This window comes from Xanthomonas maliensis (assembly GCF_009192945.1).
Taxonomy (GTDB): domain Bacteria; phylum Pseudomonadota; class Gammaproteobacteria; order Xanthomonadales; family Xanthomonadaceae; genus Xanthomonas; species Xanthomonas maliensis.
This window is the reverse complement of the sequence record NZ_NSET01000066.1, coordinates 1-57,375: the sequence shown is the minus strand read 5'-3', so window position 1 is coordinate 57,375 and position 57,375 is coordinate 1. Positions and strand designations below refer to the sequence as shown.

The following is a 57,375-nucleotide window of genomic DNA, read 5'->3' as shown; positions in this document are numbered from 1 at the left end:
CGCTGCCGGGCAGCGCGCCAGGAGAGAAGTGGCGCGAGGCCGGGCGGATCTTTGCACTGAGCGAGGCGATCCAGGCGCAGCACTGAGCCTGGCCGGCCCTCATCCGCCCTGCGGGCACCTTCTCCCGCTCGCGGGAGAAGGTGCCCGAAGGGCGGATGAGGGCCGGTAGACTCAGGCCTTTGCGCTGGCAGCCAGATCGTCGACCCAGAAGCGCCCGTCGGGATAGCGGAATTCGGCGATCGAGGCGGCATGCATCTCGGCCGAAAAACCACGCGTTTCCGGCGCGAGATAGCGGCCGTGGCGGATGCGCACCGGGTCGAGGAAGTGCTGGTGCAGATGGTCGACGAACTCGATCGCGCGATCTTCCATCTTGCCGGTGATGGCGACGAAGTCGGCCATCGCCAGATGCTGCACCAGCTCGCACAGACCCACGCCGCCAGCGTGCGGGAACACGCGCACGCCGAACTTGGCCGCCAGCAACAGAATGGCCAGGTTCTCGTTGACCCCGCCCACGCGTGCGGCATCGATCTGGATCAGGTCCACCGCACCGGCCTGCAGCAGCTGCTTGAACACCACCCGGTTCTGGGTGTGCTCGCCGGTGGAGACGGGCACCGGTGCGATGCCCTGGCGGATGGCCGCATGGCCGAGCACATCGTCCGGACTGGTCGGTTCCTCGATCCAGGCGATATCGAATTCGGCCAGCTGGCGCATCCAATCGATCGCCGGGCCGACATCCCAACGCTGGTTGGCATCCACCGCCATGGCGATGTCCGGGCCAATGGTCGCGCGGGCCAGGCGGCAGCGGCGGATATCGTCCTGCACGTTGGCGCCGACCTTTAGCTTGATGGTGCGGAAGCCGTCGGCCACCGCTTCCTTGGCCAGCCGGACCAGCTTCTCGTCCGAGTAGCCGAGCCAGCCGGGCGAGGTGGTGTAGGCCGGATACCCCTGCTCGATCAACTGCGCGATCCGCTGCGCGCGCTGTGGCACGGCCTGCTGCAGCATCGCCAGCGCTTCGTCGCGGGTCAGCGCATCGGTGAGGTAGCGGAAGTCGATGGTGTCGACCAGCTGCTCGGGACTCAGCTCGGCGATGTAGCGCCACAGCGGCTTGTTGGCCGCGCGTGCGGCCAGGTCCCAGGCGGCGTTGATCACCGCGCCGATGGCCATGTGCATCACGCCCTTTTCCGGACCCAACCAGCGCAGCTGCGAATCGTTGTTCAGTCGGCGCGCAAAGCCGCCCAGGTCGGCGATGACGTCCTCCACCTGCAGGCCGACCACGTGTTCGGCCAGTGCTGCCACCGCAGCGGTCTGCACGTCGTTACCGCGACCGATGGTGAAGACCAGGCCATAGCCGGCCAGTGCATCGGCAGCATCGGTGCGCAGCACGACATAGGCCGCCGAGTAGTCCGGGTCGGGATTCATCGCATCCGAACCGTCGAGCTCGCGCGAAGTGGGAAAACGAACGTCGTGGGTCTCGAGGGCGACGATGGTGCTCATGGAAGTCCTGGGCAATGAAAGGATGAAGGAGAAACGTGGTGCCTAAGCACGCGGTTGCGGTAGTGGAGCAAGCGCCGGAGCCAACCGCCGCGTGCTGCATGCAGCGCTGCGTCTGCGCTGTGCCGTGCACTGCCGCCAACAGCTCAGCAATCGTCATTGGGGTATTGCCGCGCGCATACGCGGCGGCAGCTGCATCAGCCGGGAGGGCCAGGCGTGTCAGTCGCTCGCCCGCCTCACCCGCGTCATGCACCGGCACAGGCCGTCGGCGCGCAATCGCTGACAGCCTGCGTCGTGCGACCGCAATCGCGGACCGACTTGGCGATGCGGAAGACCGCCAGCGGCCCGCGTGCACAGACTCAGGCCGCGTCGCGTGGATGCGCCACCACTGGCTGACGCTGGCGACCAAGGCCTTCGATCTCCAGCTCCATCACATCGCCGGGCTTGAGGTAGACCGGCGGCTTCTGCCCCAGGCCCACGCCCGGCGGCGTGCCGGTGCTGATGACATCGCCAGGCATCAAGGTCATGTAGCGGCTGATGTGACTGACCAGTTCGGCCACGCCGAAGACCATCGTGCGGGTGCTGCCGTTCTGGTAGCGATGGCCGTTGACGTCCAACCACATCGACAGGTTCTGCGGATCGGGGATCTCGTCGCGGGTGACCAGCCACGGGCCGATGGGGCCGAAGGTATCGGCGCTCTTGCCCTTGACCCACTGGCCACCGTGCTCGAGCTGGAACTCGCGCTCGGACAGATCGTTGATCACCGCATAGCCGGCGACATGCTGCAGCGCCTGCTCGACCGAGACATCGCGGGCGACATCGCCGATCACCACGCCCAGTTCCACTTCCCAGTCGCTCTTGACCGAGCCGCGCGGGATGATCACGGTGTCGTTGGGGCCGCATACCGCGGTGGTGGCCTTCATGAACAGGATCGGCATCTTCGGCACTTCCATGCCCGACTCGGCGGCATGGTCGGCATAGTTCAGCCCCACGCAAATGAATTTGCCGATGCGGCCGACCGCGGCACCATAGCGCGGCGCGCCATCGATCAGCGGCAGCGTGGACACGTCCAGCGCACGCAGCCTGTCCAGGCCGGCATTGGTGAGATGCGCGCCGGCCACATCGTCGATCACTCCGCTCAAATCGCGGATGCGGCCTTGCGCATCGATCAGGCCGGGACGTTCATGGCCTTCGGCGCCAACACGTACGAGTTTCATGTGATCTTCCTTTGCAGTGAGGAATCGAGTGCTGCGCCGCGGCCGTCGAGACGGCCGGCGAACGCAGCCAATGCCGCGCGTGCGGCATCCACGGTGAAGCAGCAGGTGGCAAGCGCGACGCGCACTCAGTTGGACCAGCCACCGTCGATGATATGGGTCTGGCCAGTCGTGAACGACGACTCGTCCGAGGCCAGGTAGACCACCAACTGGGCGATTTCGCGCGGGTCGCCCAGGCGGCCCATCGGCTGGCGATCGGTGAAGCTTTTCCACACCGCCTGCTCGTCGCCGCCCAGCGCCTTGACGCGCTCGCCCAGCGACGGGGTCTTGATCGTGCCCGGGCAGATGGCGTTGCAGCGCACGCCGCGGGCGACGTAGTCGGCGGCGATCGCCTTGCTCAGGCCGATCACCGCGGCCTTGGTCACGCCGTAGACGAAGCGGTTCGGCACGCCCTTGATGCTGGAGGCGACCGAGGACATGTTGATGATGCTGCCGCGCTGCTGCTCCAGCATGCCCGGCAGAACCGCCTGGCACAGGTAGTACATCGCATCGACGTTGATCGCGAAGGAGCGACGCCAGGCGGCCTGGTCGCAGTCGAGGATGCTGCCCTGGTGCACATAGCCAGCGCAATTGAACAGCACATCGAAGGGACCGTGCGCGGACACCAGTGCGGCGATCGCCGCCGGGTCGGTGACGTCGAGCACCTGCGTGCGAATCGAGGTCGCTTCGGCTGCCAGCGACTGCAACGCGGCCGCGTCGATGTCGGTGGCCAGTACCTGCGCGCCGGCGCGTGCGCAGGCCAGCGCGCTTTCGCGGCCGATGCCGGCGCCGGCGGCGGTGATCAGGCAGCGTTTGCCTTGCAGGCGATTGTTGGGCGATGGAGCGAGCGAATCAGTCATGGCGTTGGGTTCCGTGGAAGGGGGCCGCCGACCGTGGCAGACGATAAAACCTGCGAGCGTTGTCGCCGAAGACCGCCGCCTGGTGGCCGTCGGCATGCTGTTGGACCAAGGCGTCGGCCAGCTGCAGCCACTGCGCGTAATCCGCGCGCGTGGTCAGCACTGGCCAGTCGCTGCCCCACAGCAGCCGCTGTGGACCGAACTGCGCGAACAGATGCGCCACGTAGGGCGCCAGCACGTGCGCATCGGCACCGGGTGCAGCCTCGGTGAGCAGACCGGAGAACTTGCAATGCACGCCCGGATGGCGCGCCAGCGCCGCCATGCCGGCGGCCCAGGCGGCGAAGTCGCCATCGGCGATCGCCGGCTTGCCGCCATGGTCGACCACCACCCGCAGTGCCGGATGGCGTTGCAAGCGCGTCTGCAGCGCCGGCACGTGTTCTGCGCGAATCAGCGCATCGAAGGCCAGGTCGTGGCCCAGCAGCGCATCGAAGGCGGCATCCAGCGCCGGTTGCGCCAGCCACGCCACGTCGGCGATGTCCTGCACCATCGGTCGCAGGCCCTTGAGCAATCCGCCGCCGGCGCGCACCAGGGCGCCGATGCGGGCCGCCACATCGGGCGCGGAGAAGTCCGTCCAGCCGACCACGCCGGCGATGCGGGGCGTATCGCGTGCCAGTTCGAACAGGTAACAGGTTTCGGCCTCGGTGGCCGCCGCCTGCACCAGCACCACCGCATCGATGGCGGCGGCGCTCAGCGCGTCGTCGACGTCGTCGGGGCCGAAGTCGCGATACAGCGGCGCCAGCGCCGGCGTCAGCCAGGCATAGTCGCCGCGCGCCAGGTGCCAGAAATGCAGGTGGGCGTCGACACGGCTCATGGGGTCGGCAGTTCGGGATCGAGCAGGCCTTCGGTGCGCAGACGTTGCCACAGCGCCGGCGGGACCGCGGCCTGCAGCCTCGCCTGCGCGGCCTGCACTTCGGCCAAGGTACGCATGCCGGCAACCACCGTCGTCACCGCCGGATGCGCCAACGGGAACTGCAGCGCCGCCGCACCGATATCCACTCCCTCCGCCGCACAGGCCGCATACAAGCGCTGGGCGTGTTGCAGTGTGAGCGCATCGACCGGCGCATAGTTATAGGTGGCTCCCGGCGCGCGCGCGTCGCTGAGCAACCCGGAGCTATAAGGGCCAGCGGACAGAATCGCGATGCCCTGCTGCTGCGCCTGCGCGAGCAGGGTGCGGGCGCCGTGTTGTTCCAGCAGTGTATAGCGGCCGGCCAGCATCACGCAGTCGAGCGGAAAGCGCGGCAGCACTTCCAGCGCGACCTGTTGTTCGTTGACGCCCAGGCCGATCGCACCACAGGCACCGGACGCTTTCAGTTCGGCCATCGCCGGCAGCGCTTCGTCCAGCGCCTGGCGCAGCACGTCGGCATGGCGGTCGCCATGGGTCAGTGCGCCGATGTCGTGCAGCAGCAACACGTCGATATAGTCGGTCTGCAAGCGCTGCAGACTGGAGGCAAAGGCGCGCCGCACGCCGTCGGCGCTGTAGTCGAACACCGCCCGGCGCCCGGCCACGGCAAAGCCGTCGCGTCCGGCAGTCGCCTGCGGATCGTCTTCCAGGCAGCGCCCTACCTTGGTCGAGAGTGTGTAGTCCGCGCGCGGCAAACCCGACAGGCCGCGTCCCAGGCGCGCTTCGCTCAGGCCATAGCCGTAATAGGGCGCGGTATCGAAATGCCGGATGCCGGCGTCGAACGCCCCCGCCACGGCCGTCAGCGCCTGGTCCTCGTCGACCTCGGTATAAAGATTGCCGATCGGCGCGGCGCCAAATCCCAGCGCCGAGAGTCGCAACCCCGGTGCGCGCGACGCGCTCATCGGCACGGCTCCCGTCGCGGGTTGGCAGGGACGGGCGAATCGGTACGGCCAAGCCTGAGCATCGGGGACATCCAGCACCGGCCGGTGGCGGCCGTTCGCATATGAATATGGAGATCATAAGTGAACATCGCACGCTGCAGTGCAGCATCGGTCATCGAGCAAGGGAGAGCCGTGTAGCGAGCGCCCAATCGTTGTGTGGGCGGCCCATCTGCGTCCGATCCGAGGCGACCGCGGCAAGGGCGTCCCGGTGACTCGACCATGTGACGATTCGGAGCCGCATGCAGGGAGCCAACGATGTGCAGGCGGATCGTTGGGTTGGCGCTGTTGCGCTTGCGGCCAACGCCGCGTCGCAGTCGGCATGGATGCCTGGTGCTGGCCACACGCAGGTGCCGCTGTGGCCGGAAAGATCGCAAGCACCCAGGCACTGCCAGCGGCGGAAACTCAGGGTTCCAGATCAGATCCAACGGCTGCTGGAAAGCCCTGGCTGGCCGCTACCACGGTCAGCATCCCCACACGCACGGTGTATTCGCCCAAGGGGCAGAACAGCGCAAGTGCGGTGGTGGTGTTTGCAGGGGGAAGCTTTCAAGTGCTGGCCATGGAGCTTGAGGGGACCGAGCTCTGCGACTGGTTGAACGGCCTTGGCACCACCTGTGTCCTTGTGAAATAGCGTGTCCCCAGCCGGCCCTACGACTGGCAATCTGCGTGCTATCCGGACCTGTCCGCCGAGTCCACGTCGGCGTGACAGGATGCGCAACGCGCGATTGGTCTGGTGCGCGCACATGCAAGCAATGGTCGAACGATCCCACAAGGGCGGAGTGCTGTGATTCTCTGCGGGAGGCTATCTGGCCACGTCTGGCCGAGGCCTGGCTCAGATCCATCGGCGTTCTGCCAGCTGCAGGCAGCTGGGCAGCGGTCGCAGTCTGCGAGTCAGCGGGCGACCGGCGGGGCCGCCAGGCCCCGCCGGTGGATCGGCCAATCGATCAGCCGCAGCAGTAGCAGACGTTGCCCTGGCCGAGTTGGCCGCCGAATTCCGGGCATTCGGCCTGGCATTGCCAGGCGCTGCACGCCTCGGTGGTCGGCTGGGTGTTGCTGCCGGCCATGGCCTGCGACGCACCGAAGGCGGTGCTGGCCACAAAAGCGGCGGCCACCAGCGCATTGCGCAACGACATCCAACGCTTATTCATGCATTCACTCCTTCACTGTTGCCAAAGCCGCTGGCGCATCCGTGCGGCGCAAGGCGGCGACCAGGTCCTGCACCCGCTCCGTGGTATCGAACAGGCCCAGATGGGAGTGGCGCACGCGCCCTTCGCCATCGATGGCCAATAACAAAGGCACGTTGCGCGCGCGGAACAGCATCAGCGCGCGGCGATCGCTCAGCGTCACGATCGGAAACTCGAAGCCATGCAGGTGCGCATAGCGCGCGGCCTGCGTCGGGTCGCACTGGCAGACGCCGAGCAAGTCGGTCTGCCCAGGCAGCGCCTGCTGCAACTGCCGTGCGGCGCGTACCACGGTGGGGGCCGAACGTTGGCAATACGGGCAGGTGGTGGTGAAGAAGAACAGCACCTGGGCACGACTGCGCGGGACGCCCAATGTGTAGCGCTGCCCGTCGATGCCGGTCGCGGCAATGGTCGGCACATACATGCCGTCGTAGGGCTTGGTGACCCGCGCCTGCAGCCATTGCTGTTGCGTTCGCAGCTGACGATTCTGCCAGGCCAGCACGGCCACCAGCGCGCACGTCAGCAGCAGGCCCAGCCACAGCCATGGAAAACGTCGTGCCATCTCTCCTCCCACGCAACCCAGCGACCGAGCCTGCGCAGGCAGCGCGTCATGGTCAATGGTGATATCGACAACTGCGATGTCGCGCGGTGCGTGGTTGTGGATGCGATCACGCTGACCCGCTTGGGGCTGCCAGCAAAAGCGCCGCGCCCTTGCAGCGCCTGCGCAAGCCGCGCGCGTTGTCGCCAGGGCGCAATGCGAGGCGCATCTGCATGAGGCCGCTCGCGCAGATGCGCATCACTGCATCGAGGCGAACGCAACGCAGGCGCGACATCGCAGCAGGCGCACGCTGCGGCTGACGTGCTGCGATGATGAGGCGACCGAACGCGTTATCGCCGCCAGCCGTCGATGCGGCGAGGTGAGCGCAGCGCCGGCGCAGTGTGCCGCGTGTCAGTCTTCTTCCGGCGGCAGCACGATGCCGTCGGCATCGATGGCCAGCTTGCCTGCCATCAACACCGCTTGCGTGCGATTGGTCACGCCGAGCTTGCGCAGGATCGCGGTGACATGCGCCTTGATGGTGGCTTCCGAGACGCCGAGGTCATAGGCGATCTGTTTGTTGAGGCGGCCAGCGCCGAGCATCTGCAGCACGCGGAATTGCTGCGGGGTGAGGTCGCGCAGACGCTGGCCGACCTCGCGTTCCTCGCTGTCGGTGGGCGGCAGGCTTTGTGCTTCGGCAGGAATCCAGCGCTCGCCATCGAGCACGGTCGCCAACGCACGACCGATGGTGTCCGAATCGGCCGACTTGGGGATAAAGCCGAACGCGCCGTGGTCGATCGCTCGCCGCATCACCGTCGGCTCCTCGCGCGCGGACACCACCACCACCGGCAACTGCGGATGCAGCGAACGCAGATGCACCAGCGCGCTGAAGCCCTGCGCACCGGGCATGTTGAGATCCATCAGCAAGAGATCGGCATCCGGTTGCGCATCGGCCAGGCTGTACAGCGCATCGACATTGTCGGCTTCGAACAATTCCACCCCGGGCATCACCCGTTGCACCGCGCCGCGCAGGGCCTCGCGAAACAGGGGATGGTCGTCGGCGATCAGCAGGGTGGTCATCGGGGGCAGGCTTGGAGAGTCGGGAGGGGGACGCAACGGCAACACGATGGCGGCAGGATGGCACCGCCGTGTCGTTCGACGAGAAAAAGCAGGTTCAACGCAGTCGATGAGGCGTGGGGATCGGTGTCGACGTATCCCCACGCTCCACGTCCCAAGCCGCGGCTCAGCGCGTCAGCCGCTCGTTGACCAGCGACTCGACCACCGACGGATCGGCCAGGGTGGAGGTATCGCCCAGCTGGTCGGGGGCGTTCTCGGCGATCTTGCGCAGGATGCGGCGCATGATCTTGCCCGAGCGCGTCTTCGGCAGGCCGGGCGCCCATTGCAGGTGATCGGGCGAGGCGATCGGCCCGATTTCCTTGCGCACCCAGCCGACCAATTCCTTGTGCAGCGCTTCGCTGGGGGTCTCGCCGGCGATCAAGGTGACGTAGGCATAGATGCCCTGGCCCTTGACGTCGTGCGGGAAGCCGACCACCGCCGCTTCGGCGACCTTCGGATGCGACACCAACGCACTCTCCACTTCGGCAGTGCCGATGCGGTGGCCGGAGACGTTGATGACATCGTCCACGCGGCCAGTGATCCAGTAATAGCCATCGGCATCGCGGCGGCAGCCATCGCCGGTGAAGTAGCTGCCCGGATAGGTACGGAAGTAGGTATCGATGAAGCGCTGGTGGTCGCCATAGACGCTGCGCATCTGGCCGGGCCACGAATCCAGCAGTACCAGGTTGCCTTCGGTGGCGCCTTCCAGCACCTTGCCCTCGGCATCGACCAGTGCCGGTTGCACGCCGAAGAACGGCAGCGTGGCCGAACCGGGCTTCAGATCCACTGCACCGGCCAGCGGCGAGATCAGGATGCCGCCGGTCTCGGTCTGCCACCAGGTGTCCACGATCGGGCAGCGGCCGTCGCCGACCACATCAAAGTACCAGCGCCAGGCCTCCGGATTGATCGGCTCGCCGACGCTGCCGAGCAGGCGCAGGCTCTTGCGCGAGGTCTTCTTGACCGGCGCCTCGCCCTCGCGCATCAGCGCACGGATCGCGGTGGGGGCGGTATAGAACAAGGTGACCTGGTGCTTGTCGATCACTTCCCAGAAGCGCGAGCTGGTTGGGTAGTTGGGCACGCCCTCGAACATCACGGCGGTGGCGCCATTGGCCAGCGGTCCGTAGACGATGTAGCTATGGCCGGTCACCCAGCCCACGTCGGCGGTGCACCAATAGATGTCGTCCTCGCGCAGGTCGAACACCGCCTCGTGGGTGTAGCTGGCGAACAACAGATAGCCGCCGGTGGTGTGCAGCACGCCCTTGGGTTTGCCGGTGGACCCTGAGGTGTAGAGGATGAACAACGGATCCTCGGCGTTCATGCGTTCCGGCTCGCACTCGGCCGGCTGGCCATCGACCACGTCATGGAACCAGCGATCGCGCGGAGCCTGCATCTCCACCGCGCCGCCGGTGTGACGAACCACCAGTACCGTTTCGACGGTGGTGGTGCCGGGGATCTTGAGGGCGGCGTCGACATTGGCCTTGAGCGGGATCTTCTTGCCACCGCGCAAGCCTTCGTCGGCGGTGATGATCAGTTTGCTCTGGCAGTCGATGACCCGATCGGCGATCGAGTTGGGCGCAAAGCCGCCGAACACCACCGAGTGCACCGCACCGATACGTGCGCAAGCCAGCATCGCCACTGCGGCATCGGGAATCATCGGCAGGTAGATGGTGACGCGATCGCCCTTGACCACGCCGAGGTTGCGCAGCGCATTGGCCAGCTTGCACACACGCGCGTACAGTTCGCGATAGCTGACCTTATAAGAAGGCGAGTCCGGGCTGTCCGGCTCGAACAGCAGCGCGGTCTTGTCGCCGCGCGTGGCGAGCTGGCGGTCCAGGCAGTTGACGCTGGCATTGAGCTCGCCATCGGCGAACCAGCGGATATGGAAGTCGTCCAGCGCGTAGCTGACGTCCTTGATCTGGGTCGGCTTGGTGAACCAGTCCAGCCGCTCGGCGGCCTTGCCCCAGAACTGCTCGGGATGCTCGATCGATTCGCGATACAACGTTGCGTACTGTTCCCGCGTGATGCGTGCGCCGGCGGCGAACGCGGGATCGACGGGATAAACATCAGCCATGGCATCCTCACTGCAATGAACGAGTCGGAAGAAAGGTGCGGTCGGCACCTTCGCTAGGCAGGCAGTGTGCCGCATCCCTCCTGTCCGCACGGCGAACCGCAGCTTAGACCTTGGTCGTAACCGCCATTGCGACACCCTGTCGCCGTCGCCGAATCGGCGCGCTGCGGTCACCTCGGCGCGGCCTATGCTGCGGTGCAGCTTCGACCAAAGGCGAATAGGCGCCAAAGTGCGGGCTGCCGCACGCTCCGCTCCAGCCGCGCGTTAGTGCGTGCCATCTTGGGGAGAAGTCATGAAGCACCGTACCGCACCGTTGGTGCGCCGACCGTTGGCCTTGGCGTTGCTGGTTGCCACCGCCCTGCCTGGGGTCGCGTTCGCACAGACGTCCAAGGAGCAGGCGCTCGAGGCGCGCGTGGCCGAGCTGGAGCGCCAGGTCCAGGCCTTGCTGTCGGCACAGCAGCAACAGCAGGGCCAGATCGCCCAGACCCAGAGCCAGGTCGGCGAGGTCCGTGCGGCGCAGTCCGCGGCGGCGTTGCCCGCCCCGACCGCTGCTGCGGTCGCTACAGCGCCTGCTGCGGCCCCGGTGCCGGCGGGCAAGCGGCCGATCCAGTCGACCAGCATCACCCCCAATGCGGCGGCCGGCACGACTTTTCGCTATGGCGGCTTCATCAAGGCCGATTTCCTGAGCACCCGCACCAGCGACGGCCAACTGGCCGAAGGCGCGGTCGGTCGCTATCTCTATATCCCGGTGCAGACGCCGGTCGGCGGGCAGCAGTCGGGCACCGATACCGACTTCCACGCCAAGTTCTCCCGCTTCAACCTGGGCGTGGACACGGTCACCGAGAACGGCGACAAGCTCACCGGCTTCATCGAGCTGGATTTCTTCGGCAATGCACTGGCCAACCAGGTCAACAATCTCTACGGCGGCACCTTGCGCCACGCCTACATGAGCTGGAACAACTGGCTGGCCGGTCAGACCTGGTCCAACTTCATCGATGCCAGCATCCTGCCGGAAGCGGCCGACATCGTCGGCCCCACCGATGGCGCGTTGTTCAGTCGCCAGACGCAGATCCGCTATACCCGCGGCGCCTTCAGCGTGTCGGCCGAAAACACCGAGACCTTGACCACGCCTTACCAGGGCGGCAATACCATCCTGGCCTCGGACCACGGCGCCATGCCGGACCTGACCGCCCGCTACAACTGGAAGGGCAGCTGGGGCAGCTTTGGCCTGTCGGCCATCGCACGCCAGTACCGCACCCGCACCGCGTTGACCAACGACACCGCCTTTGGTGGCGCCATTGCCGGCGGTGGACGCTGGATCATCAACGCACGCAACGACCTGCGCTATCAGCTCAGCTATGGCGAGGGCCTGGGACGCTACCTGGGTCTGGGCAATGGGCCGGACGTCGAGGTCGATGTGGATGGCAATCTCCACGCCATCAGCACCGTGGCCGGCTGGTTGGCCTGGCGCCACGACTACAGCGACAAGCTGCGCAGCACGCTGATGTATTCGCGCGTGGACTACGACCGCAGCGCGGCCAATTCCGGCCTGCAGGCCACCACCTCGCAGCAGAGCGTGCGCGCCAACATCTTCTATAGCCCGCTGCCCAAGGTCGATGTGGGCGCGGAGATCATGTATGGCCGGCGCGAGATCGAGAGTGGCGATTCGGGTGACATCTCGCGGCTGCAGTTCACCACCAAGTACAGCTTCTGATCCACGTGCCGCCACCTGCGCCGGCCCGGCGTCAGGTGGCGGCTCCCGCACTCTAGGAGACGCACCATGACTGTCTCGAACGACGCGCTCATCGCCAAGATCGACGCCAATCCGAAGTATCACGCGCTCAAGCGGCAGCGCAACACCCTGGGCTGGACGCTGACGGTGCTGATGTTGCTGGCCTACTACGGCTATATCGGCCTGATCGCCTTCGACAAGGCCTTCCTGGCCAAGCCGATCGGTGATGGCGTCACCTCCATCGGTATTCCGATCGCGATCGGCGTGATGGTCTTCACCATCGTGATCACCGCCATCTACGTGCGCCGTGCCAACAACACCTACGACCAGCTGACCGCGCAGATCCTCGAGGAAGCCCGCAAATGAGCAAGTACCCGCGTCTTTTGCTGGTCCTGGCCGGGCTGCTGCCCGCCGGATTGGCGCTGGCGGCCGGCGATATCGGCCAGGCCGACAAGCAGCCCACCAACTGGGTGGCGATCGGCATGTTCGGCTTCTTCGTGCTGGCGACCCTGTGGATCACCAAGTGGGCGGCCAAGAAGACCCGCTCGGCTGCCGACTTCTATACCGCCGGTGGCGGTATCACCGGTTTCCAGAATGGCCTGGCGATCGCCGGCGACTACATGTCCGCCGCCTCGTTCCTGGGCATCACCGCGGCGGTGATGACCAATGGCTACGACGGCTTGATCTACGCCATCGGCTTCCTGGTCGGTTGGCCGATCCTGACCTTCCTGATGGCCGAACGGCTGCGCAATCTCGGCAAGTACACCTTCGCCGACGTCGCTGGTTACCGCTTCGCACCCACCGCCATCCGCAGCTTCGCCGCCTCCGGCACGCTGGTGGTGGTGTTGTTCTATCTGATCGCGCAGATGGTCGGTGCCGGTGCGCTGATCAAACTGCTGTTCGGCCTGGACTACTGGATCGCGGTGACCCTGGTCGGCATCCTGATGATGGTCTATGTGCTGTTCGGCGGCATGACCGCCACCACCTGGGTGCAGATCATCAAGGCGGTATTGCTGCTGACCGGCGTCACCTTCATGGCGGTGGCGATCATGTGGCACTTCAACTTCAGCTTCGAGGCCTTGTTCGCCGAAGGCGTGCGGGTGAAGACGGCTGTCGCCGCAAGCGGCGGGGCATCGCCGGCGGATGCGGCCAAGGCCGGCCTGTCGATCATGGGCCCCGGTGGCTTCGTCAAGGATCCGATCTCGGCGATCTCCTTCGGCATGGCGCTGATGTTCGGTACCGCCGGCTTGCCGCACATCCTGATGCGCTTCTTCACCGTTCCCGATGCCAAGCAGGCGCGCAAGTCGGTGCTGTGGGCCACCACCTGGATCGGCTACTTCTACATCCTGATCTTCATCATCGGCTTCGGCGCGATCGCGCTGGTGCTGACCAACCCGCAATTCGCCGATGTCGCCACCGGCACCATCCACGGCGGCAAGGGTGCGGCCAACATGGCGGCGGTGCTGGTCGGCAATGCGGTCGGCGGCAACGTGTTCATGGGCTTCATCTCCGCGGTGGCCTTCGCCACCATCCTGGCGGTGGTCGCAGGCCTGACGTTGTCCGGTGCCTCGGCGGTGTCGCACGACCTGTACGCCACCGTGATCAAGAAGGGCAACCCGGCGCCCGGCGCGGAGCTGAAGGTCTCGCGTGTCACCACCTTGGTGCTGGGGGTGGTGGCGGTGCTGCTGGGCATCGTGTTCGAGAAGCAGAACGTGGCCTTCATGGTGTCGCTGGCGTTCGCCATCGCTGCCTCGGCCAACTTCCCGGTGCTGATCCTGTCGCTGCTGTGGAAGAACTGCACCACCCGCGGCGCAGTGATCGGCGGCTTCCTCGGTCTGATCTCCTCGCTGGTGCTCACCCTGCTGTCGCCGTCGGTGTGGGTGGACACGCTAGGCAATCCGGCCGGCTCGGCGCCGTTCCCGTACACCTCGCCGGCGCTGTTCTCGGTGACCATTGGCTTTGTCGGCATCTGGCTGTTCTCGATCCTGGATCGCAGCCCGCAGGCGGCCAACGAGCGCATCGCCTTCAAGGCCCAGCAGATCCGTGCCGAGACCGGCTTGGGTGCCAGCGGCGCGTCAGGCCACTGAGCCACGCCCCTCCGTCAGAGCGATCGCAGAACGCCGGCCTCGTGCCGGCGTTTTGCGTTTTGGCCGCAAGCATGGCGCGCACGCTGGGAGCCGGCACTGCCGGCTCGGTCCCTGCCCGTCGACGAAGCGTCGGCGAACCGCCATTAGGAACGCACACCCCCCGCCCGATCGGGAGGAATCGTCACGCGGCGCAATCGTCGTTGTGGGTCCATCCGCGGTGAACGACGCCGGGAAAGGCCGCCGCTTTCGCATTTGGCAGTGCAATTGCGCAATCGCGACCGGGCGCAATGCAGCTGACGAAAATAAGTAACAGAAGGTTACTAAATTGGTGTGGCAAGTCGACCGCCGATCACGGCCGGCTTGGAGGCTCTCCCGGCGTCGATGTGCCGAGCGAGCGCGCTACCCGGCGAGTTTCGTCGATGGTGTCGACCAGTCGGCTCTCGTCCCTCCCGTGCATCTTTTCCCACTCTGGATAGAGACATGACCACCCATCGTAAGAACTCCCCCTCGCTGCGCTTTGGCAAGCTGGTCGCAGCGCTAGCCGTCCTGGCCGCCGTGCCGCAGTGGGCGCTGGCCGCCTCGTGCAACGACTCCACCGCCACCAAGATGCAAGCGATCCTGTTCAAGCATGCCGACCAGGCCGCCGTGCTGGCGCATCGCGGCCTGTGGGGCCGCTACTCGGGCATTGCCGATATGCCGGAAAATTCGCGTGGTTCGCTGCAGACCGCCAATGACCAGTGCATGGACGGCGTCGAATTGGACGTCAAGCTCACCAGCGACGGCGTTCCGGTGCTGATGCACGATTGGAACCTCGGTCGCACCACCACCGTGTGGCAGCAGCATCCGGGGGTCAAGTACGACCCGATCACCAACCAGGGCGTCAATCCGTCGGTGGTGGTCACCCCCTGGTCGCAGATCAGCCAGCTGTTCCTGCTGACGCCGGATCGCAGCGGCATCACCGCCTATCATCCGCCACGCGTGGACGACGTCTTTGCCTACTACAAGCAGCACAATCTGCGCACGCCGATGGTGTTCGACATCAAGACCGCCGACACGGTCCGTGCAGTGAACCGTGCGGCCGAGAGCGCGTTCGGCCTGGCCTCAGCGGATTATGTCGCCGCCAAGGTCAATGCCACCTTGTACACCAGTCGCGAGGCCTATCGGGCCGACGGCAGCGGCATGGTGGGCATCCCGGTCTTCACCACCAACATGCTGGGCAAGATCAACGTGCGCCAGACCATTTCGGCCTGGATGAACGACGCGCAGCAGACGATGGAAGTCAACGTCAAGCAGCTGGGCGGGCTGTTGCAGAGCGACGCCGACTTCCTCCGCGAGCGTGGCTATGGGGTCGGTGTGTTCCAGGCGATTCCCGACGGTCCGTATGCCGGCAAGTTCTATCAAAACAGCGGCGCCTGCTGCTATGCCCTGTCGGATTTGTACTTCTCCTACTCCGGCGGACGCGATACGGCCGACAACCGCGGCGACCTCGATTTCATCGGTCGCGTCGAGGCCTTCGATTTGATCACCACCGACGACCCGAAGGCGGCGATCGCCTACCTGCGCGCACGCGGCCGGCATAACTGATCCTGCGGACGCAACCTGCCGAGTGCTCGCGGCGTGCAGTGGCAGCCCCGGTACCGGTCAGCCCCTCCCGACGGCGGCCACCGCCGCCGTCGGTTTTCGATCGATGGAGATCTCTCGCATGTCCTCTTTCCAACGTCTTGCTGCAGTCGTCGCGTTCGGTTTGTGCGGGCTGACGCCGTGCCTGGCGGCCGCCGCCCCTAGCACGCCCAGCCCCGCCGACGCAGTGATGCGGATCGGCACCCAATCGCTCAGCGCGCAGGACTACCGTGCCCTCGCCCTGGCCGACCTGCCGCAGCATGCCGATCCTGCTGTGGCAGCCGACCCTGGTTTCGTGCGCACGTTCGCCGATCGCCTGCTGTGGGTGCAACAGGCCCATCGCGCGCAGTTGCAGGACGACCCCGTGGTCGCCGCACGCATCCGCCAGGCCACCGACGGCATTCTTGCCAATGCCATGCAGGCACGCGCACGCGCCAGCGCGCACATCGAGACGGCGCAGGTGCAGGCGCAGTTTGCCGCGCATCCGCACGACTACGATGAGGTGCGGCTGAGCCATCTGTTCGTGGCGCTGCAGCCGCAGAGCGATGCGCGGCGCGGCACTGCCTTGAGCGACGCGCAAGCGCTTGCGCGTGCGCAGCAACTGAAACGACAACTCGATGCGGGCACGCCGTTCGAGCAGCTGGCGCAGCGTGAATCCGACGATGCCACGACCGCGGGTGAAGGTGGCGAACTGTCGCCGATCTTCCTGCGCAATGTCGCCGACGTCTTCGTTCCAGCAGTGCAAGGGCTGGGCGTCGGTCAGGTGTCTGCGCCGGTGCGGGGCCCGGACGGGTATCACCTGATCCGGCTGGATGCGCGGCGTGTCGCCACGCTGGACAGCGCGCGCGGCCAGATCGAAGTGCAATTGCGCGACCAGGCGGCGGCTGCCGTATTGGAGCAACTACGGCAGGCCAACCCGCTCAGCGTCGATCGCGCCGCGCTGGAAGCGGCGTTGCACTGATCGCTCATGCGCACCGCATCCCAGATGCAGAGGGCGCATGCGCCCGCCGAGTCCCTCATCCGCTCAAGCCCGTGGCGGCGCGCGGCGCTGCCGATCGCGGCAATCGCCGCGCCAGCGCTCATCATGCTGGTGGCGTTGTTCGGTGGCCTGCGGCCGGGCGACGCGCCACCGGTATCGCAGAGACGTTCAGCGGCAGCGGTGCCGCTGACGCCAGCGGCGTTGGCTGCGCGGCAGGCAGTGCAGTCGTCGCCGCCCAGCTTGTTCGACGCCGCCATCCAGCAGTTGCGCTGCCGTGAGCGGCAGTTGCAGGACGCTGCGCAGATCGCCCGTGCGGCGGGCAGCGCTGGGCAGGTCGGTGGAGTTGCTTGCCAGGCGGGAACGCCCCTGCAGATCGAGGCGCTGCTGCGGACCGCTGCCGCGCACGGCGACGCCGATGCACAGCGCTATCTCTTGGCGCAGCAGGCGCGCGAACTGATGCAGCGCACAGTCGCTGCCACGCCAGCGGGCATGACGGCAACGCTGTCGCCGGACGATGAGCAGGCAATCGCCGCGGTGGTGCGCGATTTGGAAGCGCTAGCCTTGCGCGGCAACCGCGATGCCATCGAGACGTTGGCGCAGGTGGTGGAGTCGCCGCTGTTGCACGCCCCCGATCCGGTGTATGCCGCAGCGTGGCGTCTGGCGGCGCGACAACCTGCGGATCGGCCGGCTGAGCCGGGTGCGAGCCTGCAGGGCGAGGACGAACTGTTAGACGCCTTGAACGAGCCGCAACGTCAACAGGCGCGCGCCTTGGCGGTGGAGGTGTTCGAGGCCTGTTGTCAGCGCCCGTCCGCCAACGCCGCCACCGGACCCAACGTGGTTCAATCGAAGTAACGTGCCTGCAGCGGCAAGGTCGCCGCTCCGATCGCGCAGGCATCGGCAGGGGCTTCGGCCGGTAACAGGAGGGGCATCGGCCGCGTCTGCCCGCGTCGGGGCAGGTTATCGATCTGCACGGCCGCGATCAGACGCCGCGCCAGGTCGGTGGGCAGTCGGCCACCGAACACGATCGCCTCTGGATCGCAGACGGCGGTGATCGCCGACACGATCAGGGATACACCGGGAGCGCTACGTTCCAGCCAGCGCTCGATGGCCGGCCAGCTCGGATCGTAGTGTGTCAGGACCGCGCGCACGTCCGGCAGCACGATGCCATCCTCTACGAGCAATTCGCGGAGCAATTCCAAGGTGGCGCGCTGCAGCCCTTGTGCTGGCAGCATGCCGGCGAACTCGCCTGCATTGCCGCGCGCCCCGCGCATCACCTGCCCGTCGATCACCAGGCCACCGCCCAGTCCGTAACTGAAGTGGAGATAGGCGAAGTCGCGATGACGGCGACCCACACCCAGCATGGCCTCGCCAGCGGCGGCGACGCTGCCGTCGTTGTCCATCCACACCGGCTGCCCGCAAGCCTCCGCCAGCCAGGGGCACAGCGCGAACTCGCCCAGCGCCTGCAAGGGGTCGGGCGGACTGATGCGGCCGTCCTTGCCGGTGAAAAAACCCGTCATCGCCACGCCGATGCCCAATAGCGGCCCCGGCATCTGCGGCAAGCCATCCAGCAGGGCCGCATCGCCGGCCTGCAGTTGCGCCAGGATGCCTTCGGCACTGACCTCGCCCAGCGGCTGTTCGTCTACCGCCAGCACCTGGCCGGCAAAATCCATCAACGCCAGGGTCAGCGCGTCGGTGGCGATGGACACGCCCAGGGTATGCCCATGGGCGGCGTTGAGCGAGATGGCGATCCCCGGTTTGCCGCGCCCCGGGCGTGCCATCCCGTTGCCCAAGCGCACCATCCCGCGGGCCGCCAGCGCTTCGATCAGACGGACCGCCGTCTGGACGGTCAGACCGGTTTCACGGCTGAGGTCGGCGCGGGTCAGCACGTCGGCGAGACGCAAGCGATTGAGCAAGTCGCGCTCGTTGCGGCTCAGGGTCTTGAATACGGCGCGTTGCGTGGGCGAGGCAAAGGCAGACACGGAGGGCATGGCAGGGGCGCGGGGCGGCAAAGCGGCAAGCATAGCCGCTCCTGGTGAAATAATTAATTCACAGTAAGTTATTAAATTATCCGCTTCAGTCCTTGCCAGATCGTCCATGTCCCGCGCCCGTGCCTTGTCAATCCCTTCTTCCCCCCTGTTGGCGCTGGGAGTCGCCGTCAGCCTGGCCGCGCACGCGAGCGAACCGCTCCCGGCCGATGCGGCGAGCGCAGCGCAAGCGGTGCAACTGGATGCCGTGCAGGTCTCCGGTCAGCATCTGTCGATTCGCCAGGCCATCGGTGCCAAGCGGGAGGCGGCCGTGGTCTCCGATGGGGTGGCGGCCGACGACATCGGCTCGATTCCGGATTTCGGCCTCGGCGAAGCGCTACAGCGCGTGCCTGGGGTTTCGATGGTGGTCAACAATGGCCGCGGCGAAGCGCAGTTCATGAGCCTGCGCGGCCTCAATCCCGACTACAACACCGTGCTGGTCGATGGCGTCGCGCTGCCGTCCACCGAGACCACTCGCCGCGTGCAATCGCTGGATGTCATTCCGTCCTCGCTCGCGCAGCAAGTGGACATCTACAAGACCTTCAACGCCGACATGGACAGCAACGCGATCGGCGGCATCGCCGCGTTGCGCACGCGCAGCGCGTTCGACCATGCTGGCCCGTTCGCCAGCCTGCGTGCCAACCTCGCCGATTGGGAAAACCGCCGCCAGCTCCGCGGTGGCGGCCCATCCGGGCAAGTGCAAGGCAGCTTCAGCGACACCTTCGGAGCGGATGATCGCTTCGGCATCGTGTTGTCGGCCGACGCCTTTCGGCGCGACTCATCGTCGTTGGATACCGCCATCGACAGCTACAGTTATTACGCTGGCCGAGTGCGCCAGGACCTCACCCCGGCGCTGCAGACGAGTGGTCTGGCGATCGTACCGGATCGCTTCCGTCCGCTCAGTTACGACAACGTACGCCAGCGCTACAGCGCGTTCGGCAAACTGGAGTACGACGATGGGCAGGCGCTGAAGCTGGCGTTCAGCGCCGCTCGCTTCGTGCACGACAACGACGAGCAACGGCGCTCGCAGGCGCTCAATCGGAGCGGCAACGCGATCGTCTCCGATGCCAGCGACGGGCGTTACGCCCAGGGCAGCGCACAGGTGGATGCCGATCATTTCGAGCAGACCCGCAGCCTGCGTTACGCGCAGCTGGCCGGCAGCTACCGCCTCAACCCTGAGGGTCACGTGGAGATACTGCTCAACCGCGCCAGCGGCACGTACCAACAGGACACGCGCGAGGACGTCTTCACCTCCGCCGCGTCGTCCCGGCTGGGGTTCGGCTATGCGCTGGCGGGCGATACGCGTCCAGCCATCGTCCTGCTCGATCCGCATTACTATGCCGACCCGGCCAATTACCTGCAGTCCTACCTGCTCAACCGGGTGGAACGCAGCCGCACCGATACCACCACGGTCAAGCTCGACTACAGCCAGAACGCCGATGCCGATGCGCAAGGCTGGGGCCTCCGCAGCGGCCTGCAGTATCGCGACCTCCGGCAGCGCTACGACCTGGATGAAGTGCGGCGCAATCCGCGCGGCCGGGTGCCGCTGGCGATGATCGGGACCGACGATGCGCGCATTTGCCCTTACGCCGACTTCAGTTGCCTGTTGCTGATCGACCCGGCCAAGGTCGACGCCTTCGTGTCTGCTTCGCCCGGCGCCTACGCGCTGGCCATGACCAATGCCCGCAACAGCACCAGCAGCGACTTCGGCATCGACGAACGCGATGGTGCTGCCTATCTGATGGGCGTCTGGCATGGCGACCGTACGCAGGCGAGTCTCGGCCTGCGCAACGAATTCCTGCAGCGGCAGGTGCTCGGCGCGCTGCCGCAAGCCACCAGCAGCAGCGAGCGCCGCTTCTTGCTGCCTTCGGCCAACGCCGCCTGGGATCTGACGCCGGACGTGAAGCTGCGGGTTGCCGGAAGCCGCAGCCTCGGCCTACCGACCTATGCCGATATCGGCCAGAACAGCAGTCCGGTGGTGGATAGCGCCGGGCTGACACTCAGCCGCAGCATTGCCAATCCACAGCTGCGTCCGCGTCGCGCCGACAACCTGGATCTGTCGCTGGAATGGTATCCAGATCAGGATGCACAGCTGTCGGTGGCGCTGTTCCACAAGCGCATCGCCGACGAGATCGTTCGCCTGACCAGCACCGACAGCGAGCGCAATCCGGGTGGACTGATCGGCACCTATCAGGTCACCACCACCCAGGCGGTCAATACCGGCACCGCGCGCGTGAAGGGAGTCGAATTCACCGTCATCGATACGCACTTCGACTTCTTGCCCGGCGGCTGGTCGCATCTGGGCGCGATGGCCAATGTGACCCTGCTCGCCGCCCGCACCGCCGACGTGCAGATGAGCGATGGGAGCCGGCGCCCGCTGCCCGATCTGATGGAATCGCCCAAGCGCAGCGCCAACGCTTCTGTGCTGTATGACCTCGGTCGGTTCGATGCCCGGCTCAGCGCCAATTACACCGGCATGCAACTGCTCACCGCCGCCACCGATAACCCGGTCAACGACCGTTACTACGACGCCATCACCAGCTACGACGCGCAGCTGGCGTGGCGTTTCAGCAAGCAACTGCGTTTGACCGTGCAAGGGCGCAACATCAGCAATGCCCGGCTCAAGCGTGTCATCGGCGCCGACCAGCAATTGCTGCGCGAGCAGCTGGACAACGGACGCGCCTATTACCTGGGAGTGGACTATGCTTTCTGATCGACGCCTGGCAGCGGCCGGCCTGGCCGTCCTGCTGGCAGCCTACGCGGCCGTCGCGGCGGCTGCCGACGACACCGTGCAGACGGCTCCCACAGCCGGCTTCGTCGCGATGGAGACGGTGGTCAGCGGCGATTGCTGGGGACAGTGGCCCGACGATGTGCTGGCTGCCGCTAGCCGCTGCAAACCGGCCGAGCACAATCGCCTCGCTCTGCAGGTGCTGGACGATACCGACGGCCCGGCCCGCGTCGGAGGCGGCGATGCGGTGGCATGCGGCGGCGCGCGCTGCGTCGACTTGCAGCAACTCCTGCAACTGGCGCCCACGCAACGCGTGCTGCTGCGCACGCCGCCGGCGCGCATCCCCGCGGTGCTGGCGGCAGTGGACCAGGCACAGGCGCGCGGCCGCGTCAGCATCGAACCGCTGGTCCTGCCGGTGCCGGCGCCTGCCGCTCCTGTCGCGCTGGCGCCGGGCGTAAGCTACTGGCGCCAGGCGATGGCGGGGCCGCAACCGGTCATGCTGCATATCGTCCGGATCGATCTGGCCACTCCCGGCCTGCAACTGGTCGGGACCCGCGGCGATCGTAGCGGCGGCGGTGAATTCCTTGCCAACCCCACCACCGCGTTCGTGCGCGACGGTGCGCTGGCGGTGGCGATCAATGCCGACTACTTCCTGCCGTTCGATGGCGGTCATCTGTTCGACGCGCCGTTCGTGCCGTCTGCAGGGCAGGGCGTCACCGCCGAAGGACTGGCGATCGCTGCCGGGCAGCTCGATTCGCCTGCCACCACCACCGATGCGCGCGTCAATGCGGCACTCTGCGTCAGCCCGCGCAACGCGGTGCGGATCGTCCGCGGCAGCTGCGCGGCCGGTACTCGGCTGGGTGTGGGCGCTGGCCCGTTGCTCCTGCTCGACGGCCAGCGCCAGTCACGCGAGGCCAGTCGCGCCGCCTACTACGATGAACCCGAGCCACGCAGCGCGATCGCGCTGGATCGAACGCGCACGATACTGTGGATGGTGGTAGCCGATGGCCGCCAGCCTGGCTACAGCAACGGCATGACGCTGGATGCGCTCACTGCGGTCTTGCGGCAGCTCGGCGCCGATGCGGCGATCAATCTCGACGGCGGCGGCTCCAGCACGCTGGCCGCGCGCGTCGATGGCCGGGTGCGGACGCTCAATCGCCCGATCCATACCGGCATCCCCGGACGCGAGCGTCCGGTGGCCAACCAGTTGGGCGTGCGGATCGCGGCTCGACCCTGAGAGCGGCGTCGCCGGCGCGGTACCATGGGGGTTTGAACCTCGGTCCGCGCCATGAAGATTGCCTCCTGGAACGTCAACTCGCTCAATGTCCGCCTGCCGCATCTGCAGCAGTGGCTGCAGGCATTCGCGCCGGACGTGGTCGGTATCCAGGAAACCAAGCTGGAGGATCACAAGTTCCCCGATGCGGCGTTGGCTGCGCTGGGCTACCGCAGCGTGTTCTGCGGGCAGAAGACCTACAACGGCGTGGCGATCCTGTCGCGCTCGCCGGCGCTGGACGTGCAGATGGGCATCCCCGGATTTGAGGACACCCAGCAACGGGTCATCGCCGCCACCGTCGATGGGGTGCGCATCGTCAATCTCTACGTGGTCAACGGCCAGGACGTGGACACCGAGAAATACGCTTACAAGCTGCGCTGGCTGGAGGCGGTGCACAGCTGGCTGGAACAGGAACTGCGGGCGCATCCGCAGCTGGTGGTGCTGGGCGATTTCAATATCGCGCCGGACGCGCGCGATGTGCATGCGCCGGAGGTCTGGAACGACAACCATATCCTGACCTCCACCGCCGAGCGTGCGGCGCTGGCCAAGTTGCTGGCGCTGGGTCTGCACGATGCCTTCCGCCTGCACGAACAGGGCGAGGGTCACTTCAGCTGGTGGGACTACCGCCAGGCCGGCTTCCGTCGCAACCTGGGATTGCGCATCGACCTGACGCTGGTGTCCGAGGCCTTGCGCGCGCGTGCGGTGGAAGCGGGCATCGACCGCGAGCCGCGCACCTGGGAACGCCCGAGCGACCATGCGCCGGCCTGGGTGCGGCTGGCGGAGGCTGGCGCATGAGCGAGCGTCACCTGCGGCGCAGCACGCACAAGATCGGCGAGGTCACGCTCGGGCCAGTCCACCGCCTGAGTTGCCACTGCGGCGCGGTGCAGATCGATCTGGATTTGCCGCACGGCCTGCTCGATCCGCGTCGTTGCGATTGCTCGATGTGTCGCCGTCGCGGTGCCATCGTCGCCTCGGTCCCGCTCGATGGCCTGCACGTGCTGCAAGGCCAGGAGGTGTTGCGCCTGTATCAGTTCAACACCCATGCCGCTGCGCATTATTTCTGCGGCGTGTGCGGCATCTACACCCATCACCGTCGGCGGTCCAACCCGAACGAGTACGGTTACAACGTCGGCTGCCTGGACGGCGTCAACCCGTATGCGTTGACGATTGCCGTGCCGGTGGAAGACGGCGTCAACCATCCGGCCGATCGCGTGGCCGCGCACGATTGAGCCACACCGACACGACAACGCCCGAGCAGACCCGGGCGTTGCCCACCACGCATGGGAATGGACTCAGCGCAGCCGGCCGCGGGTCACCAGGTTGACGATGGCCAGCAGGATCACCGCGCCGATCAGCGACCAGATGAAGGTCCACAGCGTGATCGCCTGGTTGATGCCGCCGCCGAACAACCAGCCGGCGATCATGGCGCCGACAATACCGACCACCACGTTGAGGATGATGCCTTGCTGGGCATCCCGACGCATGATGATGCTGGCCAGCCAACCTACGATACCGCCCACGATCAACCAGATGATGATGCCCATATCGCCTCTCGCTGTGGTTAGGCGCACCGGAACGGGTGCGTGGCCGGCATTCAACGCAGCGCGTCGTGAAGCACGCGTCGAGCGCGGCCAGTGCTGCTGCCTGCGGTTCGGTTTGGTGCAAGGCAAGTGATGGCGCCCGACTGGCGGCATGGACCGGTGCAGCTGTGGCTACGTGCGCACCGGCCCGGCGAACGCGGCGAGCCGCAGGCACGGCAGCTGCTTGGGCCGGTACTGGGGCTGGCGCCGGCGGATGTGCCGGTGCAGCGCGACGCGCGCGGTCGCCCGACGCTGCAGCCGGCGCTGCCGGGCTGGGACATCGGCTGGAGCCACAGTGGCGAGTATCTGCTGGTCGGCCTGGGCGAGGGCGTGCGACTGGGGGTGGACCTGGAGCGCCTGCGTCCGCGTCCGCGCTTGCTGGAGATTGCCGCGCGTTTCTTCCACCCCGACGAGACGGCATGGTTGACCGGCTTGCCAGTGGCGGAGGCGCACGCCCTGTTCTTTCGGCTGTGGTGCGCCAAGGAAGCGGTGCTGAAGGCGCACGGCCACGGCCTGTCGTTCGGCCTGCATCGGCTGGTGTTCGCGGCCACGCCCGACGGCGCGCTGCAACTGCAGTGGTGCGCGCCGGAACTGGGCCAGGCTGCGCAGTGGCAGCTGCACGAATGGTGGGCCGCCGCCGACTGTCGTGCGGCGGTGGCCTGGTATCCGTTGCCTTAGCGCGTGTTATGCCCGTTGAGATGAGCGGCGTCGGCCGTCAGCGGTGCGGCGCGCGCCTTGTCTGGACGCGCGTCAGGACGCCTCGCACGCACCTCAACGGACATAACACACGCTCCAGGCGATCAGCTGCCGGCTGCGACGCGCGCGCGTGCTGGCGCCGTTGGCACTGTGTCCGCTGCGGCGGCTGCCCGGCGATATCGCAGCTCAGGCGTCGACTGCACCGGCGCGACCATCCTCGACCACGAAGCGCTTGAGCGTGCTGACGCTGGCCTGGCGATCGCGGCGATCGGAGATGCCTTGCAGACGCGTTTCCATCTTGTCCGCGCTCAGCGTCACCGACACATAGCCGCGGGTCTCGCCCTCGACGTAGTGCACATGCGGATTGAGCGCCATGGTCTGATGCAATTCCGCATTGGGCTGGCCATCGGAAGTGATCGAGGTGCCGACGAATTCGGTGGCCAGGGTCGGGCTGTCCGGATTGGTCGGATCGGCCTTGAGATCGGTGACCCAGTAGGAATGGATGTCGCCGCCCCAGAACACCGGATTGCGCAGGCCGGACTGGGCGATGGCGCCGAGCATGCGCTCACGCGTGGCCGGATAGCCATCCCAGCCATCGGTCCAGTGGCCTTGCACGCCATCGCGGCCAACCTGCTGCATCGGCGCCACCAGCAGGTCCTGCGCGATCACGTTCCAGCGGGCCGGCGACTGCAGGAAGCCGGCATGCAGCCAACGCTCCTGCTCCCAGCCCAGCATGGTCCGACGCGGGTCGGTGCGCTCGCTGCAACTGTCGTCCACCACGTGGCCACCGCGCCATCCATTGGCTTGCGGACAGGGCTGCTCGCTGCGGTACTGGCGTCCGTCGAGGACATAGAAGCGTGCCAGCTGGCCGTAGTCGAAGGACCGGTACAGACGCATGTCCGGCCCGTGCGGGCGGTGGCGCGCACGCAACGGGAAGTGTTCGTAGAAGGCGCGATAGGCGGCGGTGCGCCGTGCCAGGAAGCTGGCGACCGGGATCTTGGAATCCTGCGACCATTGATTGGCGTAGTCGTTCTGCACCTCGTGGTCGTCCCAGGTCGCCACGCAGGCGCTGCCGGCATGCAGCGCCTGCAGGTCCGGATCGGTGCGATACAGCGCGTAGCGATTGCGGTAGCCGGCCAGGTCCAGGCACTCGCCGCTGCCGTGCGGGCGCACGATGTGCTCGGCGGCCGCGCCGTGATAGCTGTATTCGTAGATGTAATCGCCGAGGAAGAACACCAGGTCCGGCTGCTCGGCCGCCAGATGCCGATAGGCGCTGAAATAACCCAGTTCCCAGTGCGAACACGACACAAAGCCAAGCTTTGCGGCGCTCGGCAGCTGATGCGGCGCCGGCAGCGTGCGTGCGCTGCCGATCGGGCTGCGCGCCCCGAGTGCCTGGAAGGCGTACCAGTAGGGCCGATCGGCGGCCAGGCCCGACACTTCCACGTGCACCGAATGGCCCCAGGTCGGGCTGGCGACGGCGTCGCCCTGCGCCACGATCTTGCGCATCCCCGGGTCGCTGGCGACCTGCCAGCGCACCGGCACCGGCGCGCGTAGGCCACCGCGGCCGTCCGGTTCCAGCGGGTGCGGTGCCAGCCGGGTCCAGATGACGAAGCCATCGGCCAGCGGATCGCCGGCGGCCACGCCCAGGGTGAACGGGTCGGCGCTACCGCTGGCACGTGCATAGGGGCTAAGCAGCGCACCGGCGGCCAGGCCGGCGCCGGCGATCAAGAGGCGACGACGGCCGCCATCGAGGGGAGCGCTCACCCCGGCTTTGGCGACATCGGGGGCACGGGGAGGAAGGCGGATCGGTGACATGGACAGCACATGCAAAGCGGACTGGACATCGTGCGAACGCCAGATGTCGGTTTTGTTGCAGGCGCGAACATGGGTGAGCCGGCAGTCAGCGAGCATGCGGGTCGTGGGTGCCGCGCGGGTGGTTCCGTCGGCCCGGCCTGGCCATCGCTGGTCGAGACAACTGCGATAATCGCGCCATGAACGATGTCGCCCTTGCCCCCGAAGTCTCTGCAGCGCTGACCCACGGCCTGCAGGCCCAGTCCATCGATCCGGCCTTCGCCGCACCGCTGCTGCGCTACCTGGCCTTGCTGGTGCGCTGGAACAAGACCTACAACCTCACCGCCGTGCGCGATCCGCGCGAGATGGTCACCCGCCACCTGCTCGATTCGTTGGCCATGCAGCCGTATATCGCCAGCGGCACCCTGGCCGACCTGGGCACCGGTCCGGGGCTGCCCGGCATTCCGCTGGCCATCACCCGGCCGCAGTTGCAGGTGACCCTGGTGGAAAGCAATGGCAAGAAGGCGCGTTTCATGCGCGAGGCGCTACGCCAGCTGGCGCTGGGCAATGCGCGGGTCGCCGAATCGCGCGCCGAGGCACTGGCCGAGCCGGCGGCCTACGATCACCTCACCGCGCGCGCGCTGGATACGCTGGCCGGCATCATCGCCGTCGGCGGCCACCTGCTGCGTCCGGGCGGCAGCCTGCTGGCGATGAAGGGGGTGCATCCACACGAGGAGATCGCCGCGCTGCCGGCCGGTTGGACCGTGGACGAGGTGCACCCGTTGCAAGTGCCCGGGTTGGACGGCGAGCGCCACCTGGTGGTGGTGCGCAAGGGCTGAGCCGTTCGGTCTCCAAGCGCCCTCACCCCACTCTCCCGCGGGCGGGAGAGGGAGCGAGCAGCGCTCCCGACAAGCTCCGCGCCTGCCTTCGCTGGATAAGCACACCAGCCCCCTTCCCCCGCCTCGACGAGCACACCAAGTCCCTTCCCCCGCCTGCGGGGGAAGGTGCCCGCAGGGCGGATGGGGGCAGCACCGATACTCCAGCCATGCGCCTGCGCCAGCCCGCGTTGGGACTTCCGGCCCATGGCAGCTCACGCGCGGGCTGCCATGATCGGGCGTTCGCTCCAGATCAGGCCCCCCGCACTTGACCTCTCCGCTCGCCACCGCACTCTCGCTCGCCCTGCTGGGCGCAGGCTTCGTCGCCACCTCGGCGCAGGCCGCCACACCGCCCGCCCCGGCCGCGCTCACCGCCGAGGCACCCGCCGATGCGCAGTTCCGCGCGATCTACGCGAAGGAATGGGCCTGGCGTCAGGCCGAAACCGGGCAGGCCGACGAGGACAGCGATACCACCGGCGACAACACTCACCTGCCGGATGTCAGCGCAGCCGCGCAGCAGAAACGGCTGGCGGTGTGGGACGGGGTGCTCAAGCAGCTCGATGGCATCGACCCCAAGCAGCTCTCGCCGGCCAACCAGATCAACTTCGCCATCTATCGCCCACAGGTGGAAAACCTGGCCGCCGAAGTGCGTCTGCGTGCCTACGAAATGCCGTTCAATTCCGACAGCTCGTTCTGGTCGAATCTGGGTTTCATGGCGCAGCGGCCGATGAAGACGGCGGCCGACTACCGCGCCTACATCGCGCGGCTCAACGATGTACCGCGCTACTTCGACCAGCAGACCGTCAACATGCGCGCCGGGCTGGCGCGGGGATTCAGCGTGCCGCGCGCAGTGCTGGATGGGCGCGATGTCTCCATCGCCACCGTGGCCGAGGTCAAAGACCCGACCGAATCGACCTTCTACGCACCGTTCAAGCAGCTGCCTGCGCAGATCCCCGCTGCCGAACAGGCGCAACTACGCGAACAGGCCAAGGCCGCGTTGCGCACGGCCGTCCTTCCGGCGTACGCCAAGCTGCTGGCCTTCTTCCGCAACGACTACCTGCCCAAGGCGCGCACCACGCTGGCGGCCGAGGCGCTTCCGGATGGCAAGGCGTTCTATCGCCAGCAGATCCGCGAATACACCACGCTGGAACTCAGCCCTGAGCAGATCCACCAGATCGGCCTGGACGAAGTGGCGCGCATCCAGACCCAGATGAACGCCATCATCAAACAGGTGGGGTTCAAGGGCACGTTCGCGCAGTTCCTGGCCTTCCTGCGCACCGACCCGCAGTTCTACGCCAAGACCCCGCAGGAGTTGCTCGATCGCGCCGCATGGATCTCCAAGCGCGTGGACGGGCAGGTGGGCAAGTTCATCGGCACGTTGCCGCGTGGGCGCTTCACCATCAAGCCGGTGCCCGACGACATCGCCCCGTTCTGGACCGCCGGCCGCGGCGGCGCCACCACCTACTGGGTCAACACCTACAACCTGCCCTCGCGGCCGCTGTACAACCTGCCGGCACTGACCCTGCACGAGTCCTCGCCGGGCCATTCGCTGCAGGGCTCGCTGGCGCTGGAGCAGGGCGAGCAACCGGCGTTCCGGCGCGAGAACTACATCTCCGCCTACGGCGAAGGCTGGGCGCTGTACACCGAGAAGCTCGGCGAAGAAATGGGCATCTACGAAACCCCGTACGAAGAGTTCGGCCGGCTTACCTACGAAATGTGGCGTGCGTGCCGGCTGGTGATCGATACCGGCGTGCACCACGACGGCTGGAGCCGCGCGCAGGCGCTGGCGTATCTGCGCGACCGCACCGCACTCAGCGAGCACGAAGTCACCACCGAGGTGGACCGCTATATTTCCTGGCCGGGCCAGGCACTGAGCTACAAGCTGGGCGAGATCACCATCGTCAAGCTGCGCGCCGAGGCGGAAAAGGAACTGGGTGACCGCTTCGACATCAAGGCCTTCCACGACGTGGTGCTGAAGCAGGGCTCGGTCACCCTGCCCGTGCTGGAGCAGCAGGTGCGTGCCTTCATCGCCGAGAGCAAGGCGCGCCCGGCGACGTCCAAGCCCGGCGCCGCGGCGCCCTGACCCTGGCCAACGGTCCGCTCTACGTAGGAGCGGGCCCGGCCGCGCCGCTGTCCCGCCCCTGGTACCGTTCTGGCCTGGATCCCAGTGCCAGGTCATCGTCGGCAGCTTCTGGCCCCCCCGGGCGCTGTCTGCGGACAACCAGCAGGTGGGATGTAGGTAGAGTGCCATCGCGCTGACCAGGACGGCGTCGCGGCCAGGTCCGCTCCTACGACGCTGCGTGCCAGGCCGTGCATGCGATTGTGTAACTCCCCTGGCCCCGATACGCTGCGCCCATGCTGCTTCGTCGCGCCCGTCGATTGCCTGCCTTGCTGCGCCTGATGGCGTTGCTGGTGCTGGTCATGGGCGTGCTGGTCGCACCGGTCGCCTGCGCGCTGGGCGATGTGCATGCGCTGGCGCACGACCAGGCGCATCTGGACAACACCGCAGCGCATGGCCATGACGGTGCCGACGAAGACGATGCCGGCGAGCCCGACGGCGCCGGCCTGCTGCATGCCTTGATGCACAGCGGCTACTGCCACGGGCACAGCCCGGCCATGCTGCCGGCGCTGGCCTGGGGCCCATTGCCGGCGGGCACGCATGGGCAGCCGCCCGTGCTGACCACCGCCTACCGCTCGCATCTGAGCGAGACCGGATTGCGTCCTCCGATCGCGGCCTGATGCACCGCCGGCAGCTGCCGGCCTGTCCATCGATCCCGATCCGGAGACACCCTCATGTGGTTGCGACTGACGGCGCTTGCCGTCTTCGCGGTGGTGCCGTGCGCCAACGCGCAGGACCTGCCGCCCAAACCCGTGCTGACCCTGGACGACGCCATCGCGCGCGTCGCCCGCCAGCACCCCGACCTACGCCTGGCCGATGGCCAACGCGCGGTCCTCAGCGCCGACGCCGAGCGCGACGCACTGCGTCCGCCGTTGCGCATCGGTGCCGAACTGGAAAACGTGTTCGGCATCGGCCCCACCCGCGCGCTGGACCAGGCCGAGCTCACCGTCACCCTGGCCGGCGTGCTGGAACGCGGCGGCAAGCTCGACGCGCGCCGCACCCTGGCACAGGCCCGCATCGACGCGCTGGCACCGCAACGTGCGCTCGCCCGGCTGGACGTCCTGGCCGAAGTGGCACGGCGCTACCTGGCCATCGGCATGGCCACGCAGCGGCACGCGGCGGCGCTGGACACGCTGGCCCAGCGCCAGCGCACCGTCAGCGCCGCGCGCCAACGGCTGCAGGCCGGCGCATCGCCCGAATCGGTGCTGCTGACCGCGCAGGCCCTGCAGGCGCGCGCAGAACTGGACCGCGATCGCGCCCAGCAGGAACTGCTCGCCGCACGTCGCCAATTGGCCGTGCTGTGGGGGCAGCGCACGCCGGACTTCGGTGCGATCACCGGCGATCTGTTGCAGCTGCCGGACATTCCCGAGTTCGAGGTGCTGGCGCAGCTGCTCGATGCCACGCCGGAACTGGTGCGTTTGAACGGCGAGCAGCGCGTGCGCGAAGCGCGTGTGCGCCTGGCACGCAGCCAGGCGCGCCCGGATCTGGACTGGCAGGTCGGCGTGCGCCGGCTCGAAGGCAACGACGCCACCGCGCTGCTCGGCAGCGTCTCGCTGGCGTTGGGTAGCGCAGCACGCGCGCAGCCGGAGATTCGCGCCGCCGAAGCGGAGCTGGCGTTGCTGGACATCGAACGCCAATCGCAGGCGTTGGTGCTCTACACAACACTGGCCGACGCGCATGGCCGCTACCGCGCTGCACAGCTGGAAGCGACGCGCATGCGCGACGATGTACTGCCCGCGCTCGCCCGCGCCGATGCCGCCGCCGAGCGCGCCTATCGCGCCGGCGCCACCAGTTATCTGGACTGGGCGCAGTTGCAGGCGCAACGCAGCGACGCACGTCAGCAGCAACTGGCCGCCGCATGGGAAGCGCAGACCGCGTTGATCGAAATCCAGCGCCTGACCGGTCAGCCGTTCGTGCGCAATCCTGCCACGCAGGTGACGCCATGAACGCCCGTTCCGTCTTGCGTTTTCGTGCCGCGTGCATGCGCCAGGTCGACCCTGTTGCAGCGGCAGTGATGTCTGCATCCAGCGCTCTTGAAACGCTGCCCACGCCTGATGCACTTCCAGCGCAACTCATCTCCATTCGTTCGCCCGACGCAACGCGTCGGCGCCAATCAGGATCACGTTCGATGACACGTTTCATCATTGCGCCGCTGTTGCTGGCGCTGTTACTCAGCGGCTGCGGCCGCAGCACCGACGCAGCGCACGACGACCACGCAGGCCATGCCGCCGAAGGCGAGGCAGGCGCCGATGCGCATGGCGAGGAAGCCAAGACCGGCACGCACGGTGGGCGGCTGCTCAACCGCGACGGCGACAGCGTGGAGCTGGCCATCGCCGAAGACGGCACACCGCCCACCTACCAGGCCTGGCTGTACCGCGATGGCACACCGTTGCCGGCCACCGCTGGCAGCGTGGAAGTGCATCTGACCCGGCTCGGCGGTGGCGATGAAGTGCATCGCTTGCGCCCACGCGAGGATGGCAGCCTGCTGGCCGACAGCACGGTGGGCGAGCCGCATTCGTTCGATGTGGAGGTGCGCGCCACCGTGCAGGGCAAGACGCATCGCTGGCGCTATCCCAGCTACGAGGGGCGCACCACCATCGCGGCGAAGATCGCGCAGGACGCGGGCATTCGTGTTGCGCCGGTTGGCCCCGGCAGCATCGCCGATCAGCATGAAGTGCAAGGTTTGTTGACGCCGGCAGAAGGTGCGCAAGCGCAGGCCACTGCGCGCTTTCCCGGCCCGGTACGCAGTCTGCGCGTCAATGTCGGCGATCAGGTGCGCGCCGGTCAGGTGCTGGCCACGGTGGAGAGCAATCTGAGCCTGACCACCTATGCGGTCAGCGCACCGATCAGCGGCACCGTGCTTGCCCGCAATGCCAGCCTGGGCAGCAATGCAGGCGAAGGCCAGGCGCTGTTCGAAATCGCCGACCTGTCCAGCGTGTGGGTGGATCTGCACATCTTCGGCGCCGACGCCGGGCATATCACCGCTGGCGCACCGGTGACGGTGACGCGCATCAGCGATGGCGTGGTGGCGCAGACGACCTTGGAACGCGTGTTGCCGGGCACCGCCACCGCGAGCCAAAGCACCATGGCGCGTGCGGTATTGCGCAACAGCGATGGCTTGTGGCGGCCGGGGTCTGCAGTGAAGGCGCGGGTGACGGTGGCGCAGCAGCCGGCGGCGATGGTGGTGCCGGTGGGCGCGTTGCAGCAGTTCCGCGACTGGGACGTGGTGTTCGTGCGGGTGGGGGATGTGTACGAGGTGCGGCCGCTGACGCTGGGGGCGCGCGATGCGCAGCAGGTGGAGGTGTTATCGGGCTTGGTGGCAGGTGATGCGGTGGTGGTGGAGCAGAGTTATCTGGTGAAGGCCGATATCGAAAAGTCGGGGGCTTCGCATGATCATTGAGCGCGTTGGTATGGATGTCGTTGCGCCTTTGAGTGGAGGCGTTTGTCGGATGCGAGGGGGCGTGCCAGGGCAAAGGCTTTGTCGCCCTTTCAGGCTAGAGCGAAGGCTTTCTCGCCCCGTCGGGCTAGAACAAAGGCCTTCACGCCCTGGCGGGCGCGAGTCACTTTTCTTTGCTCGTGCAAAGAAAAGTAACCAAAAGAAAGCACACCCCGTCCTCGCGCCTTCCGCGCCTGCGGCGCTCCAGGTCCGCAAGTCCGGCAGAAATTTTTGTAAGGGACGTCCATGTCCCTTACAAAAACGTCGCGCATCCATGCGCGCCGCCCTGCGGGTTGGATCTGCCGGCCTTGCCGCTGCGGTATGGGGCCCCGAAAGCAAACAGCAACAGCAACAACAGCAACAGCAACAGCAACAGCAACGGCGCTGGTGCGCGGATAAGTGTTCGTTTGGCCTGTCGCGCCACGCCGCGATGGGGGGGCGGCGTGATCGGTCGGTGGCAAGGCCAAGACACCGGCCGGCGCAGTGCGGTGCCAGGTTTGTACGGAGGGGCTTGGCATGCTGACCGACATCATCCGGTTTGCGATTGCACAACGTTGGTTGATGCTGGCGTTGACCTGCGTGCTGATTGCGATCGGTGCCTGGAGTTTCTCGCGCTTGCCGATCGATGCAACGCCGGACATCACCAATGTGCAGGTGCAGATCAATACCGCGGCGCCGGGGTATTCGCCGTTGGAAGCCGAGCAGCGGGTGACATTCCCGCTGGAAACGGTGCTCGCCGGTCTGCCCGGCTTGGAGTCGACCCGCTCGCTGTCGCGCTATGGCTTGTCGCAGGTGACGGTGGTGTTCGTCGATGGCACCGATCTGTATTTCGCGCGGCAGCAGGTGGCCGAGCGGTTGCAACAGGTCAAGTCGCAGTTGCCGGCCGAGCTGGAGCCGCAGTTGGGGCCGATCGCCACCGGGTTGGGTGAGATCTTCATGTACACCGTGGAGGCTGCGCCAGGTGCGCGCAAGCGCGATGGCTCGCCTTGGACGGCCACCGATCTGCGCACGCTGCAGGATTGGGTGGTGCGTCCGCAGCTGCGCAACGTGCCGGGCGTCACCGAGGTCAATACCATCGGCGGTTATGCGCGGCAGATCCATATCACGCCCGATCCGGCGCGCCTGGTCGCGTTGGGATTTACCCTCGACGATGTCGCGCAAGCGGTCGACGCCAACAACCGCAACATCGGCGCCGGCTATATCGAGCGTAACGGCCAACAGTTTCTGGTGCGGGTGCCGGGGCAGGTGGACGACATCGCGCAGATCGGCGCGATCGTGCTGGATCGGCGCGCCGGCGTGCCGATCCGCGTGCGCGATGTGGCGCAGGTGGGCGAGGGACGCGAACTGCGCACCGGTGCTGCCACCCAGGACGGCAGCGAAGTGGTGCTCGGCACGGTCTTCATGCTGGTTGGTGCCAATAGCCGCACCGTGGCGCAGGCCGCAGCGCAGCGGCTGGAGGTAGCCAACGCCAGCTTACCGGCCGGCGTGCAGGCGGTGCCGGTCTACGACCGCACTGCGCTGGTGGACCGCACCATCGTCACCGTGGCCAAGAACCTGATCGAAGGCGCGTTGCTGGTGATCGTGGTGTTGTTCCTGCTGCTCGGCAACGTGCGCGCGGCCCTGATCACCGCGGCGGTGATTCCGTTGGCGATGCTGTTCACGCTGACGGGCATGGTGCGCGGCGGGGTCTCGGGCAATTTGATGAGCCTGGGTGCGCTGGATTTCGGCCTGATCGTCGATGGCGCGGTGATCATCGTGGAGAACTGCCTGCGTCGCTTCGGCGAGGCGCAGCAGCGGCTGGGGCGCGTGCTGGATCGCAGCGAGCGTTTCGCGCTCACTGCCGAAGCGACGGCCGAGGTGATCCGCCCCAGTCTGTTCGGTCTGGGCATCATCACCGCGGTGTACCTGCCGGTGTTCGCCCTGACCGGCATCGAAGGCAAGATGTTCCATCCGATGGCCATCACCGTGGTGCTGGCGCTGACCGGCGCCATGCTGCTGTCGTTGACCTTCGTGCCGGCGGCGATTGCACTGCTACTCGGCGGCAAGGTTGCCGAGCACGAAAACCGGGTGATGCGCTGGGCGCGCGGCGCGTATGCACCACTGCTCGAACGCGCGTTGCGGCACGGGCGTCTGGTCGGCATCGGCGCGCTGGTGACGGTGGTGCTGTGCGCGCTGCTGGCGACGCGGCTGGGCAGTGAATTCATTCCCAATCTGGACGAGGGCGATGTCGCCCTGCATGCCCTGCGCATCCCCGGCACCAGCCTGGAGCAGGCCATCACCATGCAGTCCACGCTGGAAAGGCGCATCAAGCAGTTTCCGGAAGTGGCGCGCGTGTTCGGCAAGCTGGGCACGGCGGAGGTGGCGACCGATCCGATGCCGCCGTCGGTGGCCGACACGTTTCTGATCCTGCATCCGCGCGCGCAATGGCCGGATCCGCGCAAGCCCAAGGCGCAGTTGCTGGCCGAGATCGAGGAGGCGGTGAAGCAGTTGCCCGGCAACAATTACGAGTTCACCCAGCCGATCCAGATGCGCATGAACGAGCTGATCTCCGGCGTGCGTGCGGATGTGGCGATCAAGGTCTACGGCGACGATCTGGAAACCCTGCTGGCGCTGGGACGGCGCGTGCAGGCTGTCGCCAGCGCGGTGCCCGGCGCGGCCGATGTCAGCCTGGAACAGGCCTCCGGCTTGCCGATGCTGGCGGTGGTGCCCGATCGCGCTGCATTGGCTGGCTACGGTCTCAATCCGGGCGTGCTGCAGGACACCGTGGCCGCGGCAGTCGGTGGGCAACACGCCGGGCAGTTGTTCGAAGGCGATCGACGCTTCGATATCGTGGTGCGGCTGCCCGAAGCGTTGCGCCAGGATCCGGCGGCGCTGGCGGACCTGCCGATCCCGTTGCGTGGCGATGGCGAGCGCGGTGATGCCGACGAATCCAGCCGCACCGCCGGTTGGCGCAGCGGTGCGCCCACGACCGTGCCGCTGCGCGAAGTGGCCAGGATCGAGACGTTGCTTGGGCCGAACCAGATCAATCGCGAAGACGGCAAGCGCCGCATCGTGATCACCGCCAATGTGCGCGATCGCGATCTGGGCAGTTTCGTTGCCGAGGTGCAGCAGCGCGTCAAGGCGCAGGTCAAGCTGCCGACCGGCTACTGGATCGGCTACGGCGGCACCTTCGAGCAGCTGATGTCCGCCGGCCAACGCCTGGCCTGGGTGGTACCGGGCACCTTGCTGCTGATCTTTGCCCTGCTGTACTGGTCGTTCGGCTCGTTGCGCGATGCGCTGGTGGTCTTCAGTGGCGTGCCGCTGGCTCTGACCGGTGGGGTGGCGGCGCTGGCGTTGCGCGGGCTGCCGCTGTCGATTTCCGCCGGGGTCGGCTTCATCGCCCTGTCGGGCGTGGCGGTGCTCAATGGCCTGGTGCTGATCGCCTTCATCCGCAACCTGCGCGCGCACGGCATGCCGTTGGAGCAGGCCATCCGCGAAGGTGCGCTGGCGCGGCTGCGGCCGGTGCTGATGACCGCACTGGTCGCCGCGCTGGGCTTCGTGCCGATGGCGCTCAATGTCGGCGCCGGTGCCGAGGTGCAGCGGCCGCTGGCCACGGTGGTGATCGGCGGCATCGTGTCCTCGACCCTGCTGACCTTGCTGGTGTTGCCGGTGTTGTACCGCTGGCTGCAACGCCGGCCTGGGACGCCTGGCGACACCGGCACGGTGGAGGGCGGACGCGTGAGCCCGGCCTGATGCGGCGGTAGCCAGACCGTTGCTGTGGTGGCGCGGCAGGCCCTGCGCCACGCCACCAGGCAGGGCGTGCGCCTGCCTGGTGGCCCGATGCCTTAGAGCAGCTGACAAAACTACTGCGCAGCCGCCATGCGGGCGCGGCCGGTGCTCGGAATCCTCATGGACCACTCGTACACTGCGGTTCCTGCGCGTCGTCCGCGCCCACCTGACGGCTGCTCGCTACGTTTTGTTAGCCGCTCTAAGTGCTTGCGCAGCAAGGGAAAGCTGTGCATAATGCGCGGCTCGCTGTGCCCGGATCGCTCCGGATGGCGGCACCCAGCGCGATGGGGTGCCGGCCGGTAACCAGCGTAAGTCGTTGATTCCCAACATTGCGTGGCAGCCAGATGGGTGCCGGGGCCGCCGTTTTCCTGGCTAAGGAAGACACCAAACTTTATCGAGGTGCGCAATGTCCCGCGTATGCCAAGTGTCCGGCAAGCGCGTGCAGACGGGTAACAACGTCTCCCACGCCAACAACAGAACCCGTCGTCGCTTCCTGCCCAACCTGCACGAGCGCCGCTTCTGGGTCGCCAGCGAGAACCGCTGGGTCAAGCTTCGTGTTTCCGCGCACGCCCTGCGCACCATCGACAAGAACGGGATCGATGCCGTTCTGAAAGAGCTGCGCGCGCGCGGCGAAAAGGTCTGAGGAGTAAGCAGTCATGGCAAAAGGCAAGCGTGACAAGATCCGTATGATTTCCTCGGCCGCCACCGGCCACTTCTACACCACGGACAAGAACAAGAAGAACACTCCGGGGAAGATGGAAATGATGAAGTACGACCCGGTCGTGCGTAAGCACGTCATGTACAAGGAAGGCAAGATCAAGTGATCGTCTGATCGCTGGATCCGCGTCCACCAGACACCCGCCGCAAGGCGGGTGTCTGCGTTTAGGGGCCCGGGCGATGCGTCAGTCGTCGTCACCGGCGCCGCCGCCGCCGCGCGCCGGCCTACAGTCCGCGCGCGCGCAGCTGGGCGTCGAGGCGGGGATAGACGCGTCGCGCGTTGCCTTCGAACACCTTGTGCCTGTCGGCCTCGGACAGCGCCAGCGCATCGATGTAGCGCTTGGTGTCATCGAAATAGTGGCCAGTCTGCGGGTCGATGCCGCGCACCGCGCCGACCATCTCCGAGCCGAACAGGATGTTGTCGATGTCGATCACTTCGAACAACAGGTCGATGCCGGGCTGGTGATACACGCAAGTGTCGAAGAACACGTTGCGCATCAGGTGGGTGTCCAGCGCGGGTTTGCCCAGCATGTCGGCCAGGCCGCGGAAGCGACCCCAGTGATAGGGCACCGCACCACCGCCGTGCGGGATGATGAAGCGCAGCTGCGGGAAATCCGCGAACAGGTCGCCTTGCAGGAACTGCATGAAGGCGGTGGTGTCGGCATTGAGATAGTGCGCGCCGGTGGCGTGGAAGTGGGCATTGCAGCTGCCCGATACGTGCACCATCGCCGGCACGTCGAGCTCCACCATCTTCTCGAAGAACGGATACCAGGCGCGATCGGTCAGCGGGACGCCGGTCCAATGACCGCCGGATGGGTCGGGGTTGAGGTTGCAGCCGACGAAGCCCAGTTCGTTGACGCAGCGCTCCAGTTCGGCGATCGAATGGGCGATCGGCACGCCCGGCGATTGCGGCAGCTGGCAGACGCCGATGAAGGTCTGCGGATACAGCTGCACCACGCGCGCGATCAGGTCGTTGCAGTGGCGTGTCCAGCGCTGGCTCACCGCTTCGTCGCCGACGTGGTGGGCCATCGTGCTGGCGCGCGGCGAGAAGATCGTCATGTCCGCGCCGCGTTCGCGCAACAGACGCAGTTGATGTTGCTCGACGCTTTCGCGCAGGGCGTCGTCGGAAATCTGCGGGTACTCCGGCAGCGGCAGCGTGGGGTCCTTGTAATGCGCGACCTGCGCGTTGCGGAAGGCGTCGTGCGCCGCTGGCGCCGTGGTGTAGTGGCCGTGACAGTCGATGATCATGGGGCAGTCCGAACCAAGGCAGAGTCTGAGGGCTTGCGGGCGGTGTGCGCTGCGCCGGCGACAGGTGCGCCCGCGCATGCGTCCGGCTGACCGGCGGTGCAGCGGCATGCAACACCCGCGCAAATAGGCCGGTGCTCAGCCAAACACCACCCCATCGAACAGCTTGCGGGCGGTGCGCAGTACCGCTGCGCGCACGACCGTGCCGTGCGCATCCAGGCGGATCTGGCAGCTGCTGGCGCCACTGGGATGCTCGACATCCAGTTGCTGGGTGGCTCCGCCGGGCAGCTGTGCCAAGGCATGCGCCGGCGAGCCCGGCAGCAGGCAGGCAGTGGCGACGCTGACCGCGCCCAGCACACCGACCGAGGCATGGCAGCGATGTGGAATGAACGAGCGCACGCTGATGGCGCCGCCAGCGCGCGGCGCGGCGACCAGCATCAGCTTGGGCACGGTGGCCTCGGCGACGTCGCCCAGCCGCATGCGCGGGCCGGCCAGCAGCCGGATCGTCTCCAGCCGCGCCTTCAGCGTAGTGTCGGCATCCAGCGTGGCGCGATCTTCATAGCCGCTGATGCCCAGGTCGCTGGCGCGCAACACCACGCAGGGCATGCCGTTGTCGATCAAGGTCGCCTGCACCTCGCCGAGCGTGTCGATGACGTTGCCGGTCGGTAGCAGGGCGCCGCAGGAGGAGCCGGCGATATCGGCGAAGGCCAGCGCCACCGGTGCCGCGCTGCCGGGCACGCCGTCGATGCGGGTCGCGCCGTCGTAGCGGACCTGGCGCGCGGGCGTCTGCACGGTGGCGGTGGCCAGCGTGCCGGTGTTGCGCATGAAGATGCGCACCTCGGTCTGGCCGTCCTGGGCCGGCAGCAGGCCGCGCTCCAGGGCGAACGGCGCCACCGCAGCCAGCATATTGCCGCAGTTCTGCGCATCGCTGACCTGGGCCTGCTCCACGGCCACCTGCAGGAACAGGTAGTCCACATCGGCATCGTCGCGTTGCGAGCGGCTGACCACCGCCACCTTGGAGGTCAGTGGATCGCCGCCGCCCATGCCGTCGATCTGGCGCAGGTCTGGCGAGCCGTAGGCGCGCAACAGGAAGGCATCGCGGTCGGCGACCGCGGCGGGCAGGTCGTCTTCCAAAAAGAAGCCGCCCTTGGAGGTGCCGCCGCGCATCCACATGGCGCGTACGCCTTCAGACATAGCGCAGACCCTTGGCGGCCAGGCGTTCGCGCATGGCGTACAGGTCCAGCCCCAGCTCGCCTGCTGCCAGGCGCTGACGCTTGAGCGTTTCGCGGGCTTCGCGTGCCTGCGCTTCGGCCAGCACGTTGGCGGCATCGGCGCGCGCGACGACACAGACGCCATCGTCATCGGCCACCAGCACATCGCCCGGCTGCACCAGCGCACCGGCGCAGACCAGCGGGATGTTTACCGAACCCAGCGTTTCCTTGATGGTGCCCTGCGCGCAGATCGCCCGGCTCCAGGCCGGAAAGTCCATCTGCTTGAGCTCGCGCACGTCGCGCACGCCGGCATCGATGATCAGCCCGCGGCAGCCGCGTGCCTGCGCCGAGGTAGCCAGCAGATCGCCAAAATAGCCATCGCAGCAGTCGCTGGTCGGTGCCACCACCAGCACGTCACCGTCCTGTAGCTGCTCGATGGCCACGTGCATCATCCAGTTGTCGCCCGGCGGGACCGAGACGGTGACGGCGGTCCCGGCGATCCGGCAGCCGGGATAGATCGGGCGCAGGCGATGGTGCAGCAGCCCGCGTCGGCCCTGTGCCTCGTGGACGGTGGCCACGCCCGCCTGTGCCAGCCCGTCGACGAGCGCGCGCGCAGTGCGGCTAATCCGGGTCACGACCTCGCCCATCCATCCATCCTCGTTAAGGCTGATCCGAGTCTGGGATCAGCCGACCCGCTGCTTCAACATGGATTTGAGGTATGCATATTGATTCTGATTATAGTTAGAGCATGCCCAAGAACCCTGGCCCGAACCTTCGCCATCTCGAAGCGCTGCTCGTCGTGCAGCAGGCCGGCAGCATCAGTGCGGCCGCGCCGCAGGTGAATTTGTCCCAGCCGGCGCTGACCCAGGCGATCGCGCGGCTGGAGCGGCAACTGGGCATGGCCTTGTTCGAGCGGCAACCTGGCGGCATGGTCGCGACCAGCGCCGCCGGCTTGCTGCTGCCGCGGATCGAGCGGGCGCTGGCGCAGTTGGCCCAGGGGGTCCGGCTGGCGCGGCGGGCCGTGCGCCAGCCCGTCCACCCCGGGCTGGAGCGCCGCATCGGGCTGGGGCAATGGCAGGCACTGGTCGCGCTGGAGCACGCCGGCAGCTACGCGTTGGCGGCTGCGCAGGCCGGCGTGTCGCAACCGGCGGTCCATCGCGCGGTGCAGGCGCTGGCCGATACCATCGCGGTGCCGTTGGTAGTGCTGCGTGGGCGCAGCGTGCAGCTCACACCGGCGGCGCTGGCCCTGCTGCGGCGCGTGCGCTTGGGCCTGTCCGAACTGGAGGCCGGGCTGGACGAGCTGGCGGCGCTGCGGTCGCAACAGGCCGGGCGGATCCGCCTGGGCGCGATGCCGGTCGCCCGCGCGGTGTTGTTGCCGCAGGTGCTGGCGCGGTTTGCCCGGCTGCATCCGGGGGTGGCCATCAGCGTGGTCGAAGGTCCCTATCCGCAGTTGTTGTCGCAGTTGCGCGATGGCGGGCTGGACCTGTTGATCGGTGCGCTGCGCGAGCCGCCGCCAGTGCGCGACATCGTGCAGGAGCCGCTGTTCGCCGACGACCCGCTGATCGTGGCGCGCGTCGGCCATCCGCTGGCCAGCGGCCCCTATGCATTCGCCCAGCTGCGCGACTATCCATGGGTGGTGGCTGCGGCCGGTGCACCGGCGCACGAACGCTGGGAGCAGTTGTTCCAGGCCCACGGGGTCGCGCCGCCACCGCGCTGGATCGAGTGCGGGTCGGTCTTGATCACGCGTGGCTTGTTGCTGGAAGACGATTGGCTGGCGCTGATGTCGCCGGACCAGTGCGTGGTGGAGCGGCGAGCCGGCCTGCTGTGCGCGATCGGCAGCGCCGGCGGCGGCGCACGCCGGATCGGTCTGACGATGCGCAGCGACTGGCAGCCCACGCGCGTGCAGCACGCCTTGCTGCAGACCTTCCGCCAACTCAGCCGCGAACGTGCGCCGCGCATGCAGGATGGGTCGCGCTGGCCGTTCCGCCATGGCGAAGCGACGAGTGCGACATTGCGTTTGCGCACGGGCCGGGCAGAATCGGAGTCCTGCTGAAGACGGATCGCCGATGCTGTCGTATTGGTCGCAAGGGACGTGGCTGTTGGCGCTGGACTGGGCGATCCGCCTGGCCGCACTGCTGTGGATTCCCACCCGCACCACCCCCGGTGCCGCGCGCAGCTGGCTGTTGCTGATCGGCTTCGTGCCGGTGCTCGGGCTGCCGTTGTATCTGCTGCTCGGCCATCCCTGGCTGTCGCGCCTGCGGGTGCAGCGGCAGGCCGCCGCCTCGCAGGTGATTCGCGAACAGCAGCAAGCCCTGCATGCCTTGCGCTGGACGCCTCGCGCCGATACCAGCAGCGCGGAGATGGTGCCGCTGATCGAGCGCCAGGGCGATTTCATGCCCACGCTGGGCAATGCGGTGGAATTGCTGGACGACTACCTGCCTGCGGTGCAGGCGCTGGTGGCCGCCATCGACGAAGCGCGCGAACGCGTGCACCTGCTCTACTACTTGATGTTCGACGATGCGGTGGGTGAGGCGGTGGCGGCGGCGCTGGAGCGCGCCAGCGGCCGCGGCGTGCGCTGCCGCCTGCTGCTGGACGCGGTAGGCGCCAAGCGCGGGCTGCGTCGCTACCGCGCGCGCCTGCAGGCAGCCGGGGTGCAGGTGCAGGCGGTGCTGCCGGGTGGTCTGCGCTGGCGGCGCAGCGGCCGCATGGACCTGCGCAACCACCGCAAGATCGCGGTGATCGATAACCGCATCGGTTTCGTCGGTTCGCAGAACCTGGCCGAAGCGCAGTTCGTCGCGGGTGCGCCCAACCGCGAGCTGGTGGCCCGCGTCCGTGGGCCGGTGGTCAATCACCTGGAGGCGGTGTTCGCCAGCGACTGGTTCACCGAGACCGGGCAGCGGCTGGACGTGTGGCCGGATGCACCGGTCTGCGCGGCCAATATCGCCACCCAGCTGTTGCCGAGCGGGCCGGCCTACCCGTTCGAAAATGCGCGCGATGCGATCAACGCGATGATCCATCTGGCGCGGCGCAAGGTGGTGTTGGTGACGCCGTACTTCGTGCCCGACGAGGCCTTGCTCAGCGCCCTGCGCATCGCCGGCATGTCCGGGGTGGACGTGCAGCTGATCCTGTCCGAGCGCAACAACCAGCGCCTGGCGGCGTGGGCGCAGGAGGCGTATTTCGAGGACCTGTTGCGCAGTGGCGTGAAGATCGCGCTGTATCGCCCGCATTTCCTGCATGCCAAGCATCTGAGCGTGGACGAGGACATCGCGCTGGTCGGATCGATCAACCTGGACATCCGCTCGTTCGCGCTCAATGCCGAGATCGGCATGCTGTGCTACGACCAGGGTGTGGTGCAGCGCTTGCGGCAGATCGAAGCCGACTATCTGTCGCAGGCGCGGCCGCTGGAGCTGGAACAGTGGCGGCGACGCCCGGCGTGGCGGCGCAGCCGCGAAGGCATTGCGCGCTTGGCCGATGCGTTGATGTGAGGCGCCGCGCCCGCGGTTGGCGGGTGCGCTGGTCATCGGGTTGCCGCGGGCATCGTCTACGCGGGCATCGCCTACAATCGCCCGATGAATCAGCCATGTGAGTCGGGCGATGCAGCGATCGCCATCGTAGGAGGCGGCGCGGCCGGCGTGCTGGTCGCGCTGCAGTTGCTGCGCCAGGCCGACCGGCCGATGTCGCTGGTGGTGATCGAACCGCGTGAACGCCTGGGCGAAGGCGTGGCCTATGCCACGCTGCGTGGCGAACATCTGCTCAATGTCCCCGCCGCGCGGATGAGCGCGCTGGCCGAGGTGCCGGAGGATTTCGTCGACCATCTCAGCACGCAGGCACCTGATCCCGCAGAGGCGGAGACGCCGCTGCCACGCCGCTTCGTCGCGCGCCGCCGCTACGCGCCGTATCTGCGCGAGCGCCTGGCCGCCGCGCAACGCTGCAGCCCGGCGTCCTTGCGCCACCGGGTGGCGCGTGTGCAGCACCTGCAATACCGCGATGGCGGCGTCCAGCTGCAGTTGGACGACGGCAGCAGCGTGCAGGCGCAGCGGGTGATCCTGGCGGTCGGCAATGCCTTGCGGCCGCTGCCGGTACGCGGGGCCACGGCGCTGACGCCGCAGCAGCGGATCGATGCCTGGGACAGCGCAGCGGTGGCGGCGCTGCCGGCCGATGCGGCGGTGTGCATCGTCGGTTCCGGCCTGAGCATGGCCGATTGCGTGATGAGCCTGGTCGCACAGGCGCACCATGGTCCGGTGCACGTGGTGTCGCGGCACGGCTTGCTGCCGCTGCCGCATGCGCACGGCGCCGCCGCCACCTTCGATCCGGCCATGCTGTTGCCCCTGCCGCTGCGCGCGCGGCTACGCACGTTGCGCCAACTGGCACGCGAGGCGGTGGCCGCCGGCCTGCCTTGGCAAAGCGTGATGGAGCGGATCCGCCCGTACAGCCAGCCGCTGTGGCAGTCGTTGTCGGTGGCCGATCAGCGGCGCTTCCTGCGCCACCTGGTCCGCTATTGGGACGTGCACCGGCATCGCATCGCCGCGCCGGTGCATGCGCAATTGCAGGCCATGCAGGCCCGTGGCCAGTTGCAGGTGCACCGCACGCGACTGGACGTGGCCTTCGCGGCCGGCGCCTGCGTGCGGGTCAGTGCCAGCCCGCGTGCCGGGCAGGCGCTGCAACTGGACGTGCAGGCCTTGATCAATGCCACCGGGGTGGAGATGCGCGTGCAGGCGATGCGCAATGGCCTGCTGCAGCAGTTGCTGGGGCAGGGCCTGGCGGCACCCGGCCCGCACGGGATCGGCGTGCAGACCGACGCCGATGGCCGGGTGGTCGATGCCGATGGCCAGCCCGATCCGCGACTGTGGGCGATCGGCAGCTTGCGCATCGGCACGCTGTGGGAAAGCCTGGCGGTGCCGGAGCTGCGCCTGCAGGCGCAGGCGATCGCTGGCGCGGTGCTGCGTGGGCTGGACGCCGAGCGCGACGCCGGTCGCCGCTGAGGAACGCCGCATACCAGCTGCAGGGTGGCGCCGCAGGCCCGGCCCGTCTTCACACCGTTCCGTCATCCCATGACCGCGTCAGCGCAGTCTCAGCCGCGGCGACGCCACAACCGGTAAAATACCCCGGTGGATGTCTCTCATTTGCTCGATCATTTAAACCCCGCCCAGCGCGAGGCCGTCTCCGCGCCGCCGGGGCATTACCTGGTGTTGGCCGGCGCCGGCTCCGGCAAGACCCGCGTGCTGATCCATCGCATCGCCTGGCTCAATGAAGTCCATGGCGTGCCTGCGCACGGCATGTTCGCAGTGACCTTCACCAACAAGGCCGCCGGCGAGATGCGCCACCGCACCGACTTGCAGCTGCGCAATGGCAGCCGCGGCATGTGGATCGGCACCTTCCATGGCCTGGCCCACCGCCTGCTGCGCCTGCATTGGCAGGATGCCCGCCTGCCGGAAGGCTTCCAGGTGATGGACAGCGACGATCAGCTGCGGCTGGTCAAGCGGGTGGTGCAGGCGTTGGAACTGGACGAGGGCAAGTATCCGCCCAAGCAGATGAGCTGGTGGATCAACGAGCAGAAGGACGAGGGGCGACGGCCGCAGCACATCCAGCCCGAGCCCAACGACGACTGGACCGAGGTGCGCTGGCAGGTCTATGCGGCGTATCAGGAACGTTGCGACCGCGCCGGCCTGCTGGATTTTGCCGAGTTGCTGCTGCGCGCCCATGAGTTGCTGCGCGACACCCCGGCGCTGCTGGCGCATTACCGCGCGCGCTTCCGCGAGATCCTGGTCGATGAGTTCCAGGACACCAATGCCATCCAGTACGCCTTCGTGCGCGTGCTGGCTGGCGAGAGCGGCAACGTGTTCGTGGTCGGCGACGACGATCAGGCGATCTACGGCTGGCGTGGCGCGCGGGTGGAGAACGTGCAGAAGTTCCTGCACGACTTCCCCGGTGCGCAGACCGTGCGGTTGGAGCAGAACTACCGCTCCAGCGCCAATATTCTCGGCGCGGCCAATGCGGTGATCGCGCACAACCCCGACCGTATCGGCAAGCAGCTGTGGACCGACTCGGGCGATGGCGAGCCGATCGATCTGTATGCGGCCTACAACGAGGTCGACGAGGCCCGTTACGTGGTGGAGCGGGCGCGGCAATGGGTACGCGATGGCGGCAGCTATGGCGAAGTGGCCGTGCTCTACCGCAGCAATGCGCAGTCGCGTGCGTTGGAAGAGGTCTTGATCGCCGAGCAGCTGCCTTATCGTGTCTATGGCGGCATGCGCTTCTTCGAACGCGCCGAAATCAAGGATGCGCTGGCCTATCTGCGCCTGCTGACCAACCGCAGCGACGATGCCGCATTCGAGCGCGCGGTCAACACGCCCACGCGTGGCATCGGCGATCGCACCCTCGATGAAGTACGTCGGTTGGCGCGTGCGCAGGGACTGTCGCTGTGGGAAGCGGCGATGCTGGCCAGCCAGCAGAACGCGCTGGCTGCGCGTGCGCGCAACGCCTTGGCAGGCTTCCTCAGCCTGCTCGGTCAACTGCAGGCCGAAACCGGCGAGATGGATCTGGCCGAGCGCATCGACCACGTATTGGTCCGTTCGGGGCTACGCGAGCATTGGGCCAAGGAGAGCCGCGGTGGGCTGGATTCGGAATCGCGGACCGAGAACCTGGACGAACTGGTCTCGGTGGCCTCGCGTTTCGTGCGCCCGGACGACGAGGACAGTGCCGGCATGACCGAGCTGGTGGCCTTCCTGGCCTATGCCTCGCTGGAAGCCGGCGAAGGCCAGGCCCAGGCGGGCGAGGATGGCGTGCAGTTGATGACGCTGCACTCGGCCAAGGGCCTGGAGTTTCCGATCGTGTTCCTGGTCGGCCTGGAGGATGGCCTGTTCCCGAGCGCGCGCTCGCTGGAAGAGAACGGCCGGCTGGAGGAGGAGCGGCGGCTGGCCTATGTGGGCATCACCCGTGCGCGCCAGAAGCTGGTGTTGTGCTATGCCGAATCGCGCCGGATCCATGGCCAGGACAACTACAACGTTCCCTCGCGTTTCCTGCGCGAGATTCCGCGCGATCTGCTGCACGAAGTGCGGCCGAAAGTGCAGGTCTCGCGTCCTGCCTCGCTGGGGGCGGTACGCGGGCCAGTGCATGCGGTGGTCGAGGCCGCGCCGATCAAGCTCGGCGCCAATGTGGTGCACCCCAAGTTCGGCGGCGGCGTGGTCACCGATTACGAAGGCGCCGGTGCGCATGCGCGGGTGCAGGTGCAGTTCGACGAGGCCGGCGCCAAGTGGCTGGTGATGGCCTACGCCAACCTGACGGTGGTGTAGCCGGCCACGTGCCGCGCCGGCGACACGCAGGTTCTCGCGCGGCAAGCAACGGACACAGCGCACCACCGTGTCTGATGTCCTTGCCTCGATCCGAGTGGAAGCGCGCATGCGGCGTCGCCGCATGCTGCTGATCCTGCGTGCGGCCTGTCGCGCTCGCAACGCACTACTGGCCCAGCCCGAGCGCTGGACGCGCACCGCGCAGCCGAGTGTGATGCCGTGATCTGCCAAGCGGCGGTACAGGTGCGTCGACGCTGCAAGGGCCGCCAATGCGCGCGGTCCCGCAGTGCATCGACGAGCGCGACCGCATGCTGCATGCCGATCCAGGCGCGTCCAGGCCGTTACCGATGCGCGGATCAGCCGACTGACTGACGCGCCGCTGAGCGACTTGATCCGCATCAAGGTGCGACAGCAGCGGCGTGGCAGACTGGGCGCGCAGTCCATCGTCGGCTAACAACGGGAGAGTCCCATGTACAAGCGCATCCTGATCGCCATCGACGCCTCCGAGCTGTCCCATCGCGGGCTGTTCCAGGGCCTGGAGCTGGCCAAGACCACCGGCGCCCATGTGGATATCGTCACCGTCTCCGAGCCGTGGGCGATGGGCATGTACGACGCGATGGGCTGGAGCGTGGGCTACGAGGCCAGCCCGGAATATCGCAAGGAGCGCGAGGCCGGTGCCGAAGCCATTCTGCGTCCTGCGCTGGAGCTGGCCGCTGCAGCCAACGTCAAGGCCACGCCGCGGCACGTGCTGGATCGCTTCGCCGCCGAAGGCATCGTGCAGACCGCCAAGGACTGCGATAGCGACCTGATCGTGATGACCTCGCACGGCCGCCGCGGCATGAGCCGCGTGTTGCTGGGCAGCCAGACAGTGGAAGTGCTGACCAACAGCAAGGTGCCGGTGTTGGTGATCCGCTGAGTGCGGCAACGGCAGTGCCTGCCGCCGCCATGCCCGCTCACGCCTCGGCGTAGTCCAGCGCCGGCTGCGGACGCAGCGGCTGGCCGAGCCGCCGCTGCGCCTGGGCGGGCAGCAACGGCGCTGGCTGCGTCGCGTTGACCGACCCGTTGCGCAGACTGGGATCGATCGGCAGATCCTGTCCCAGCTCGCGAATGAAACGCCACATCGGCATGTAATGCCCGCGCCGCGCCGGTGTGCGTCGTTGCGGCGCGGCGCGGCATTGACGACGCCACTGCATCGGCGGCATGCCGAAGCGCTGCTGGAAGGCGCGCTGGAACTGACGCTCGGATGCGAATCCCATTTCGTACAGCAGCCAGGTCAGGCTGCACTCCGGAAAGGCCTGCAGATAGCGATACGCCGTGCAGAGCCGCTGCTCGCGAATATAGCTGGCCACGCCGCCGCGCGAATGGAACAGCCGGTACAGGCTTGCGCGCGACAGCGCAAAGGCTTGCTGCAAGGTCTCGGTGCCGAGCTCCGGCTCGCCGATATGCTGTTCGATGTAGGCCAGCAGGTCGATCATCAACGGCGCAGACGCATCGGTCAGCGGCGCCAGCGCCGCCGCCACGTCAAGGGGGTGGGTCATGTTCATCGGAAGGAACGCCTCGGCCCGCTCCCCGGGCCTGTCACCTGAGCAAGCGCAAAAAGCGTCGGCAACCCATCACGGCCAGGTACGAAATCCGCAGGCGATCACGCAATGCGGCGATTGAGACGATTTGTCGGGTGAGCCTGAAGGCCGCTTCCTAGACTCGCCGCAACGCTCAAGACAACGGTCTGGCAGCGTCGCCGCCGCAGCGGCAGGCAGGGTCCGGTTGGCAGACGGGCCAGCGGGGATCAGGCAGATGGCAGCGCGCAAGGGCCGTGCAGGCCGCGCGCAACGGCAACGCTCACTCGGAGATCAGGCATGGCCAGCAGTCAGAAATTCATTGCCCGCAATCGGGCCCCGCGGGTACAGATCGAGTACGACGTGGAGGTCTACGGCGCGCAGAAGAAAGTACAGATTCCGTTCGTGATGGGCGTGCTGTCGGATCTGTCCGGCGCCAACGCCGGCGAGTTGCCCTCGTTGGAGGAACGCAAGGCGCTGGAGATCGACGTCGACAACTTCGACAGCCGCCTGCAGTCGATGCGGCCGCGCGCGCAGTTCAAGGTGCCCAACACGCTCACCGGCGAAGGCGAGCTGGCGGTGGATATCACCTTCGAGAGCATGGACGACTTCTCGCCGGCGGCGATCGCGCGCAAGGTCGCGCCGTTGGCCAAGCTGCTGGAAGCGCGCACCCAGCTGGCCAACCTCGATACCTATATGGACGGCAAGGCCGGCGCCGAGCAGCTGATTGCGCAGGCGATCCGCGACCCGGCCCTGCTGCAATCGCTCACCGCGGCGGCCAAGCCTGCCGACGCAGCGGAGGAGGCGTAATCATGGCCGCCACCGAAGCCGCAGTCGCCGCCAGCATCGGCAATGACGTCCTGGCGCAGGACGATTTCGCCGCGCTACTCAATCGCGAGTTCCGCCCCAAGAGCGAACGCGCCAAGGAAGAAGTCGAGTCGGCGGTGCGCACGCTGGCCGAGCAGGTACTCAATCGCAGCGACGTGGTCAGCGACGATGTGTCGCAGACCATCAAGGCCTACATCGCCGAGATCGACCGCACCCTGACCGAACAGCTCAACCAGATCCTGCATCACCCGGACCTGCAGCAGCTCGAAGGCGCCTGGCGCGGCCTGCATTACCTGGTCAACAACACCGAGACCGACCAGCAGCTCAAGATCCGCGTGCTGAACATCGGCAAGAAGGAGTTGGGCAAGGTGCTCAAGCGCTACAAGGGCACCGCCTGGGATCAGAGTCCGATCTTCAAGAAGGTCTACGAGCAGGAATACGGCCAACTCGGTGGCGAGCCGTACGGCTGCCTGGTCGGCGATTATTCCTTCGACAACAGCCCGCCGGATGTGGAGCTGCTCAACGGCATGGCTCAGGTCGCCGCCGCCGCGCACGCACCCTTCATCGCCGCCGCCGCGCCCAAGCTGATGGGCATGGACAGCTGGAGCGAACTGTCCAACCCGCGCGATCTGGCCAAGATCTTCTCCACGCCCGACTATGCCGCCTGGCGCTCGCTGCGCGAATCGGAAGATTCCAAGTACATCGGCCTGGCGATGCCGCGCACGCTTTCGCGCCTGCCATACGGCGCGGCGACCAGTCCGGTGGACGAGTTCGACTTCGAGGAAGACACCGGCGGCGCCGATTCGTCCAAGTACACCTGGCAGAACGCCGCATATGCGATGGCGGTGAACATCAACCGCTCATTCAAGCAGTACGGATGGTGCTCGCGCATTCGCGGCATCGAATCCGGTGGCGCGGTCGAAGGCCTGCCCACGCATACCTTCCCCACCGACGACGGCGGCGTGGACATGAAGTGCCCGACCGAAGTGGCGATCACCGACCGCCGCTCCGCCGAGCTGGACAAGATGGGCCTGATGCTACTGGTGCATCGCAAGAACTCGGACATGGCCGCCTTCATCAGCGCGCAGTCCTTGAACAAGCCGGACGAATACGACGACCCGGATGCCACCGCCAATGCCGCCCTCGGCGCGCGGTTGCCGTACATGTTCGCTTGCTGTCGTTTCGCGCATTACCTCAAGTGCATCGTGCGCGACAAGATTGGCTCGTTCTCCGACCGTGAGCAGATGCAGAACTGGCTGACGCGTTGGGTGACCCAGTACATCGATGGCGACCCGTCCAATTCCAGCGAAGAAACCAAGGCGCGCAAGCCGCTGGCCGCCGCCGAAGTAGTCGTGGACGAGGTTGAGGGTGCCCCGGGCTACTACAGCTCCAAGTTCTATCTCAAACCGCACTACCAGCTCGAGGGCCTGACCGTGTCGTTGCGGCTGGTCTCGCGCCTGCCTTCGGCCGCCAAGGCCTGATCCGGCGCAGTCGCGCCTCGGCGACGGCGCCTGACGGCGTCGCGCCATCCTCTGTTGTCACTCTTATCGAAGGAGCAGTTCCATGGCGTTCGACATGCATATCAAGTTCGGCAGCGGCAAGGTCAAGATCGAAGGTGCGTCCAATCACAAGAAGCACGCCAAGGAGATTCCGATCCTGGCATGGTCGTGGGGCGCGAGCAATTCCGGCGATCTGCACACCGGTGGCGGTTCGGCCAGTGGGGGCAAGGCGCATATCCAGGACATCTCCATCACCAAGTACGTGGATGGCAGCTCCAACGCCTTGCTCGACGCGGTGTGCACCGGCGCACGAGTGGAAAACGCCTGGCTGTACGTCACCAACGCCACCGGCGAGCAGAGCGACTTCCTCACCCTGGAGCTGAGCGAGGGCGTGCTGATCACCTCGCTGTCCACCGGCGGCTCCGGTGGCGAGGATCGCCTGACTGAGAACGTCACCTTGCACTTCGGCAAGTTCAAGTACGCCTTCCAGCCGCAGGACGATAAGGGCACGGCCCAGGGCGGCGCCAAGGAATTCACCTACGACATCCAGGGCGTGGCCAAGGCCTGACGACGTACGCCAGGTGTACCGGCGGTGCCGCGCACGGTACCGCCGCCCTCTTCGACAAGGAACCGCGCGATGGATGCCTCCGCACACAGTCTGCTCGCCCGTGGCGAGCCGGCGCAGGCACTGCAACAGCTGGTCCAGCAGGTGCGTCGGCAGCCGGCCGATGTCAGCCGGCGCGTGTTCCTGTTCCAGTTGTTGGCCGTGCTCGGGCAATGGTCGCGTGCGGCCGACCAGCTACGCACCTGCGGCGAACTCGATCCCACCACCCGTCCGCTGGTGCACACCTATCTGGTGGTGCTGCAGGCCGAGCAGACGCGCGCAGACGTCTTCGCTGGTCGCTGTCTGCCGCCGGTGATCGGCGAGCCGGCGCCGTGGTTGGCGTTGCACCTGCAGGCCTTGCAGCTGTCTGCGCAAGGCCATGGGGCGCAGGCGGCCGAGCTGCGCGCGCAGGCATTGGAGCAGGCACCGGCCTGTGCCGGAACACTGGACGGCGCACGCTTTGCCTGGTTGGCCGATGCGGACCTGCGTTTCGGGCCGTGCCTCGAACTCATGCTCGACAGCGGCTATGTCTGGGCACCGATGGAACGCATCCAGCAACTGCGCCTGGAGGCACCGGTGGATCTGCGCGACACCGTGTGGGCGCCGGTCAGCGTGCTGTGGCGCAATGGCGGCCAGGCCTTCGGTTATCTGCCGGTGCGCTATCCCGGCAGCGAGCATCTGGATGCCGGCGAGCTGCAACTGGCCCGCCGCACCGAATGGACCCAGGGCGCGCAAGGCGAGATCGGCCTGGGCCAGCGCATGTGGAGTACCGACACCGACGAGGTGGCGGTCCTGGACGTGCGCCAGCTGCAGTTCGACCCGGAGTGAGGCAGCGATGGCCGAGCTCACCACCAGCGAACGCCTGCAGCCGTCCCTGCTGGACCGGCTGACCGACAGCGCGCCGGGCGAGCGCGAGGAAAGCCGCGAGCAACGGGTGATCTCGGCCACCCGGCTACGCGAGTGCGTGATCCGCGATCTGTCCTGGTTGCTCAATGCGGTCAATCTGGACACCAGCTACTCGCTGCAGGCGCATCCGCAGGTGCGGGGCTCGGTGCTCAATTTCGGCATTCCCGATCTGACCGGCGCGGCGCTGGCCGACATCGATGCGACGGCGCTGCAGCAGCGCCTGCATGCGGCGATCGTGCAATTCGAGCCGCGCCTGATCGCCGAGTCCTTGCGCGTGGACGTGCAGACCGATGCGGCACGCATGGATCGCCGCGCCCTGCTGTTCACCATCATCGCCGACATGTGGGCGCAACCACTGCCGCTGAACCTGTACCTGAAGACCACGCTCGACCTGGAAACCGGTCGCCTCGACGTCGTCGCAGGGCATGGGTGAGCGCCATGGACCCGCGCCTGCTTCCGTACTACACCCGCGAGCTGCAGCACGTGCGCGACATGGGCGCCGAGTTCGCGCGCGACTATCCCAAGATCGCCGGCCGGCTCGGCCTGGATGCGTTCGAGTGCGCCGATCCGTATGTCGAGCGTTTGCTGGAGGGCTTCGCCTTTCTCGCCGCGCGCGTGCAGCTCAAGCTGGATGCGCAGTATCCGGTGTTCACCCAGCACCTGCTGGAGATGGTCTACCCGCATTATCTGGCACCGGTGCCGTCGATGGCGGTGGTGCGGCTGCAACCTGACTTGAAGGACAGCGGCCTGGCCGCTGGGGTGACGGTGCCGCGGCAGAGCGCGCTGCGTAGCCTGATCGGCGCCGGCGAACGCACGGCCTGCGAGTTCCGCACCGCCCACGCGGTGACGCTGTGGCCGCTACACATGGCCGAGGCCAAGTACCTCGACTCGCCAGCGGCGTTGGCGGCGGCCGGCGTCGTGGCACCGGCGGCGCGCGCAGTGCGCGCCGGCCTGCGGCTGCGGTTGGAGCTGGTCGGTGGCGCGCAGGCGCAGATGCTGGCGCTGGATCGCCTGCCGGTGTTCCTGGCCGGCGCCGATGGCTTGCCCAAGCGGCTGTACGAGCAGCTGCATGCCGATTGCGCCGGCGTGCTGATCCGCGGCAGCGATGCCCAGGGCGCAGCGGTGGACGTCGTGCTGGCAGCGGACAGCTTGCAGATGCGCGGCTTCGACAACGCCGATGGCCTGATTCCGTACGACGGACGTTCGTTCAGCGGGTATCGCCTGCTGCAGGAATACTTCGCTTGCCCGGAGCGCTTCCTGTTCGCCGAGTTCAGCGGCTTGCGAGCCGGCTTGCGTCGCCTGCATGGCAGCAGCATCGAGCTGGTGGTGCTGCTGACGCGCAGCGTGGCCAGTCTGGCCACGACGGTCGCGGCCGAGCACTTCCAACTGTTTTGCACCCCGGCCATCAATCTGTTCCCGCGTCGCGCCGATCGCATCCACCTGCATGCCGGCCAGCACGAATACCACGTGCTGGCCGATCGCAGCCGGCCGATGGATTTCGAGATCCATCACCTGGGCGAGGTCGAAGGCTTCGGCGATCGACAGGAGCCGGAACAGCGTTTCACCCCGTTCTACGGCGGCGATGCCAGCAGCTGGCACGCGCGCGATGGCGCTTTCTACACCGTGCGTCGCGAGCCGCGCTTGCTGTCGGCCAGGCAACGGCGCGATGGCGCGCGCTCCAGCTATGTCGGCAGCGAGGTGTTCGTCAGCCTGGTCGACGCCGACGACCAGGCGCAGATGTCGCGGCTGCGCCAGCTCGGCCTGCAGCTGTGGTGCAGCAACCGCGACCTACCGCTGCATATGCCGGTGGGCAAGGGCGGCACCGACTTCACCATGGACAGCGGCGTGCCGGTCGTCAGTGCGCGCTGCGTGGCCGGCCCGACCAAGCCACGGCCGGCTCTGTCCGATGGCCAGACCGCCTGGCGCCTGCTCAGCCAGCTGCAACTCAACTATCTGTCGCTGTTCGAGCACGGCAACGACGGTGCCGCCGCGCTGCGCGAGATCCTCACCCTGTACTGCGATCCCTTCGACGCCAGCGCGCAGCGGCAGATCGAAGGCTTGAAGCGGGTCAGCGCCCGTCCGATCGTGCGGCGCATTCCGGTGCCTGGCCCGATCACCTTTGGCCGCGGCCTGGAGATCACCCTGGAGTGCGAGGACGCCGCCTTCGAAGGTACCGGCGCCTTCCTGCTGGCCGCCGTACTGCAACAGTTCTTTGCGCGCTATGTCTCGGTCAACGCCTTCGTCGAGACCGTGCTGCGCACCACCGAACGCAACGAGGTGGCCCGATGGCCAGCCCAGCCCGGCACCCGTCCCAGCCTGTGAGCGCGGCGGCCAGCGCGCTGGAGCAGGCGCTGCAGGCCTGTCCGCAGGCGTTCGCGCCATTCGCTGCGCTGCGCGCATTGGAGCGCAGTCATCCGCAGCGCCCGCGACTGGGCGAATCGGCACGCGCCAGCGACGACTTCCTGCGCCTGCGCCATACCCCGTCGCTGGCGTTCGCGCCGCGTGCGCTGGATCGCTACGTGCCGCCGACCGAGGGCCGGCCCGGCACGCTGTATGGATTGTTCCTGGGCTTGTTCGGGCCGAATGCGCCGCTGCCGCTGCACCTGACCGAATACGCCATCGAGCGTGCCCAGCATGCCAAGGACGGCACCTTTGCCGCGTTCGCCGATGTCTTCCACCACCGCATGCTGAGCCTGTTCTATCGCGCCTGGGCGCAGGCCCAGCCCAGCGTGCAGGCCGAGCGCCCGGCCAGCGACCAGTTTCGTGCCTGGCTGGACGCGCTGGTCGGCATCGCCAGCCCACAGCTGCGCACGCGCGATGCGCTACCGGATGATGCGCGCCGCTACTACGCCGGTCGCCTGGGTGCGGTCACCCGCACGCCCGAAGGCCTGCGCGCGCTGCTGCAACAGCTGTTCGGCTGGCCGGTACAGGTGCAGGAATGCATTGCCGAGTGGATGCGCTTGCCTGCCGATGCGCGCTTGCAATTGGGTCTGGGCCCGCGCAACGCGCGGCTGGGGACCGATAGCGTGGTCGGCGCGCAGGTGCGCGCGGCGCAGCAGCGCGTGCGCATCCGCTTGGGGCCATTGCCGCGCAGTGCGTTCCAACGCTTCCTGCCCGGCGGCCAGGCGCTGCGCCAGCTGACCGCCGCGGTGCGCAGCTATCTGGGCGACGAATTCGGTTGGGAACTGCAGCTGTTGCTCAAGGCCGACGAGATTCCTGCCCCCCAGCTGGCCCGCAACACCCGGCTTGGCCTGGATACCTGGATTGGCCGTCGCGCCTGGAGCATCGCCGATGCCGACGAGGTGCTGCTGCGCCCCTCCGGCTGACCGCACCGCTGCCTCCCGCTCACACGCAACGTATCGACTCCGAAGGACCCATCATGGCCGAGATCTCCCGCAGTGCCCTGTTCGGCAAACTCAACCCGCTGGCGTATCGCGGTATCGAAAGCGCCACCGTGTTCTGCAAGCTGCGCGGCAACCCCTACGTGGAGCTGGTGCACTGGCTGCATCAACTGCTGCAGCTGCAGGACTCGGACCTGCATCGCATCGTCAAGCACTTTCAGCTCAACCCATCCGTGCTGGCGCGCGATATCACCACCGCGCTGGATGGCTTGCCGCGCGGCTCCACCGCCGTGACCGATTTGTCGGCCACGGTCGAAGAAGCGGTAGAGCGTGGCTGGGTCTATGCCTCGCTCAGCTTTGGCGAAGTGCAGGTGCGCACCGGCTATCTGGTGGTCGGTCTGTTGAGCGTGCGCGGCTTGCGCAATGCGCTGCTGGCGATCTCCAGGGAGTTCGACAAGCTCAAGCCTGCCGTGCTCAACGAACACTTCGCCGAGATCGTGGCCGGCTCGCCGGAAGATGGCTTGCTGCCCAGCGATGGATTTTCGTTAGGCCAGGCCGCTGCACCGGGCGAAGCCAGCGGCGCCATCGCCCCGGCGGCGATGGGCAAGCAGGAGGCACTGAAGAAATTCACCACCGACCTCACCGCGCAGGCACGTGAGGGCAAGCTGGACCCGATCATCGGCCGCGACGACGAGATCCGCCAGGTCGTCGACATCCTGATGCGCCGCCGCCAGAACAACCCGATCCTGGTCGGCGAGGCCGGTGTCGGCAAGACCGCGGTGGTGGAAGGCTTGGCACAACGCATCGCCCGCGGCGACGTGCCGCCCGCACTGAAGGACGTGCAATTGCGCACGCTCGATGTCGGCCTGTTGCAGGCCGGCGCCAGCATGAAGGGCGAATTCGAGCAGCGCCTGCGCGCAGTGATCGACGAAGTACAGGCCAGCCCCAAGCCGATCATCCTGTTCGTCGACGAAACCCACACCCTGGTCGGCGCCGGTGGCGCGGCCGGCACCGGCGATGCCGCCAACCTGCTCAAGCCGGCGCTGGCACGCGGCACCTTGCGCACCGTAG

Annotated in this window: 48 protein-coding genes, 1 other RNA gene and 1 pseudogene; 34 read left to right on the top strand and 16 right to left on the bottom strand. The window is 67.4% G+C overall.

Going from position 1 to position 57,375, the window contains the following annotated elements:
* Positions 1-86: pseudogene (locus tag CKY51_RS19520) on the top strand (L-fucose mutarotase); the annotation flags it as partial.
* 85 nt (positions 87-171) lie between these two features.
* On the opposite strand, the gene CKY51_RS19515 reads toward CKY51_RS19520, so the two are convergent.
* From CKY51_RS19515 to acs, 9 genes are all read right to left on the bottom strand, one after another.
* Positions 172-1,494: an L-fuconate dehydratase gene (locus tag CKY51_RS19515; protein WP_022971229.1), complete on the bottom strand. Its 1,323-nt coding sequence runs from the start codon at positions 1,492-1,494 to the stop codon at positions 172-174.
* Positions 1,495-1,850: 356 nt separating this feature from the next.
* On the bottom strand, positions 1,851-2,708 hold the full coding sequence (locus CKY51_RS19510; RefSeq protein WP_022971230.1) for a fumarylacetoacetate hydrolase family protein: 858 nt from the start codon (positions 2,706-2,708) through the stop codon (positions 1,851-1,853).
* Positions 2,709-2,833: 125 nt separating this feature from the next.
* Positions 2,834-3,604: an SDR family oxidoreductase gene (locus CKY51_RS19505; RefSeq protein WP_022971232.1), complete on the bottom strand. Its 771-nt coding sequence runs from the start codon at positions 3,602-3,604 to the stop codon at positions 2,834-2,836.
* Positions 3,597-4,472 carry an amidohydrolase family protein gene (locus CKY51_RS19500; RefSeq protein WP_022971233.1) on the bottom strand — a complete coding sequence of 292 codons (876 nt, stop codon included), beginning with the start codon at positions 4,470-4,472 and terminating at the stop codon, positions 3,597-3,599. The genes CKY51_RS19505 and CKY51_RS19500 overlap by 8 nt, the downstream gene beginning before the upstream one ends.
* Positions 4,469-5,464, bottom strand: a complete 996-nt coding sequence (locus CKY51_RS19495) for an aldo/keto reductase (protein ID WP_022971234.1) — start codon at positions 5,462-5,464, stop codon at positions 4,469-4,471. The genes CKY51_RS19500 and CKY51_RS19495 overlap by 4 nt, the downstream gene beginning before the upstream one ends.
* Positions 5,465-6,444: 980 nt before the next feature.
* Complete coding sequence (locus CKY51_RS19490; protein ID WP_031338793.1) at positions 6,445-6,648, bottom strand: hypothetical protein; 204 nt, start codon at positions 6,646-6,648, stop codon at positions 6,445-6,447.
* Positions 6,649-6,652: 4 nt separating this feature from the next.
* Positions 6,653-7,216 carry a peroxiredoxin family protein gene (locus CKY51_RS19485; RefSeq protein WP_031338794.1) on the bottom strand — a complete coding sequence of 188 codons (564 nt, stop codon included), beginning with the start codon at positions 7,214-7,216 and terminating at the stop codon, positions 6,653-6,655.
* A 414-nt stretch (positions 7,217-7,630) separates the two neighbouring features.
* Positions 7,631-8,296 (bottom strand): response regulator transcription factor, encoded by a 666-nt coding sequence (locus CKY51_RS19480; protein ID WP_022971238.1) that lies wholly within the window; start codon positions 8,294-8,296, stop codon positions 7,631-7,633.
* Between the two features lie 163 nt (positions 8,297-8,459).
* A complete protein-coding gene (gene acs / locus CKY51_RS19475; protein WP_022971239.1) occupies positions 8,460-10,403 on the bottom strand; it encodes an acetate--CoA ligase in 1,944 nt (647 codons plus the stop codon).
* Between the two features lie 289 nt (positions 10,404-10,692).
* Here acs and CKY51_RS19470 point away from each other — a divergent pair, with 289 nt between their 5' ends.
* The 6 genes from CKY51_RS19470 (at position 10,693) to CKY51_RS19445 (ending at position 17,670) form a co-directional block, all read left to right on the top strand.
* Positions 10,693-12,114: a DcaP family trimeric outer membrane transporter gene (locus tag CKY51_RS19470; RefSeq protein ID WP_022971240.1), complete on the top strand. Its 1,422-nt coding sequence runs from the start codon at positions 10,693-10,695 to the stop codon at positions 12,112-12,114.
* Positions 12,115-12,180: 66 nt separating this feature from the next.
* On the top strand, positions 12,181-12,498 hold the full coding sequence (locus CKY51_RS19465) for a DUF485 domain-containing protein (protein ID WP_022971241.1): 318 nt from the start codon (positions 12,181-12,183) through the stop codon (positions 12,496-12,498).
* Positions 12,495-14,219, top strand: coding sequence for a cation acetate symporter (locus CKY51_RS19460; RefSeq protein ID WP_022971242.1), 1,725 nt, complete (start codon positions 12,495-12,497; stop codon positions 14,217-14,219). Before CKY51_RS19465 ends, CKY51_RS19460 begins: the two co-directional genes overlap by 4 nt.
* Before the next feature lie 606 nt (positions 14,220-14,825).
* Complete coding sequence (locus tag CKY51_RS19455; RefSeq protein ID WP_031338797.1) at positions 14,826-15,803, top strand: glycerophosphodiester phosphodiesterase family protein; 978 nt, start codon at positions 14,826-14,828, stop codon at positions 15,801-15,803.
* A gap of 118 nt (positions 15,804-15,921) precedes the next feature.
* Positions 15,922-16,800, top strand: a complete 879-nt coding sequence (locus tag CKY51_RS19450) for a peptidylprolyl isomerase (protein WP_152249693.1) — start codon at positions 15,922-15,924, stop codon at positions 16,798-16,800.
* Positions 16,801-16,923: 123 nt separating this feature from the next.
* Positions 16,924-17,670, top strand: a complete 747-nt coding sequence (locus tag CKY51_RS19445; RefSeq protein WP_342354114.1) for a hypothetical protein — start codon at positions 16,924-16,926, stop codon at positions 17,668-17,670.
* Here the strand turns inward: CKY51_RS19445 and CKY51_RS19440 are convergent.
* Positions 17,658-18,806 (bottom strand): ROK family transcriptional regulator, encoded by a 1,149-nt coding sequence (locus CKY51_RS19440; protein ID WP_022970590.1) that lies wholly within the window; start codon positions 18,804-18,806, stop codon positions 17,658-17,660. The genes CKY51_RS19445 and CKY51_RS19440 overlap by 13 nt on opposite strands.
* A 106-nt stretch (positions 18,807-18,912) precedes the next feature.
* On the opposite strand from CKY51_RS19440, the gene CKY51_RS19435 reads away from it, so the two are divergent.
* From CKY51_RS19435 to CKY51_RS19420, 4 genes are read left to right on the top strand one after another with little or no spacing between them, the layout of a single operon-like run.
* Positions 18,913-21,555, top strand: a complete 2,643-nt coding sequence (locus tag CKY51_RS19435; protein WP_152249692.1) for a TonB-dependent receptor — start codon at positions 18,913-18,915, stop codon at positions 21,553-21,555.
* On the top strand, positions 21,545-22,807 hold the full coding sequence (locus CKY51_RS19430) for a phosphodiester glycosidase family protein (RefSeq protein WP_031338191.1): 1,263 nt from the start codon (positions 21,545-21,547) through the stop codon (positions 22,805-22,807). The genes CKY51_RS19435 and CKY51_RS19430 overlap by 11 nt, the downstream gene beginning before the upstream one ends.
* 51 nt (positions 22,808-22,858) lie before the next feature.
* A complete protein-coding gene (gene xth / locus CKY51_RS19425; RefSeq protein WP_022970553.1) occupies positions 22,859-23,638 on the top strand; it encodes an exodeoxyribonuclease III in 780 nt (259 codons plus the stop codon).
* On the top strand, positions 23,635-24,072 hold the full coding sequence (locus CKY51_RS19420) for a GFA family protein (RefSeq protein WP_022970552.1): 438 nt from the start codon (positions 23,635-23,637) through the stop codon (positions 24,070-24,072). The genes xth and CKY51_RS19420 overlap by 4 nt, the downstream gene beginning before the upstream one ends.
* A gap of 63 nt (positions 24,073-24,135) precedes the next feature.
* On the opposite strand, the gene CKY51_RS19415 is transcribed toward CKY51_RS19420, so the two are convergent.
* On the bottom strand, positions 24,136-24,387 hold the full coding sequence (locus CKY51_RS19415) for a GlsB/YeaQ/YmgE family stress response membrane protein (RefSeq protein WP_031338189.1): 252 nt from the start codon (positions 24,385-24,387) through the stop codon (positions 24,136-24,138).
* 129 nt (positions 24,388-24,516) lie between these two features.
* On the opposite strand from CKY51_RS19415, the gene CKY51_RS19410 reads away from it, so the two are divergent.
* Positions 24,517-25,101 (top strand): 4'-phosphopantetheinyl transferase family protein, encoded by a 585-nt coding sequence (locus CKY51_RS19410; RefSeq protein ID WP_031338188.1) that lies wholly within the window; start codon positions 24,517-24,519, stop codon positions 25,099-25,101.
* A gap of 204 nt (positions 25,102-25,305) precedes the next feature.
* Here CKY51_RS19410 and CKY51_RS19405 read toward each other — a convergent pair whose 3' ends face one another.
* Positions 25,306-26,934 (bottom strand): alkaline phosphatase D family protein, encoded by a 1,629-nt coding sequence (locus CKY51_RS19405; RefSeq protein ID WP_031338186.1) that lies wholly within the window; start codon positions 26,932-26,934, stop codon positions 25,306-25,308.
* Between the two features lie 176 nt (positions 26,935-27,110).
* Here CKY51_RS19405 and rsmG point away from each other — a divergent pair, with 176 nt between their 5' ends.
* From rsmG to rpmG, 9 genes are all read left to right on the top strand, one after another.
* Complete coding sequence (gene rsmG, locus CKY51_RS19400) at positions 27,111-27,749, top strand: 16S rRNA (guanine(527)-N(7))-methyltransferase RsmG (RefSeq protein WP_022970548.1); 639 nt, start codon at positions 27,111-27,113, stop codon at positions 27,747-27,749.
* A gap of 304 nt (positions 27,750-28,053) precedes the next feature.
* Entirely contained in the window at positions 28,054-29,868 is a 1,815-nt protein-coding gene (locus CKY51_RS19395; RefSeq protein ID WP_022970547.1) for a DUF885 domain-containing protein, read from the top strand.
* A 272-nt stretch (positions 29,869-30,140) separates the two neighbouring features.
* Positions 30,141-30,524: a DUF2946 family protein gene (locus tag CKY51_RS19390; RefSeq protein WP_022970546.1), complete on the top strand. Its 384-nt coding sequence runs from the start codon at positions 30,141-30,143 to the stop codon at positions 30,522-30,524.
* Between the two features lie 54 nt (positions 30,525-30,578).
* Positions 30,579-31,850 (top strand): TolC family protein, encoded by a 1,272-nt coding sequence (locus CKY51_RS19385; protein WP_022970545.1) that lies wholly within the window; start codon positions 30,579-30,581, stop codon positions 31,848-31,850.
* A gap of 182 nt (positions 31,851-32,032) precedes the next feature.
* A complete protein-coding gene (locus tag CKY51_RS19380; protein ID WP_022970544.1) occupies positions 32,033-33,304 on the top strand; it encodes an efflux RND transporter periplasmic adaptor subunit in 1,272 nt (423 codons plus the stop codon).
* A 552-nt stretch (positions 33,305-33,856) separates the two neighbouring features.
* A complete protein-coding gene (locus CKY51_RS19375; RefSeq protein ID WP_022970542.1) occupies positions 33,857-37,072 on the top strand; it encodes an efflux RND transporter permease subunit in 3,216 nt (1,071 codons plus the stop codon).
* A 156-nt stretch (positions 37,073-37,228) separates the two neighbouring features.
* Positions 37,229-37,304: non-coding RNA, sX9 sRNA (locus tag CKY51_RS19370), on the top strand.
* 210 nt (positions 37,305-37,514) lie between these two features.
* Entirely contained in the window at positions 37,515-37,751 is a 237-nt protein-coding gene (gene rpmB, locus CKY51_RS19365) for a 50S ribosomal protein L28 (RefSeq protein WP_002809459.1), read from the top strand.
* Positions 37,752-37,764: 13 nt separating this feature from the next.
* Complete coding sequence (gene rpmG / locus CKY51_RS19360) at positions 37,765-37,932, top strand: 50S ribosomal protein L33 (protein WP_002809462.1); 168 nt, start codon at positions 37,765-37,767, stop codon at positions 37,930-37,932.
* 118 nt (positions 37,933-38,050) lie between these two features.
* On the opposite strand, the gene CKY51_RS19355 is transcribed toward rpmG, so the two are convergent.
* The 3 genes from CKY51_RS19355 to CKY51_RS19345 form a co-directional block, all read right to left on the bottom strand.
* Positions 38,051-39,073, bottom strand: a complete 1,023-nt coding sequence (locus CKY51_RS19355) for an amidohydrolase family protein (protein WP_022970541.1) — start codon at positions 39,071-39,073, stop codon at positions 38,051-38,053.
* Positions 39,074-39,208: 135 nt separating this feature from the next.
* On the bottom strand, positions 39,209-40,264 hold the full coding sequence (locus tag CKY51_RS19350) for a 4-oxalomesaconate tautomerase (protein WP_022970540.1): 1,056 nt from the start codon (positions 40,262-40,264) through the stop codon (positions 39,209-39,211).
* Positions 40,257-40,928: a 4-carboxy-4-hydroxy-2-oxoadipate aldolase/oxaloacetate decarboxylase gene (locus CKY51_RS19345; RefSeq protein WP_022970539.1), complete on the bottom strand. Its 672-nt coding sequence runs from the start codon at positions 40,926-40,928 to the stop codon at positions 40,257-40,259. The genes CKY51_RS19350 and CKY51_RS19345 overlap by 8 nt, the downstream gene beginning before the upstream one ends.
* A 101-nt stretch (positions 40,929-41,029) precedes the next feature.
* Here CKY51_RS19345 and CKY51_RS19340 point away from each other — a divergent pair, with 101 nt between their 5' ends.
* The 5 genes from CKY51_RS19340 to CKY51_RS19320 all read left to right on the top strand — a co-directional run bounded on the left by CKY51_RS19340 (position 41,030) and on the right by CKY51_RS19320 (position 48,486).
* Positions 41,030-42,334, top strand: a complete 1,305-nt coding sequence (locus CKY51_RS19340; protein ID WP_022970538.1) for a LysR family transcriptional regulator — start codon at positions 41,030-41,032, stop codon at positions 42,332-42,334.
* Positions 42,335-42,347: 13 nt separating this feature from the next.
* Positions 42,348-43,766 carry a cardiolipin synthase gene (gene cls / locus CKY51_RS19335; RefSeq protein ID WP_022970537.1) on the top strand — a complete coding sequence of 473 codons (1,419 nt, stop codon included), beginning with the start codon at positions 42,348-42,350 and terminating at the stop codon, positions 43,764-43,766.
* An 84-nt stretch (positions 43,767-43,850) separates the two neighbouring features.
* Positions 43,851-45,263 (top strand): FAD/NAD(P)-binding protein, encoded by a 1,413-nt coding sequence (locus CKY51_RS19330; RefSeq protein WP_022970536.1) that lies wholly within the window; start codon positions 43,851-43,853, stop codon positions 45,261-45,263.
* A 126-nt stretch (positions 45,264-45,389) separates the two neighbouring features.
* Complete coding sequence (gene uvrD / locus CKY51_RS19325) at positions 45,390-47,573, top strand: DNA helicase II (protein ID WP_022970535.1); 2,184 nt, start codon at positions 45,390-45,392, stop codon at positions 47,571-47,573.
* A gap of 466 nt (positions 47,574-48,039) precedes the next feature.
* Positions 48,040-48,486, top strand: coding sequence for a universal stress protein (locus tag CKY51_RS19320; protein ID WP_022970533.1), 447 nt, complete (start codon positions 48,040-48,042; stop codon positions 48,484-48,486).
* 37 nt (positions 48,487-48,523) lie between these two features.
* Here the strand turns inward: CKY51_RS19320 and tagK are convergent, their stop codons facing one another.
* A complete protein-coding gene (tagK, locus tag CKY51_RS19315; RefSeq protein ID WP_152249691.1) occupies positions 48,524-49,114 on the bottom strand; it encodes a transcriptional regulator TagK in 591 nt (196 codons plus the stop codon).
* 312 nt (positions 49,115-49,426) lie between these two features.
* On the opposite strand from tagK, the gene tssB reads away from it, so the two are divergent.
* The 8 genes from tssB to CKY51_RS19275 all read left to right on the top strand — a co-directional run.
* Entirely contained in the window at positions 49,427-49,936 is a 510-nt protein-coding gene (gene tssB, locus CKY51_RS19310; RefSeq protein WP_022970531.1) for a type VI secretion system contractile sheath small subunit, read from the top strand.
* Between the two features lie 2 nt (positions 49,937-49,938).
* Positions 49,939-51,435, top strand: a complete 1,497-nt coding sequence (tssC, locus tag CKY51_RS19305) for a type VI secretion system contractile sheath large subunit (protein ID WP_022970530.1) — start codon at positions 49,939-49,941, stop codon at positions 51,433-51,435.
* A gap of 82 nt (positions 51,436-51,517) precedes the next feature.
* Positions 51,518-52,021, top strand: coding sequence for an Hcp family type VI secretion system effector (locus CKY51_RS19300; protein ID WP_022970529.1), 504 nt, complete (start codon positions 51,518-51,520; stop codon positions 52,019-52,021).
* A gap of 69 nt (positions 52,022-52,090) precedes the next feature.
* Positions 52,091-52,885: a type VI secretion system accessory protein TagJ gene (locus tag CKY51_RS19295; RefSeq protein WP_022970528.1), complete on the top strand. Its 795-nt coding sequence runs from the start codon at positions 52,091-52,093 to the stop codon at positions 52,883-52,885.
* 7 nt (positions 52,886-52,892) lie between these two features.
* On the top strand, positions 52,893-53,396 hold the full coding sequence (tssE, locus tag CKY51_RS19290; protein WP_022970527.1) for a type VI secretion system baseplate subunit TssE: 504 nt from the start codon (positions 52,893-52,895) through the stop codon (positions 53,394-53,396).
* A gap of 5 nt (positions 53,397-53,401) precedes the next feature.
* On the top strand, positions 53,402-55,285 hold the full coding sequence (tssF, locus tag CKY51_RS19285; protein ID WP_022970526.1) for a type VI secretion system baseplate subunit TssF: 1,884 nt from the start codon (positions 53,402-53,404) through the stop codon (positions 55,283-55,285).
* Complete coding sequence (tssG, locus tag CKY51_RS19280; RefSeq protein WP_031338177.1) at positions 55,249-56,289, top strand: type VI secretion system baseplate subunit TssG; 1,041 nt, start codon at positions 55,249-55,251, stop codon at positions 56,287-56,289. The genes tssF and tssG overlap by 37 nt, the downstream gene beginning before the upstream one ends.
* Before the next feature lie 53 nt (positions 56,290-56,342).
* On the top strand, positions 56,343-57,375 hold a 1,033-nt coding region (locus CKY51_RS19275; protein ID WP_152249690.1), incomplete at its 3' end, for an AAA family ATPase.

Coding starts and splice junctions, on each gene's coding strand:
- CKY51_RS19515 (WP_022971229.1), bottom strand. CDS start 1,494: ATGAGCACCATCGTCGCCCTCGAGACCCACGACGTTCGTTTTCCCACT.
- CKY51_RS19510 (WP_022971230.1), bottom strand. CDS start 2,708: ATGAAACTCGTACGTGTTGGCGCCGAAGGCCATGAACGTCCCGGCCTG.
- CKY51_RS19505 (WP_022971232.1), bottom strand. CDS start 3,604: ATGACTGATTCGCTCGCTCCATCGCCCAACAATCGCCTGCAAGGCAAA.
- CKY51_RS19500 (WP_022971233.1), bottom strand. CDS start 4,472: ATGAGCCGTGTCGACGCCCACCTGCATTTCTGGCACCTGGCGCGCGGC.
- CKY51_RS19495 (WP_022971234.1), bottom strand. CDS start 5,464: ATGAGCGCGTCGCGCGCACCGGGGTTGCGACTCTCGGCGCTGGGATTT.
- CKY51_RS19490 (WP_031338793.1), bottom strand. CDS start 6,648: ATGAATAAGCGTTGGATGTCGTTGCGCAATGCGCTGGTGGCCGCCGCT.
- CKY51_RS19480 (WP_022971238.1), bottom strand. CDS start 8,296: ATGACCACCCTGCTGATCGCCGACGACCATCCCCTGTTTCGCGAGGCC.
- acs (WP_022971239.1), bottom strand. CDS start 10,403: ATGGCTGATGTTTATCCCGTCGATCCCGCGTTCGCCGCCGGCGCACGC.
- CKY51_RS19470 (WP_022971240.1), top strand. CDS start 10,693: ATGAAGCACCGTACCGCACCGTTGGTGCGCCGACCGTTGGCCTTGGCG.
- CKY51_RS19465 (WP_022971241.1), top strand. CDS start 12,181: ATGACTGTCTCGAACGACGCGCTCATCGCCAAGATCGACGCCAATCCG.
- CKY51_RS19460 (WP_022971242.1), top strand. CDS start 12,495: ATGAGCAAGTACCCGCGTCTTTTGCTGGTCCTGGCCGGGCTGCTGCCC.
- CKY51_RS19455 (WP_031338797.1), top strand. CDS start 14,826: ATGCAAGCGATCCTGTTCAAGCATGCCGACCAGGCCGCCGTGCTGGCG.
- CKY51_RS19450 (WP_152249693.1), top strand. CDS start 15,922: ATGTCCTCTTTCCAACGTCTTGCTGCAGTCGTCGCGTTCGGTTTGTGC.
- CKY51_RS19445 (WP_342354114.1), top strand. CDS start 16,924: ATGCTGGTGGCGTTGTTCGGTGGCCTGCGGCCGGGCGACGCGCCACCG.
- CKY51_RS19440 (WP_022970590.1), bottom strand. CDS start 18,806: ATGCCCTCCGTGTCTGCCTTTGCCTCGCCCACGCAACGCGCCGTATTC.
- CKY51_RS19435 (WP_152249692.1), top strand. CDS start 18,913: ATGTCCCGCGCCCGTGCCTTGTCAATCCCTTCTTCCCCCCTGTTGGCG.
- CKY51_RS19430 (WP_031338191.1), top strand. CDS start 21,545: ATGCTTTCTGATCGACGCCTGGCAGCGGCCGGCCTGGCCGTCCTGCTG.
- xth (WP_022970553.1), top strand. CDS start 22,859: ATGAAGATTGCCTCCTGGAACGTCAACTCGCTCAATGTCCGCCTGCCG.
- CKY51_RS19420 (WP_022970552.1), top strand. CDS start 23,635: ATGAGCGAGCGTCACCTGCGGCGCAGCACGCACAAGATCGGCGAGGTC.
- CKY51_RS19415 (WP_031338189.1), bottom strand. CDS start 24,387: ATGGGCATCATCATCTGGTTGATCGTGGGCGGTATCGTAGGTTGGCTG.
- CKY51_RS19410 (WP_031338188.1), top strand. CDS start 24,517: ATGGCGCCCGACTGGCGGCATGGACCGGTGCAGCTGTGGCTACGTGCG.
- CKY51_RS19405 (WP_031338186.1), bottom strand. CDS start 26,934: ATGTCACCGATCCGCCTTCCTCCCCGTGCCCCCGATGTCGCCAAAGCC.
- rsmG (WP_022970548.1), top strand. CDS start 27,111: ATGAACGATGTCGCCCTTGCCCCCGAAGTCTCTGCAGCGCTGACCCAC.
- CKY51_RS19390 (WP_022970546.1), top strand. CDS start 30,141: ATGCTGCTTCGTCGCGCCCGTCGATTGCCTGCCTTGCTGCGCCTGATG.
- CKY51_RS19385 (WP_022970545.1), top strand. CDS start 30,579: ATGTGGTTGCGACTGACGGCGCTTGCCGTCTTCGCGGTGGTGCCGTGC.
- CKY51_RS19380 (WP_022970544.1), top strand. CDS start 32,033: ATGACACGTTTCATCATTGCGCCGCTGTTGCTGGCGCTGTTACTCAGC.
- CKY51_RS19375 (WP_022970542.1), top strand. CDS start 33,857: ATGCTGACCGACATCATCCGGTTTGCGATTGCACAACGTTGGTTGATG.
- rpmB (WP_002809459.1), top strand. CDS start 37,515: ATGTCCCGCGTATGCCAAGTGTCCGGCAAGCGCGTGCAGACGGGTAAC.
- rpmG (WP_002809462.1), top strand. CDS start 37,765: ATGGCAAAAGGCAAGCGTGACAAGATCCGTATGATTTCCTCGGCCGCC.
- CKY51_RS19355 (WP_022970541.1), bottom strand. CDS start 39,073: ATGATCATCGACTGTCACGGCCACTACACCACGGCGCCAGCGGCGCAC.
- CKY51_RS19350 (WP_022970540.1), bottom strand. CDS start 40,264: ATGTCTGAAGGCGTACGCGCCATGTGGATGCGCGGCGGCACCTCCAAG.
- CKY51_RS19345 (WP_022970539.1), bottom strand. CDS start 40,928: ATGGGCGAGGTCGTGACCCGGATTAGCCGCACTGCGCGCGCGCTCGTC.
- CKY51_RS19340 (WP_022970538.1), top strand. CDS start 41,030: ATGCCCAAGAACCCTGGCCCGAACCTTCGCCATCTCGAAGCGCTGCTC.
- cls (WP_022970537.1), top strand. CDS start 42,348: ATGCTGTCGTATTGGTCGCAAGGGACGTGGCTGTTGGCGCTGGACTGG.
- CKY51_RS19330 (WP_022970536.1), top strand. CDS start 43,851: ATGAATCAGCCATGTGAGTCGGGCGATGCAGCGATCGCCATCGTAGGA.
- CKY51_RS19320 (WP_022970533.1), top strand. CDS start 48,040: ATGTACAAGCGCATCCTGATCGCCATCGACGCCTCCGAGCTGTCCCAT.
- tagK (WP_152249691.1), bottom strand. CDS start 49,114: ATGAACATGACCCACCCCCTTGACGTGGCGGCGGCGCTGGCGCCGCTG.
- tssB (WP_022970531.1), top strand. CDS start 49,427: ATGGCCAGCAGTCAGAAATTCATTGCCCGCAATCGGGCCCCGCGGGTA.
- tssC (WP_022970530.1), top strand. CDS start 49,939: ATGGCCGCCACCGAAGCCGCAGTCGCCGCCAGCATCGGCAATGACGTC.
- CKY51_RS19300 (WP_022970529.1), top strand. CDS start 51,518: ATGGCGTTCGACATGCATATCAAGTTCGGCAGCGGCAAGGTCAAGATC.
- CKY51_RS19295 (WP_022970528.1), top strand. CDS start 52,091: ATGGATGCCTCCGCACACAGTCTGCTCGCCCGTGGCGAGCCGGCGCAG.
- tssE (WP_022970527.1), top strand. CDS start 52,893: ATGGCCGAGCTCACCACCAGCGAACGCCTGCAGCCGTCCCTGCTGGAC.
- tssF (WP_022970526.1), top strand. CDS start 53,402: ATGGACCCGCGCCTGCTTCCGTACTACACCCGCGAGCTGCAGCACGTG.
- tssG (WP_031338177.1), top strand. CDS start 55,249: ATGGCCAGCCCAGCCCGGCACCCGTCCCAGCCTGTGAGCGCGGCGGCC.